Source organism: Pyrobaculum organotrophum, from assembly GCF_055384425.1.
Genome location: NZ_AP042430.1, coordinates 1,814,931 through 1,871,901, shown reverse-complemented (window position 1 = coordinate 1,871,901; position 56,971 = coordinate 1,814,931). Strand labels below are relative to the sequence as shown.

Below are 56,971 nucleotides of genomic sequence, written 5' to 3'. Positions count from 1 at the left end.
AACTAGTTATAGACCCAGAGACTCCTATAGAGGCGCCCCACGTAATTCAGGAAATAGACGGGGTTAAGATAGCTCTTGTGAGAGGAGATGCCAAAGGTTTAGAGATGCCACGCGAGTATTTAACAGATATAAAAACCGGGAGAGAGCTCGTCGAAAACGCTATAAGATCTACAGAGGTATCGCTACAAAAATTGAAGAAAGAGTTGGAGACTTTAGAAAAGCTATACAGCGAATATTCTTTATACGGGGATAAAAATTGGGAGGGGCATAGAAATACTGCATCAGTGATATTTTACACGTTGGAAAAAGATGTAAAGAAAATAGATGACATACTCACAGAATTTATAAGGAGGAACTTGGTTAAACTAGATGTAGTTAAAAAGATACGCTATAAATATTTTGATAAAGTGCCTGTAGAGAGAAGACCCACGTTGGAGAAATATCCAACGCCAATTAGACAATTTACAAAAATTGTATATATGTATGGAGTTCCTAAAGCTGATGAATTAAGTCCTGTTCCCTTGGTGGCGTTGATCTTTCCTGTATTTTTCGGCTGGATGTACGGCGACTTAGGCCACGGCTTCCTCCTATTTCTCCTGGGGGTACTCCTAATGACTAAGTTATATGGAGGAAGACATAGAGATTGGGGCGTGATATGGACTCTCACAGGCTTGGTGTCTATGTTTTTTGGCGCTTTTGTATATCAAGAGGCCTTTGGATTTGGCCTAAAAGAGCTCGGTATAAAAATGCCGACACTTCCGCTGTTGCACATATTCGGGGTACACACCCTGGTAGAGTCTGAGGGTGTGATAATTGCCCTAAGGGCTGCGTTTTTACTCGGCTTTCTGTTGTTACTTCTTGCCTTTATTTCAAAAATCATAAACACGGTACTCAAGGGAGAGCCCGATGTAGCAATAGCAGTAGTGCTACCACAAGCTCTACTCTTCTTTTCATTAGGTATGGTGTTTTTCAGCCTTATAAAAGACGCGTTTCATATGGAGTTTCTAACCCCGTTGATGCAACTCCCCTGGATATATGTATTTCTGCTTGCGTTTATCTGGAGCGCGACAGGGGCTCTAGTACTCAAAGCTAGATATAAACACCATGAGGAAGCCCCGCCTATAACTGAGGAGTTTATCATGGGATTTGTGGAGGGATCTCTAGCGGCACTTGCAAATATACCAAGCTTCTCTCGTCTGGTAATACTCATACTTATACATGGCGTGTTGACAAAGTTGGCAAACGGCGTCGCCATAGCCCTAGGCCCCGCTGGGCTACTCTTTGCAGTGTTTGCCCACGCCCTAATAGCCTCGGCGGAGGGCCTCTTCTCGACGGTACAATCGCTACGTCTGACGTTCTACGAGATATTTTCTAAGTTCTACGAGGGTAGAGGCCGCCTCTTTACACCCTTGGCGCTTCCATAATGGAGATAATTGCGGAGATTACGCCACTTAGAGATAGAGACAAAGTACTCAGAAAGTTGGAGTCCATAAAGCCCTATGTGGAGAAGGTAGATATCCCAGAGTCGCCGGGTGGTAAACCGACAGCGCACTCCCTGGCGGTGGGCGCTTTAGCAAAGCAGTTGGGGCTGGAGCCCATAGTCCACATAAGGCTTCTCGACGTAAACAAGACAGGGTTTAAATCTCTCCTAGGCGGCGCCTACATACTCGGCGTAAGATATGTTGTGGTTTTACAGGGCGATCCGCCGGCAGAGGGCAAGCCCGTTGGTGAAGTCACTACGGAGGAGGCGGTGGCAGAGGCAAAGAAGATGGGCTTTGTGACAGGCGCTCTTCTTAGTTTCAGAAGAGACTACATAGAGCGAATAAGACGGTTGGGAGCCGACTTTTATCTAGCGCTACATCTAACTGACATTAAACAGTTAGAGAGTCTGCCACCAGTAATATACCCCTATATTATGATTAAGACAGGGAACAATGTCGCGTTGCTCGAGAGACTAAGACAGACAGCTGTTGAACTGCCGCAAGCGCTAGGGTTAATAGAGAAGCTTAGAGGAGTAGTTCCAGGCATTGTCTTGTCTGTACCTGGAGATTTTGAGACGCTACTTCAGATTCTAAGAAAAATCAAAACATGCCGCAGTTAAAAAGTCTTCTGTCGCGGTAACCAACAAGATATATACCGTTTATCAAAACTCCTAAGTCATATACATAGAAGCGACAGGGGTACTTCGGTATTGTGACAACTCGACCGCCAGCGAGAATTAGAAAAGTGTTGTTCGTCTCTCCCACAACAACCCCCCTCACCTTATAGGAGCATTTGTACGTGGAGACCTCTCTTCCTAAAAGATCTATACATATGGGCATTTAGGAAGACTTCTGCTGGCCCGCTTTCCTAGATTCCTCTTTTTCAATAGTTAAAATCCTAGCAATTACCCTTTTGATCACTCTTATCCTACCCGGATTTTCTACAAAACCCCTAGACCTTTGAGTCTCAAGTTTTACAAGCTCTGCCCTAAGCTGGTTTAATAACTCTCTCCTCTCCTCTGGCTTCATTTCGCGTAGAACTCTGGCTTTAAGTCTCTTGTTATCTAGAGACATGAGAACTGCGAAAGCAGCGGCTTTTTAAAATTACTGTTGTGAAGTAGTCTCAAGTTTCACCGGCGGCTTTATTTTGTATTCGTCTGAATACTGCAAAGAGGCCGGCGCGATCCTTACCTCTATGCCATACATACCAGGCTTAAGAAGCACATGGACAACAGCTCTTCTAACCCTGTTCTTTGCGTCGTACCCGATCTTATAGAGCTTGCCATATGTAAGTTTCTCAAAACGGGCCCTCTCTGTCGAGAGCTTTCCGCTCACCACAATCTCAAACCCCTTGGCCCCAGCCTCCATAAGCTGTCTCACAGCTACAAACATAACGCGTCTAAACCTCACTCCTTTAGCCATGGCGTTGGCAATACGGTAGGCGATAACCTTGGGGAACATCTCAGGCGCCTCTATCTTAGAAACGTCAATAACATCGATTTGTGGGTTTTCTACGCCGAGTTTGTTTACCAGTATATTACTAATTTCCTTGACAATTACGCCCTTCTTGCCGATAATCCTAGAAGGCCTCTCTGCATATATCACAATACGTGTGCCAAGCGGGGTTTTCAAAATTTCAGAGTCTATATAGCCATATTTACTAAGTTTATACTCGAGAAACTCCTTAATCATCCACTTCTTCTTATTTTCCTCCAGTATTTTCTTATAGACGGGCAACCTCCTCTGTACAGCAGACATCACACCCACTATAGGCGCTATATTTAAAGTTTTCCCTAATCCAAGGCGCTCAACGCCTTGTATCAGCAAGGGGTGAATCGGTCACCGCTCTCCATAAAGGAATTTCCATCATCACTTCTTGTCCCGTCAATTCCTTTAATAGTTTCCTCACATATTCCTCCGCCGCTAGGTGCATCCTCATCGCTAGGTCTAAGACGTCTGGCCATTCCTCGACTAACTGCCAAGGGATCGCGATCTTCAACGTCCTGTATGTTTGGCTCATGGGCGCATGTGGTATGGGAGAGAGTTAGGTCGTTGGGAGAGATGCGGCTCTCTCGTGGCTCACGGAACATCTAGACACGTGGCGACCACATGTTTCACTGACACGTTGGTGCCCGCCGGTAGAGAGGTGCGACACACCTGGGTTTCATCGTGAAACTCAGGTGAGGCGTTTTGATTTGTACAGACCTGGGGGAAGTGGGTTAAAAACGGGTTTGTTCTACGGCAGTTCTCACGGTGTCGCCGCTAACGCCACGATGGGTATTGTCAATTGAACAAGACTTGGGGTGGCAACGGCGGCGTATGACGCCGGCGAGGTCGGCAAGTTGCTAGCGACGGCTCGGCTGCGAAGGTCATGGCCAGGCCTCCCAACGCCACCTTGCGGCGACACCGCTCAGCGCCACCGCTGCCGTGGCCAACACGGCGGGCGTCACGTATATAGCCATCTCTAGTTGCGCCGCCCGCGAGATCATAAAGCTGGCCTAAGATGGCGGAGGGGTCGCGTAATGCGTTGCCCCACCTGCGGCTTCTCTGATCATAGGGATATAATTCCGTTGCTCTGGGCAAAGAGGAGGTACTGGGAACTACTCCAGAAGACAAAACAACCCGCTCTTCCCACTCTGGCGACTATCTCACTTTTAATCGTAAGTCCGCTCACTCATGAACCCACCGGCCTTGGGGACCCGGCTGGCTGTTGCATCTGCCGAGCCCGTCCGCCCAAGCACGGCCGGATCTCTGCGCGCCTGGGTTGCCCCTGTGCGGCTCGGGCGCGCGCCCCGAGCCCCCCGGGGAAGGCCGGTTATACAAAGGGGAGCCGTATACAGACCTATTTTTATGCCTTTAACGACTAGCGCTTTACGAGATTTAGTTTGTAACGCTTCGGCACAACCTCTTTAGGCAATTCGGCGGCTATCACCTCGACGTTGACAGTCTGCTCATCAAATCTTGTAGCTCTGCCAAAAGCCCTAGGCATTATGTTGGGTATTCTATACCCCTTGTGAGCAGCGGCGTGGACAATCACAACTCTCTCGACATCCAACCCTCTGAACCTGGCGTTGTTCTCCAAATTCTCTAACAGATCTAGGAACCTCTTCGCCACCTTTACAGGCCACTTAGCCACAGGCCACCCACTCCAGGGAACTGCGTGGTGAGCTTGTTTCTTCTTAAAAGTCTTAATGGGGATAGGCCTCTTCATCTTAACCACGTCCTCTAGCCACGACTTGGCTTGCCTAAGGGTCATGCCCTTTATAAACCTGGCCACTTCGACGCTCTTTTTCCAAGACATCTTTTGCTCCGGGGCATACGCCCTGACGATTTGTTCAGACGTTATCTTAACGCCATACTTCCTAAATACCAACTGGATGACGTCCTCCTCGCTTAGTGAATAGTTCTGATGCTGAGGCACAGAGGCCGTGAAATAGACGTTTATAAAATTTCCCATCATAGTTTTAAAGAGGGGCGGTACACCCCATGTGTCACTTTGGCGTTTAATAAGAGGCGAACATGGAGTGTTGGCGGCGCTGGCCTCAGCATCCTCTTACGTAGTGGCAGGAGACGCCGATATAAACAAACTCATGCTCCTCGCCGTATCCACCTTCCTTGCAGAAGCTGGCCTCTTTGCTCACAATGATCTATCTAACATAGAGGAAGATAGAGTAAATAGGCCAAACGCGCCGTTAGTTACAGGGGCTGTAAGCATAAACACAGCACGGGTCGTAGCCTACGGCACTTTGGCGACGGGCGTCGTTCTTGCCGCCTTTTTAGGTCTCACGCCGCTGGCCGTATATGCCGTAGCCGTGGCCCTAGGCTTGTTATACAACGCCAAGTTAAAACGCGTGCCCGTGGTTGGTAACTTAATAGTGGCCTTTCTTACGTCAATGACATATATATACGGCATGACAACAGCGGGGAATATGTCGACTGTTTTACTTCTACTCTTTACTTCATCTCTCGTGGCAAACCTCGGACGGGAGTTTGTAAAAACGGCAATAGATTATGAGGGCGATATGAAATCTGGCATAAAGACGCTTGCAGTCATAACCGGCCCCTACACAACGGCTAAACTAGGTGCCGCCATTACTCTGGCCTCCACAGCCTTTGGTTGGGCTCTGGTCTATGTAGCGGCCTTTGAAAAATTCTATGTCCTAGCGGCCGGCGTTGCGGCAACAAGCCTCACGCTGGTCTATCTGTCACTAGAGGCGGCGAGAGGCCGGTGGAAAAAATATAGAGACGGCACGCTAGCCGCCTTCGGAATTACGCTACTGGCTTTAGTCATAGAGGCCCTATGGCGACTATACTCATAGACCTAGACGGCACATTAATACCTTTAAGTGCCTGGAGACCTATATTTATCGAGCTATGCGAAAAAATTGCAGAAGAGACAGGAGTTCGGCCTGAGGAGGTGTGGAGAAGAGCCAGACAGAAAAACCTAGAGTTGTTACGCGCCTTAAATTGGAAAGCCTTTGATTGGCAAGAGATTTTTACAGAGGTGGCAAGGGAGTTTGGCTTAAGCCAAGCGCCAGACGTTGTTGTATCTCTACAGAGACACCTCCACACCTTCGCCCTCAACGAGGGGGCGGCGGAGGCGCTGGTAAAGCTAAAGGAGATGGGACACCGGGTCGAGATCGCAACAAACGGCTACGCGCGGTACCAACTTCCCGTCATACGCCGCCTGGGTCTAGATCGGCTAGTAGACGGCGTGAGAACCTCAGACATGTACCAATGCCCAAAGACGTGCCCAGAATACTTTAAAAACGCAGATGTGATTATAGGTGACAACCCCGTTTTTGATGTGTATTTCCCAAAGAAGCACGGGCTAATTACAGTTTTCTATGGAGACTGGAAAAAAGAATCTATAGAACATTCACAAAGGATGTCTATAGACCTAACAACGACAGAGCCAGACGCAGTAGTAAATACATTAAGAGATATACCAGATGTAGTGGAGAGACTGTTGGAGAAAAAGACCGCCTTCCCCATGTGATTATGCAATGTTTAAAACAAAGACTTACTGACCAACTTCCCTAGGCCAACACCAAACCCCCCTCTCTTTCTGTATGAACCCCTTCTTTCGCAACATTACGCTGTTTAAGTTCTTGCCGTAGTACTTCCTAATCTCAGCAAAGGTGAGACATCCGTCAGGCCTTTTCATAGCCTCTCTAATAACCGCATCCCACCCGCCCCCCACTTCAACCGCGCCTATCTGAACATAGCGTAAGGCCTCTTTAACAGCCCTCTCTACAGAGTGGGCTATCTTCTTGTCAAGGTCTCCTAAGATGCGGCTTAGAGCCTCTTCTACAGCCCGCGCTACACGGGCGTCCCAATTTGTAGCAACAATAACCTCCTCCACTATCTCCTTCAACCTAAGCTTACAAGGTTGCTCCAAAAGCTTAACGATGACATCATCAAAGGGGGCGTCCGGCCTAGGCAATAACCGCCTCAGCCGCTCCACCAGGGAGGGATCCCTAATCTCAATATGCATAGCGGAGAGTATGTAAAACTATATAAAGATTGTGAAAAACTAGTCCTTTACCTCCTTCGCCATCCGTTTAGTCAACATGTACACCACAGGCGCCAGGAGGATACCCACCGCGATAGCAACCCCCCACGCCACGTTCTGCACCACCTGCGCGGTGGCGGGGAAGTTGGCAAATATAGCCCCAAGCCCAATCATCAGGAATATCAGATACAGGAGGAATTTGGCATAGGGTGCCGCGTTGGCAAACTCGGGGTGGTCTTCCACGATATTCCTCACAATAGTGTGGCCAATGAAGATGCCGGCCCCAATAATGACAGTGCCTAGAATAAGCGGATACACCAGAGGCCCGGTGAACAGCATCAAGTCAAGCGCTATAGATACAACAAGCGCGACCAAGCCTATCAGAAGCAGATTTCTCAACATCTCGCCGATTTCCACAAACTGTTTTGGAAACAGACTTACGAGCAACTTGCCTATGTAGTCTGTCAAAAGAGCGACGAGAATTAAGCCAGCCGTAAGCAGGATGATACCCCCTATGAGCCTCGGGAGATACTGCGCCACTTGAGCTACCAGAACTCCTGCCTCTCCACTAATCCTCAGATAGCCGAGGGCGATTACGATACCAATCACCACTACAAAAGCCGTAATCAACATGCCAATGAGGTTAGAAAGGTCGATCCCAGCCGCCCTAAAGGCCTTACCTACATCAGTCCGATCAAACGCCCTCTCCAACCCCGTCTTTTCAATTAATCTATTCACGGCTTTACCTACAAGAGAGCCCACTGCCCAAGCCACAACGACTATCAACACCGCAATCACGCCCTGTAGGCCATAGGTGACGAAATCCTGCCAAAGCTTGTCCCAGTTCAACACCAGGTATATAACTAATAAGTAGTTCTATATATTTAAACATGACGCGCAATTAACACTGTTAACGGCGGGGCTACGGCGGGTTGGGCTCGCAGTGTTAGCTGGGGCAAACTAACACGGCGCGGAGCGTGAGGCGCACAAAACCGGCTGGAGACACATGTCACAGGCTAGCAACGAAGATTTTCTAAATGATATTTCATGGATATGACTGATGTATGAAATGGACAGAATAACTATTTGTAAAGATATGGTTATTTTTCTTCTATTTTATCTAGCCTGAAAACTCTTCCAGTGCAGTGGTAGAATTTTGTCAGTGTCTCATAGTACACAAGACGTAGCGATTGTATGGTTGTTAGTTTGCCTTCGCTTAAGACGACGAGGAGCTGTAGTAGGATCGTGATCACTATGCCGCCGGATAGCGACGCGGCTCGTAGCGTGAGGTGTGTAAGAGTGCCGTGTGTGTCGTGGACGATCTCCAGCCGCATGAAGCTGAACAAGTCTGCCGTAGTCCCTAGAAGGTCTCTATAAAATAGCTCTCCGAGACTCCGGAGGGCTTTGCCCTATAGCGACGGATCGCGTATGCCAGAGACGCCGTCAGCCACGTGCTTGAGGATATGGCTACGTGCGGAGTCAATGTCAATGAGACCGGCTAGAAGCCACGTCTCCGGCCGTCCCGAGAGGGCGCCTATTGAGACGTAGAGCGCCAACAGGCCTATATATGGGCCGAGAGCCGTAAAAGTACTCTCCCGAGAGGGGCAGATTGAGGATATTAGGGAGGAAAGTCGCTAGAACTATCAATAGCCGAATACAGTTGCGGCGTCCTAGTGGCCGTACTTGACATAGAAAAACACGCACTCGAAGAGGGCCACGTGTCGCCTAACTCCATGCACGACGATCCAGGGAATCTCAGATATCTATGACGGCGTGGGCGAGGAGAAGCCCGTCCCCCAGGACAGCGGAGATGTCCCATTTTAAAAAGGGGCGATTTTTCAAAAGGCACACTTAATTATTATTTTGAATTAATATCTCTTGTGGACGTCCCAATAAATGCTGTGTGGACTTCCAGGAGGAGAACGCCCGACGGCTACTACGTCGTCGTCCTAGGCTTGTATGCCCAGGAGGTTTTGAGGGTAGTGGGGGCCGAGCGCGCCGGCAAGTTCTACATATACCGGACGAGGTCGTGGACTGAGGTGCAGAGGATTGTGAGGAGGGCGGAGGCTCTGGGCCTAGACGTGAGAGCTTAGCGCCTTTTCAGTATCTTCTCTATCAGCTTGGAGGCCTCTTTCTTTGAGAGACAGTCGGCCTCTATGCCGAACTTGTCTAGGAGCGCCTTCTGTCTATCAGTGGCGAGCCACGCCGCGTATCTCTCCCTCAGCTCTGGGTGCGTCTTTAGGAAGTCGCAGTAGGCCTTCTTGGAGTAGTAGTCAGCTCTGGCATTGCGCTCCCGCGGGACCCAGCCTATGGAGAACTTCGTGAAGCGTTGGGAGAGCTCCACGGCGTGTTTATACAACGGCTTGAGGTGTTCTGCCTTTATCTGATACACGCCGAGCATCTGCCTAACCACTAGCTGGCTGTCTCCATACACATTGAGACAGCTCTCGCCGGCGGCCAGAGCCCACTCAAGCCCCTTGATGAGGCCCATGTATTCCGCATAGTTATTTGTGCACCACCTCTCTCCGGCGCAGACTACGCCCCCCTCACCGTATACCTCCTCGCCGTTTTTAAAGGCGGCAAAGCCGTAGCTACCCACGCCTCCCGGATTCACGGGCTCACAAGCCCCGTCGAAGAAAAGGTCAAGACACATGATGGGCCCGCCGGGATTTGAACCCGGGACCACCCGCGCTCTCAGGCGAGAAGCCGCGTGAGGCGGGCATCATACCGCTAGACTACGGGCCCTCTTTTTTACTATAAAGAATACGTTTTTTAAACTTTCGTGACGTGTTACTGGAGGGGCGCTTGTACCTCCACTTCTACCTCGGGTGGGCTTTGTTTTGTATCAACCTTGATGTATATTTCTCTAGTTGGTGCGCCCAGCGTTTTCCCCTCCTTTAGAGCCCAGAAGAGGAGAGTGGCATATGCGTTGTCTACTTTCTCAGCGCTTCCGGTAAATTTAGTGGAGGCGGCTGTGATAGCTGGTAGAACTTTGTCGCCGTTGGGATCTGGGGTAAAAATTTCGACGAGCATTTCTTGTCCCTCTTTCCCATGGAATACGAGGATAGTATTTTGTTTAATTTCACTAAGTAACGCCCCTCTGTTAGGTACTTTTTTGAAGGTGCTGAAGCCTCTTAACTCTCCTACTTCTTTAACTTCTACCTTAGCCATGGTGCGGCAGAGTGGCCTATATATTAAACTTTTGTCTTTAAACCCGCTGTGAGTAATTATGCCATGTTTGTACAAAATCCGTCGATAGATGAAGCGGCGCGTATCATAAACTCTGGCAAAAAGAGAGGCGTTGTAGTTGTTGTTGGAATTTGCGAGGTAGTATACAGCGGTAGGGCGGCCGCAACGCTTAAGCCAGGACGCCGCCTGGTCATAGTTAAGAGAGACGGCACTCTCCTCGTCCACGAGGCCGAGAAGGCCCAACCGAAGATCTGGAACCCGCCAGGCTCTTCGACAGCCGCCTATGTCGAAGGCGGGAGGTTGGTGATAAAGAGCGTGAGGTCCCGGCCCTTTGAGAGCGTCAGGGTGTACTTCTCATCTCTGGATTTCGTAGCGGCATTTGACGTAGAGACGTCTGAGCTAGAGCTCGTGGGGAGCGAGAAAGACGTCGTCGAGGCCCTGGTGAAGGCGCCTTGGTTGATCGAGGAGGGCTTAGAGGTGGTGGGCGTCGAGGTGCCCACAGACGTAGGCCATATCGACATCTTGGCGAGAGATAGAGAGGGGAGACATGTAGTTGTGGAGGTCAAGAGGGACGTTGCTACACATGACGCCGTTTTCCAACTGGCCAGGTATGTAGAGTTGTATAGAAAAAGAGGCGAGAGGGCAAGAGGGATACTTGTGGCAAGCGATATCACGGCGGCGGCGCTTGAATATCTTAGAAGATATGGCCTAGAATTTGTAAAGGTAAACCCAAGGGAGTTGATAGCTTCAATAAATAAAAAGGTGGGATAATACGAAATCAACCTTGGCTAAAGGAGGTAGTCCACAGTATACACAGTATATAAATTGTTATATATAAAAATCTTTATGTTATATAACAAGTTTAATTTGTCCCAATATATAGTTATACTATTTTCTTGTATCATCTTTAAGGTAATATGTTGAAAATGCTGGGTGTCTTTTAAATATGTATACGTATACGTCTGTGTATAGAGTGCTTGTAAACAGGAAAGAGGGTAGGATATTGGTGACAGGAAAAGAAGAAGATTTAGAGCTGTTGGCAAAGGGGTGGGAGCTCCTTCTGGAGTCTCTAGACTGGGAGGAGGCTTTTGAGTACGCCCTAGAGATAGCAGGCGACGACATTGTGGAGTGGTACTACGATGATGCCGTGAAAAAGAGGTATTTGACAAGCTTAGTAGCTTCTTAAAACGTCGAGAATTATTTCGGCGGCTTTAAAAGCCATATCGCGTGGAATAACCAGCGGCGGGGCTATCCTGACTGTGGAGAGCCCTGCCCCGATCACCGCGACGCCGCGTTTAAACGCCTTTATTAGTACCTCCTCTAGGTACTTCGCCGGTTTTTTCTTCTCGTCTAGTAGCTCTATGCCTATCATCAAGCCTAGGCCTCTGACGTCGTGTCTATGGCCCACCTCGTCTCTAAACAGTTTTTTCAACTCCTCGCCGAGGGTCTCCGCGTGGTTTAACAAGCCCTCCTCCTCTATGACCTCCAGCGACGCGAGCGCCGCGGCAGCCGCCACGGGGTTTCCGCCGAAGGTGTTGGCGTGGGCGCCCCGGGGGAGAGACATGACCTCCGCCCTGCCGATTATTGCGCCGAGGGGGAGACCGGCCGCTATGGCCTTGGCTGTTGCTATGAGGTCTGGCTCAACGCCGAAGTGCTCAACGGCAAACCACCTGCCGGTTCTGCCGAAGCCCGTCTGGACTTCGTCGACGGCGAAGAGTATGCCGTGTTCCTGCGTCATCTTTCTAAGGCCCTGGACGAAGTTCTTGGGGGGAACCACGTAGCCCCCCTCGCCCTGGACTGGCTCTATCAGAACCAAGGCCACCTCGGAGGGGTCCACAAGCCGCCTGAAGATCCAGTCCTCTAGGAAGGCTAGGGCGTATTCGCCGCACTCCTCGGGGGTTTCTGCCTTGAAGGGGCAGTGGACGGGGTGTGGGAATGGCGCGTGTATGACATTGGGGACCATGGGCGAGAAGTGTCTCCTGTGCACCGGCTTGGAGGCGGTTAAGCTCATGGAGCCGTAGGTTCTGCCGTGGAAAGCGCCTAGGAAGGCGATGACGTACGGCCTCTGCCCTTTGAAATAGCCACGCGCGATCTTTAGAACCCCCTCTATCGACTCAGTCCCGCTGTTTGTGAAAAAGACCTTTTTTCTCCCGGAGATCGGCGCTATGGAGATCAGCCTCTCTGCCAGCTTAACCGCCACCTCGTAGTAGAAGTCGGTTAGAGAGTAGTGGAGGAAGAGCTCTGCCTGCCTCTTTATAGCCTCTACCACCTTCGGGTGGGCGTGGCCTACGTTGGCCACCGCGATGCCCGCGTTGTAGTCTATGTACAAATTGCCGTCTACGTCTTCAACGACTGGGCCGTAGCCCCTGGCAACCACCAGGGGGTACCATCGCGTAAAAGACTGCATTAAAACCTCCTCATCTCGCTTAATTATACTCAATGCCCGAGGGCCAGGAGGCTCAACTACTATCCTAGGCACTTTGTCTGGGTCTATTGGCCAATGCCACTGTGGCATAAGTATACTAAATTGATCTATATATAACGCTATCTGTCTTAGATTTTTAACCCTTGTATCATTATTAAACAAGGTGATGAGGGCTGGGTTGTTGATAGATGATAAGTTAGGAGCCAGCTGACTGTCTGTCTATAGGCGCCACTGCCTAGGGACAGGCAGACAAACAGATGACTACAGTGCGAGTTCTTTCTGTATCTCCTTGAAGTAGTTCTGGTAGCCTACTTCCTCTATCCTCTTTATCACCCCCTCGTCCCCCTCTAGTATTACTCTACCCTCCGCCATGACGTATACCCTGGTGGGCTTGATGAATCTGAGGACTCTTGCGTAGTGTGTCGAGAGGAGCACCCCGCTGCCCGAGGCGCTTAGCTCCATTATGGCTTTGCCCACGGCGGCGATGCCGTCGATGTCGAGGCCGCTGTCTGGCTCATCTAGAACGACGATCTTCGGCCGGAGGAGTAGCGCTTGGAGAACCTCGGCCCTCTTGAACTCGCCTCCGCTGAAGCCAACTCCAACGCCCCGGCTGAAGACGTCTGGCTTAAGGCCTAGCTCAGCCGCTATCTTCTGGGCCTGCGCCAGCGCCTGTGGGTTGGGGTCGGTCAGCTTCTTGCCAGCCCTTATGTTCAACATTGCTTGGAGCATAAAGGCGAACCTAACCTCTGGGACTGCGACTGGCGACTGGAAACCCACGAATACCCCCCTCGCGAAGCGGTCCTCCGGAGGCAGATCCCTTATCGACTCGCCGTCTAGCAGGATGTCGCCCTCAAGAACTTCATACTTAGGGTTGCCAGCTATCGCCTGGAAGAGGGTGGATTTGCCGCTACCGTTAGGGCCCATAAGTACGACAACTTCGCCGCTGGATACTGTTAGACTTACGCCTTTTAGAATTTCTTTCCCTCCTGCGGCAACTCTGAGATTTCTAACCTCAAGTTTTGCCATATTCCTAATATCGATTGGCAGTTTTAAAGACAGACTTAGAAAGTCTTTTAACTAGCATTCGCGGGTTTTCCTATGCAAGAGCTTGAGTCTCTACGTTCCACGATCAGCCACGTTGAGTTTGTAGAGGAGATGCTAGGCGTGGAGAGGAGATTTAACTACCAGGTGGAACTAAAGGGTCGCATCACCAGGGATATGATAGAGGAAATTAGTCGCCTAAAGGGCGAGCCAGACTGGATGAAGAGGCTCAGGCTGAGGATGCTTGAGCTTTTTGAGAAACTGCCGATGCCGAGGTGGGTGAGGGCGGTGGAGGAGATAGACTTAGAGGCCCTCGTCCACTATGCAAAACCTCAGGTAGAGACTGTGTCGAGCTGGGATCAAGTGCCCAAGGAGATTAGGGAGTACTACGAGAAGCTTGGTATCCCCGAGATCGAGGCTAAGGCGCTTCTCGGGCTAGGCGCACAGTTCGACAGCGAGATAATATACTTCAACTTGAAGAAGAAGTTGCAGGAGCTCGGCGTGGTGATGTTGCCCATGGAGGAGGCCGTCAAAAGGTATCCGGAGCTTGTCCAGAGGTACTTCATGAGGGTATTCCCCCCCGAGCATAAGTTCGCAGCTTTACACGGCGCCCTATGGTCGGGAGGGGTCTTCATATACGTGCCCCCAGGCGTGAGGATAGAGCAGCCTCTGGAGACCTTCTTCTTCATCGGGCAGTCCATGGAGAGCCAGATGGAGCACTCCATCGTGGTGGCAGACAAGGGGGCCTACGTCCACTGGATCGAGGGCTGCTCGGCCCCCCGCCTCCTGAAGTACTCCTTCCACAACGGCATGGTGGAGGGGTACGCCCACGAGGGGGCGACTCTTAAGATAACCACGGTGCAGAACTGGTCACGTAATGTGGTAAATTTCAACAACAAGAGGGCTGTGGCAGAGGCCGGCGCCAAGGTGCATTGGGTAGAGGGCTCGATAGGGAGCAAGACCACATACACCTTCCCCTCCACCGTGCTTAAGGGGGAGGGGGCCTCCACGGAGATCGTGGGGATAACCGCGGCGAAGGGGCCGTATTGGAAAGAAAACGGGGCTAAGGTGTGGCATCTGGCGCCTCGCACCAGTAGCAGAGTTGTAAACAAGAGCATCTCTGCTGAGGGGGGCGTCGCCGTGTATAGAGGCGTTGTACACGTCCAGAGGGGGGCGAAATACGCCAGATCCCACGTCCAGTGCGACTCCCTGGTGCTCGACAAGAAGTCGGCCACACTGACTGTGCCCCACGACCAAGTGTTCGAGGAGACGGCGGTGGTGACACACGAGGCGACAGCCTCCACGATCTCCGAGGAGAAGATCATGTACCTCCGAGCCAGAGGCTTCACAGAGGACGACGCCAAGGCCTCCATAGTTCTAGGCTTCGTAGGAGACATACTGAAGGACCTCCCCTTTGAATACGCAGTTGTGCTGAGCAGAGTGATAGAGCTGGAGTTCGGCCGCCTCTCCAAGGTTGGATAGCAGATACACTTTAAATACCCAACAGTAAGTTAAAGCATGCCCTCTTGTATTTCTGACAAATTTGCCGTCTGCAACCCAGAGGTCGATAAAAACAAAGTGTTGGCAGTAGCGCTTGAGTTGGCAAAATCTCTTTCTATATCGCCATATGACTTAATTGGCGTGGCTATAGCCTTCGGGGCGGACCCCGCCGAGGCCAAGAAAGTACTTGCGACAGAAATCTCCGGCCACAGAAGGAAGCCTATAGCTACCTTCCTTGCAACATACGGGAAGATATATGGCTACGAAAAGATAGAGGGAGAATTACTCAAGTTTTATCAGGGGCAGAGAGGCTCTTGTATCTGTCCTGTGGGTCCTATTACCCCACTGGAGGACGGCCGCTATATAGTTCAGAGACCCGGCGGAATATATATATGTGAAGGAGGAGGGTGTAAAGAAGTTGCGTCTGAGCCGCTTGTTGTATATGAACATCCAAGTGGCTGTATGTTTTACACACCGCCATTAGTTTTAACAGACCAGCCGATATCAGCTGTGACAAACGCTTTGAAACAACTGAAGGTATCAGAGCCTGAAGTCGTCGCCAGATATCTACTCCCAGGTCTCTGTAGAGATCTCTGGGGTGTTTACATACCGTAGGCTAACGCCACGTGATGGAAATAGGCATAATTAGGCCCTACGAAGTGGAGTTTAACCCCAGCGATGTTATAGACTTAGAAAATGCTATAAAAAAGAGAGGTCATACGCCTATTAGGATATATGTGGATATGCTAGAGGTGCGGATTAAAGGCGGCGGCTTAGAAGTTAAGCAGTCTATTGGGAAAAGCCCTTCTGCTGATATTACAACACCTGGCGCAGTTTTGCGACATCTGGGAATTTTTCGAGATTTTGAACAGTTTTTATATAGAGTGTGGGCAGTCAAGGCGCTAGAGGAAGTTGGGACGTATGTAATGAACCCAGTGGAACGATGGGTTGTGGCTGGAGATAAAATGGCGGCTCTTATAAAGCTGGCAAAGGCCGGTCTCCCCGTGCCCTCCACCGTGGTCACAGAGAATATGTTTGTGGGCTATAGGGCGGTGGGCGAGTTTAAGAGGGCTGTGGTTAAACAGATGAGGGGGGCCATGGGCTACGGCGTGTTTCTAGTGGAGGATCCAGACGTGGCCTTCCACATATTTTCAATGCTGGCAAACATAAACAAGCCTATATACGTCCAAGAGTTCCTTGAAAAGGGGCCCGGCGACTACAGGGTGGTAGTAGTGGGAGGCCGTGCGATAGGGGCTGAATACAGAAGGGCAGGGGGGTGGAAGACAAACGTGGCGCAGGGAGCGACCCCAGAGCCTGCGAAACTGACACCACAACTAGAGGAGCTGGCTATCAAGGCAGTAGAGACGCTAGGCCTAGACTACGGGGGCGTAGACATCGCAGAGACGAGAGAGGGCTACTATATATTGGAGGTAAACCCCACCATGAGTTGGCAGGGCTTTAAAATAGCCACGGGCATAAACCCCGCAGAACACATTGTAGACTACCTCATAGAGAAGATAAAGAAATAACTGCCCCTCTTTTCACATCGGCTATTATCTTGTGGCGAATCTCCGATCTAGTTTTACTGTGCTTGGGGGTTGCTATTAAAAGTCTCCGAACATCAATAGTTAAGCACTAGGCGGTCACTTCCCCTATCTTTTTCTCGACCCCTCCCCGGGGGACTTCTGCAACTTCACAACTCTGCCGTCGGCCACGAGACCGGCCTTTATGGAGTGATCCAATCGGTTGACATCGACGACAACAAGCGCCCTGGGCTCTATCGGCGTTATCTCCCTAGCGAAGACAAGTGCGACGTATAAACCGTCTTTTGTCATCGAGCTGAAGAAGGATAACCGATTGGATCAGAAAGCGGTTAGAGGAGGGCACCAAGCTAAAGTTGGCGTTTCTTGGCGTCGACGTGGGGGCAGAGAGCTAACTTACGGCGGTCAGTCCGTCGCGAGTCCATCACGAATCATTGCTTTGATACCCATCATCACAAAAAGTCCTGTAGATACAACTTAAAAAAATATTTTATATAGATCGTTGTGCCTTTCTGATTGACGCGGCAATAGCCTTTGCCCTCTTTGACGTCCCTGCAACTTTTACCGTGCGGCATCCGTTTAACAACGCAACGACGGCTCTCACGGTGCGGAGCACCTCTCTAGGTACACCGACGACTAATACGTCGTCGTATATAGCGACAAACTTAGGCCTATAAATTAATGAGATAAAACCCGTGAGTTGATACATTTCAAGTATTTGTATATAACATGCAGCTGGTTCTTCGCTTTTAATAATAAGATACCGATATTTAACCATCTTTTTCCAAAATCAGCTCTGTTAATACACCTAGAGAATTCACTATGGCATCTCTCCAACTCGAATCTCCACTTATTTCGATAAGCAATGCCGCGATATCAAGCGGCGCTTTTACATCATTCAAGCTTTCTACAGGCGTTGAAAAAATGGTTATTTCCGGCTCTAAAACCTCAAGCCACCTTGCTAGTAGAGATAAATCCTTGAGGAGAGGCCTAAGTGGGAGTTCTATATATTTTCCATATTTCACTGCGGTTTTCACTTGGTCATGTGTAAGAGGTGTGAAAGGATTTACGCGAATTATCTGAACTTCTTCTCTATATACATACACATTAAATTTTTCGCGGCCTTTAGCCTCTGTCCACCTCACGTCAACCCCCCGCACCACGGGGGCTAAGAGAGAGGTCTCTACCTCCTCTCGGAGAAGCGCCGCCCGCACACCCACCTCCCACAGCGCCTTCTCTATCTCCGGCGTAACCACAGCTAAATCCCACTCGACAAAACCCCGCTTAATTACAAAGGCCATTTTTTGTCCTAATCTTAAGTCTTATAACGTCGTCGTGTGTTACAGCCTTTACAATCCCCATGGCTAACGCCTGTTTATCTAGACGTAGGTAGTAAAGACCCTCCGCCTCGCCTTTTGAAGCTGGCACCTCTCCACCAAATGTCTCACAGAGTTTCTTCAATAGTGCGTCACAGTCATCTAAAAAAGACGTAATTAGATATATGGGATTGCCATGATGTCCCTCATATTTTTCAACCACTAGAGGTATATCGCCGAAAAACTTACGGAGTGTCTCAACTACTCTATCTAAACTTTCTGTAGCGTGGACTATAACGCTGATCTCTATATATCTACAGCGCACGTAGTTGTCGCTAGTTATCTTTTAAAACATGTAGGCGTGGGAAAAGCTTAAAAAGACGTCATAGAGAGGTGCCGTGGCTCGGTCGGCGTATAGTTATATGGCGATGTGGTATAGGAAAATCGGCAGAGAGGTCCACGAGAGGTTGATGAGAAAGATCCTCATAGAGTGGAGAAAGGCGCCCTCCATCGTGAGAGTCGAGAGGCCGTTTAGACTTGAGAGAGCGAGAAAGCTGGGCTACAAGGCCAAGCAGGGGGTAGTTGTAGTAAGAGTTAGACTGATAAGAGGTCCCTTCAACAGGAGGAGGCCGGACTCCGGTAGAAGACCAAAGAGGATGGGAGTCTATGGCATAACTGCGTGGAAGTCCTGGCGCCAAGTGGCAGAGGAGAGAGCTGCCAGGAAGTATCCCAATTTGGAGGTTTTAAACAGCTACTGGGTAGCAGACGACGGTATGTACCGCTACTTTGAGGTAATACTAATAGACTGTAATTTACCAACGATAAGAAACGACCCGCTTTACTCAAGTATTTGTGGTAGAGAGGTTCCTAGGAGGAGAATAATTAGGAGACTAAGGGAGAAACAGAGAAGGGTAATTGAATATCTAAAGAAGACATTGTTGCCAAAGCTAAAGGGAGAGCAACAAAGCTAAAGTTTTTAAGTCCGTAAACACAAAAATTCTAGATGGGCTACAGAGAGCCGCTTACGCGGCACTGTGATGTAGCCTGACGGTGTCTGGGGACATCCTCCTATAGCGTTTTTGCTTCAAATAACGGACCTCTTGGCGTGGTTCTCCGATGCAATATTTCTTTGCGTCTTGTACAACGAAGTTATACAGAAATGTTTTAAAAATCGTATAATTATGGGCGACTCTCAAGATGCCAAACGGCTGGTAAGAAGAGGAGGGAGCTTGAGACACCTATTTATCTCTTACTCCTCTAAACAAATGGCCAACATATGCTAGGTTCAAAGCGCCTCTACCCCCCAGCCCGAAGTCTAAGAGAAAGGCAAGTTCTGTAGCCCTAGCTAGATTATACATAGCTAAAGCCCAAGAGGAGTCTTCAACTCTCCCCTGGATAAATACATATTTGGGGCGCCCCCCTTCTCCATACATCCACACTTGGAGACTTTCTAGATTTATTTTTGACGCTTTTCCCTCCGGCCTACAGCCAATTGCCGCATAGAACCTATCTTTTCCAACGGCGTATTCAAGCTTAAGCCTCCTCCTGGGAGCCTCCATCCCCATGATGGCGGCGTAGATATCCACGGCGGCGTATATCCTCTCCAGGGCGCGCATAGGCGTATAGAGACAGCCGCCCCAGGCGTCTCTCGCGCTACAGAGACTGTAGTCGCCGCCTACGTAGGGCCTATATTTCACCGATATCTCCACAAACTGGCCCGTCTTCTCCACGGGGATATCCACCTCCACGTCTGGCACAGGGAGGGATCTATACAGGGAAAGGGAGGCCGACAGCCACCCGTCTCCCACCACATACACTACCTTGTCGCTAGCGAGGGCTCTCTTCACCTCCTCAAAGCCAAAGACATCGCAGGAGTCCACCACCACGTCGTACCTCCCCTCCGGCTCTTGCACAAGCCGGACCGCTAAGACATCCCTTATAAAATCCAGTGTAAACAGTGGCTCAAAAGGCGGGATATCCAAGAGGGGATCCGCCGGGTTGGCAGTCAAGAGGTCTACCTCAACCCCGCTCTCCCGGAGGAGATACGCCAGGTAGGCGGAACCCGCCTCAAGCCCCCTAATCAAAACCCTTTTAGCCATTTACCGCCAGAGCCAACCAAGGCTTCTCTGGGAGTGGGCCGTGTTTCTCCTCGGCGTCTCTTATGGCATATAGGCGGCAGTCCTCGCCCTTCGGCACCTTGGTGCAGAAGTCCCTATGGAGGCTGGGCAAGTCGTCCCAGACGAGACGGGACAGCGTGGGCCAGAGCCTCCAGGCGTGGGCGTACATCTGCCAACAGACGTGTCTAATCTCGGCCTGGGCGGCGTAGGCACACCTCAAGGGGACGAAGTTCAGCAAGAGCTCTCTGGCGTTCATCTGGACGGCGAAGAGGACGGCGGTGGCGTTGGGGAGGACCATCCTGGCGTACTCCGGCCTCCAGCCCTCCCTAAGTCTCACATAGTCCTCGTAGGCCCTCTTGAGGAGGTCGGCGGGGAAGCCCCTGGGCACTACGAACCTAACCTCCCTCCGCGCGTAGTCGACGTAGCGTTGCGACTCAGACCAGTAGGAGGCGAGCCTGTGTCTTATGAACTGGGTGTGACAGGCGCGGGAGCACTCCACGAGAAACTGAGCCCCCATGAACTCGAAGACAGACCAGTGGCCCTGCCTGTAGAAAGCCGAGATGCGCCTCGCCACGACGTCGCCGCCTTGCTTAAGCGCCTCCTCTAGGGAGACGCCCCGGTAGAGCACATCTGTAAGAGCTGAGACCAACGACTCTGACCCCCAGCTACCTACCAGAACAACTCTAGGTGTTGTAGAGATAATGACCACGTTATTCACTACCTGATAAGTTTTAAAGTATAACATATATAAGTTTTAAAATATAATTATATTATTCATATAAAGCCCTCTGCTTGTGTAACCATGTTGGTTAGCTCACTTTGGCAGATTGTCAAGCTTGCAATGATCACCGTTATGTATAGGACTGGCTAATAACAAGCCTTATGTACTCTTAACGCCCAGAAGACTTCTGCCTTCAAAAACTTTTGTACTAGTCTCATTTATTACGTGACCAACATTACTTTTCTGAATGTATCCATTGCCAAGAATTTCCTAAATGAGACACTCCAAGTGTTAAATAAAACTAGAGAGGGGCCGGTTACAGTTTCAAACGCCCCTGAGGTGCCCCTCTGGTTACAACATGCAATGTTAACTCTCTACCTCACCCTCTTAGCTCTTACAATCTTGTTAATAGCACACTATATTTATTACGCAAGACACGCCAGAGTTGTCGAGGGCACTTTGGGAGACCCTCCTGTCGACACCCCCCTCTCGATAATTATACCAGTTAAAAACGAGTCTATAGAGACTATTATAAACGCGGTAAGAAGACTGGCCGAGTTACAGTGCTCTAATGCGGAAGTGATTATCGTATCTGACGATCCTCCCGAAAAGGTGACTGAGATAGAGAAGGCACTGGCGGGACTGCCCGTCAGAGTGCTTAGGAGGCCAAACCCCACTGGCTACAAGGGGACTGCCTTAAACTGGGCGGCGGAGTACGCCAAGGGGGAGATCCTCCTCTTCTTAGATGTAGACAGCGTACCTCCGCCAGATTTGTGCTCTAGAGCCCGAGCTGTGGGCGAGAGGGAGATCGTATTTTTAGGCTGGGACGGCTATGCCGCTGTTAAAACCCCCATCGCCGCTCTTCAGTTGTTTCTCTACAAATACCTCTTGTACTATGTCGCAATCCTCGGTCGCCATAACACAAGACATCCAGTTTTTGCCCTGGGGTCAGGAATCGCCTTGAGAAAGAGTTTTCTAAAGGAGATAGGCGGTTTTTGCAACTGTACAGCAGACGACTACGACATATCTATGAAGGCATATCTCAACGGCGGACGCGTCGTTTACCTTCCCGGACCTCCCGTATATGTCGAAGTTCCAGCGGGCTATGGCGCGTTTAAGAGACAGTACGCCAGGTGGACCTACAACTCTGCCTACCTCTTGGCCCAATACGCAAGTAAGATACCTAAGTTAAAGATGCCGTTTATACACAAACTAAGCGTGTTCCTAAATATTATAACACACCCACTTATGATAATTACAACTTTTGCGCTGACTGTGGCGTCTTTAGCGATGAGCTATATGGGGATACTCCTACCCCCGTTCCATATTTTAATATTACAAATGGCGCTATCTCTATTGGCGCTAGTCCAAGTATTCTACGTGTATAAACTAGCTAAACAAGATGGCCACAGCTTCGCCGAGGTAGCCGGCATGCTCGCAAAGTCTGCAGCCCTCCTCCTAGCCCTCAGCCCATACCTAACGTTCTATGTGATATTAGGTCTCTTGAAGAGGAGGATAAGATGGTATGTAACGCCTAAAGGCCTGGCCGTTTTAAAAAGCGGAGCTCTAGGACTTTATGAAATATCTATTTTGGCTACACTTGCCATAATTCTAACGGCCGCTCTCTATGTGGCAAATTGGCTACTTGCAATAAATGCCGCGATGCTACTCGCAATAACGTCTTATGTCTTCTTCCGTATAGCTATGCCCTCTTCACAATTGGGTAGGGTATTACGTCTTTGATAGACTCGGCGTTTGTAATAACCATCGCCAGCCTATCAATGCCTATGCCCACCCCGCCTGTGGGAGGCATGCCAAACGACAGCTCTTCGACGAAATCCCAGTCGAGGGGGTGCGCCTCCTCCTTTGGAAACAGCTCCTCCTCTCTCACGAAGTATTCATACTGACGCACCGGGTCGTTCAACTCCGTATAGGCGTTAGCCACCTCGTGCCCCCCCACGAAGGCCTCGAACCTCTCCACGAGGCCCCTCTTCTCCCTATGGGGTTTACAAAGCGGCGTGGACTCCTCGGGGTAGTCCAGCACAAAGGTGGGCTCTACCAGCTTCTTCTCCACCAGCTTCTCGAAGAGCTTCACTAGGGCGATACCCCTGTTGTAGACCTTGACCGGGACCTGTAGCTCCCTGAGCTTCTCCTTTATCTGGTCGTCCGTAAGTCTATCCGGGTCGACGCCCCCGTACTCCCTAAGAGCGTCGTGGAGGGTGATCCTGCGCCAGGGCGGGGAGAAGTTTATGGTCTGGTCTCTATACTTCACAACGCCTGTGCCTAAGACGGCGGACACGGCCTCGTACACCACCTCCTCCGTCAGCTTCATCATGTCGTTGTAGTCAGCATAGGCTTGATACGCCTCGAGAGACCAGAACTCGGGGTTGTGAAGCGCGTCGATATCCTCGTTGCGGAACTGAGGCCCCACCTCGAACACCTTGGGAAAACCGGCGATGATGTAGCGCTTTAGGTACAGCTCGGGGGATATACGGAGGTACCACTCCTCATCTATAGCCCAGATCTTCGTCGTAAAGGGGCGCGCGGCGGCGCCGCCGTAGATCGGCTGGAGAACCGGCGTGGGGATCTCTATAAAGCCGCGTCTCCACATGGCCTCTCTCAGCGCCTGTATAAACTTAGCCCTCGCCGCGATCCTCCACCGGAGCTGGAGATCCAAGACCATAGCCACCGAGCGGTATCTCATGTAAAACGGCGAATCCCGGTCCACCTTCCCCCACTCCGGCAGAGGCTGAACCGCCTTAGCCAAGAGGACTAGGGAGGAGGCCCTCACTGCATAGTCACCCCGTTGCGTCTTAACTATTACCCCCTCTACGCCGATGTAATCTCCCCGCCATATGTAGTCTAGGAGTGAGTGTCTCGGATCTGCCATGACTTGAAACCTTGCCCCGTCTTCATAAAGGTCTATAAAAACAACGTTAGGATGTCTCCTTATGTCAGTTACCCTACCAGCAGTTCTTATCACAAGGCCAACCCAAGGCTCTAGAAGCGCCTGCCTCCTCAGCTCGTTAAGAGCCCTAACGCTGTGGGTTATGCGGAAGGAGTGGGGATAGGGCTCTACTCCAGCCTCTCTCAGAGAATTCACGATCTTCCGCCACTCCTCCACCTTTTCAAGACTCTGTCTTGCAGCCATTGCGACAACAAACCAACACCTATAAAAACTAGTCAACCAAGACAATACCCCAACTTCCAAAAGACACCTCTCTAACCACGGGAATTCCAAGGCGGACCTTAAGCTCAGCCGCCCTACGGAGAGCCCAGCGAGAGGGCACATCTACAAACCGCACAACGGCATTTCCAACTACATCCACGAGGCGCGACACTGCCACCGCCACGCCAGAGCCCACTGCGGCTCCCTGAAGGGCTATCCTCCAGCGGGAGGGCCCCACCTCCGCCAAGCGCTCCACTGCGACGCGACGGGGGTCGCCCCCCACGACTTCGACTCGCCTCAGCCTCGGCACCCGGCCAAGCGCCTCTACCACATAGGCCAGGGGGGCCACCTCCAAGCGGGAGGGGTCCCCCCCGTCTACATACACAAAGCGGTTTGAGGCGGCGTACTGCGCGGCGGCGTTGTCCACATAGGCCACCACATACCTCCCCACCTCGCCCCCCGACACCACCACCCCCAGCGCCCAGCGGGAGAAGGGCCCCCACCCCCTCCGCAGAGCCCACAGAGAGAAGTCATCTATGAGGAAGGCCTTGACCTTAATGCCCACGTGCCCCCTCGGCACCACGACAGCCGGCTCCTCCACCCTCTTCACCTCGCCCCCCTCCAGTACCAGTCTCCACATCACCGCCCCAGAAGCCTACGCACCACCTCCTCCACGCGCGCCGCTACGTCGGGGTCGGGGGCCACCTCCTCAGGCCACGGCCTCCCCCCGTACTCCTCTGGGAGCTTCCTCGTTGCGTCTATCCCAAGCTTAGAGCCGTAGCCGGGAACCGGCGAGCCCGTGTCTAAGACGTCGACGTGCGCCCCCGGCACCACCACCACATCTCGCTGGGGGTCAACCCGCTGCGCTATGGCGAACACAACCTCGTTAAGGTCGTGGACGTTAACGTCGTGATCCACCACGACCACAACCTTGGTCAAAGACAGCATGTGGCCGAGTCCCCAAAGCGCAAACATGACCTTCTTCCCCTGGCCGGGATACCGCTTACGGATAGAGACGATGGCGACGCCTTGGAAAAGGCCGTACATGGGCAAGTTCAAATCCACCACCTCCGGCATGAGGAACTGGAGCACCGGGAGGAAGACCCTCTCAACCGCCTTGCCCATGTATGCGTCCTCAAGAGGCGGCCGGCCCACCACCGTGCCGTAGTAGATGGGGTCCTCCCTCCTAAGCAGAGCCTTGGCCTTAAAGACGGGATAGAGGCCCCCCCGGTCGTACACGCCGTAGTGATCCCCGAAGGGCCCCTCCCTCCTCAGATCTCCAACGTCTACACAGCCCTCCACCACGGCCTCGGCCCGCGCCGGGATGTGGAGGTCCGTGGCGACGCCCTTCGTCACCTCCAGCCCACCGCCCCTGAGCACCCCCACGAATAGGTATTCGTCGAGGGGGTAGGGCGTCGGCATCATGCCGCTGAGGAGAAAGGCGGGATCCCCCCCGATGACAATCGCCGCATCTACACAGCCTTGGGAAGAGCCGAAAAGGTCGGCCGCCCTTTTGTGGATCTGGGCGTGGACAACAGCCTCCCTCTCCCCCAGGATCTGAATCCGGTACACCCCCAGGTTATATACACCTCGGACATCCCTCGTGACCAAGACGCCGTATGTTATATAGCGGCCGGCGTCTTTAGGCCAGCTCTTGAAAGCCGGGATAGAGAGTAGGTTAGGCTCCTCTACCACCTCCTTCACCGGCCCCCCACGCACGACCCTAGGCGCGTAGCGCCCCAGCTCGAAAAGACCAACAGCAGCCCTAAACTTGTCTAGGAGAGAAAGGGGAGGCGGAGTGGCGAAGGGCTCCACAAGTCGATTGCCTACATCCTCAAGCCGCTCAACGCCGAGCGCCAGCTTAATTCTATCAAGAGACCCAAAGAGGTTCCCCACCACCCGCCATCCCGGGAACCCCCTAACCGACTCAAATAAGACGGCGGGCCCCCCGCCGTACATAACCCTCCTCAACACCTCGGGGATCTCAAGCTCGGGGGAGAGGGGGTCGGAAACCCTCCTCAGCCACCCTCTCTCCTCCAGAGCAGACAGAAACTCCCGCAAGTCAGAAAACACAATTGGGCAGAGACCGGGCTAAATAACTCTAACGCCGAAGAGACGCCCCAGCCACTCGCCCAACATATAGGTCAGGGCGGCGGTCCCCAGCAAAAGACCCACCGTCTGCAGAAACTCGTACTTGAAATCTCTCCCCGTGTATACAGACCCCTGAAAGGTCAACATGAAGCTCAGCAGAACCCCCACGGCGATAGAGGCGGCGAAGGCGAGGTAGACGTCGTGGGTAAGGAAGTAGGGAAGCGACATGAGAGACACAGCCGCAATGTAGCCCACGCCAGTGACCAAGGCCGCCACCGCGGGGGATTTTCCAACCTCGTGGCGCGTCTGGAGGTAGGAGGCAGACGCCATGGAGATGGCGGCCCCGATCCCCACGATGAGGCCGATGACCCCCGCCACAACGGTGCTGTTGGTGGTGCCAAGAGTCCCCGCGTGGGCCCCAGTGATCTCGATCACCGCGTCCGCCAGACCCAACACCAGAGACCCCATATACTTCACGATAGTCTCGTCGATCTGCCCCACAAGCGCCATCTCGTGCTCCTCCTCATCCTTAATAATGCGGCGGAGGGCCTCCAGATCCTCCCCCCGGAGCACCCCCAGGAGGGACTTGTACCGCGCCACCGCCTCCACCTCCCCACGCTCCAGAAGCTTAGCCACGAAGGTAACCCCAAAGATAAACCGCAGGAGAACCATAAACAAGGCGTAGAGCCGCGTCCGCCACACAGGCGGCCTCACGCCGGCGATACGGCTCCAGAACCTGAAGTGGTCCAGCTCAGCCGCCGCCAAAGCCTCCAGAACCCCCCTCCGCCTTGCGTTTCTCTCCACCCGCGCCAAGGCGCTGTATACTACATATTCTTTATACTCATCCAGCGCCGCCTCCCGCGCGATTCTGTACAAACTAGAATCTACTTCCATCAAGAAACAAGTTGGAATGTAATTTATAAACCTTGGCTCTTCTTCCAGTGGTAGAGATTCCTCGCGATAGAGAGGAGAGAGAGGCCCACCTCTCTTCTATCCTCCTGTAGCGAAAGCACTGCCTCCATAAACGGCGTATTTCCATCGACCCCCCGAGACCTAAGATACGCCCAGAGATCTCTAAAGAAATCAGTCATCTTAAGTGAGTTGAGATAGGCGTCAAGAGTATCTCTCAAAACGGCAATCCGCTTCCTTCCCTGGACCACAGTGAAAATAACACCATCTCGCTCTAATACATAGAGATGCCACTGCGCGGCCCCATAGGAGATGCCCAAAGCCTTAGCGATCTGGTAGACAGACGCGCTGCCCCGCTCCTTTAGAAACTCCACGATACGTCTCCTAATCTCAGAAGGCTCCACAAGAGACATAAAAGCCACCTATAAAACCTTAAACTGAAGAGAGAGGGGAGAAAAACTTTTAAACATCCATGTTCAAGAGAAGACGCGCCCTTATGATATGAAGCCGGGCAAAAGCCCGGCAGACTAATCCTCATGTTCCCCGGACGTCCCCCCCTGGAAACCCCAGGCCGGGGCGCCGGGGAGAAAACCCCCACGCCGCCGCCAAGGAGAAGCCCGGACAAACCCACCCCCCGGGCGGCCTTGCGGCCGTCCGAAACCGGTTGATCCTGCCGGACCCGACCGCTATCGGGGTAGGGCTAAGCCATGCGAGTCGCGCGCCCGGGGGCGCCCGGGAGCGGCGCACGGCTCAGTAACACGTGCCTAACCTACCCTCGGGAGGGGGATACCCCCGGGAAACTGGGGTCAATCCCCCATAGGGGAGGGGTGCTGGAAGGCCCCCTCCCCCAAAGGGATGGCGGCCGATCCGCCGCCATCCGCCCGAGGATGGGGGCACGGCCCATCAGGTAGTTGGCGGGTTAAAGGCCCGCCAAGCCGAAGACGGGTAGGGGCGGTGAGAGCCGTGAGCCCCGAGATCGGCACTGAGACAAGGGCCGAGGCCCTACGGGGCGCAGCAGGCGCGAATACTCCGCAATGCGGGCAACCGCGACGGGGCTACCCCGAGTGCCGGGCGAAGAGCCCGGCTTTTGCCCGGTCTAAAACGCCGGGCGAATAAGCGGGGGGCAAGTCTGGTGTCAGCCGCCGCGGTAATACCAGCTCCGCGAGTGGTCGGGGTGTTTATTGGGCTTAAAGCGCCCGTAGCCGGCCCGGCAAGTCGCTCCTGAAATCCCCGGGCTCAACCCGGGGGCGGGGGGCGATACTGCCGGGCTAGGGGGCGGGAGAGGCCGCCGGTACTCCGGGGGTAGGGGCGAAATCCGTTAATCCCCGGAGGACCACCAGTGGCGAAAGCGGGCGGCCAGAACGCGCCCGACGGTGAGGGGCGAAAGCCGGGGGAGCAAAGGGGATTAGATACCCCTGTAGTCCCGGCCGTAAACGATGCGGGCTAGCTGTCGGCCGGGCTTAGGGCCCGGCCGGTGGCGAAGGGAAACCGTTAAGCCCGCCGCCTGGGGAGTACGGCCGCAAGGCTGAAACTTAAAGGAATTGGCGGGGGGGCACCACAAGGGGTGAAGCTTGCGGCTTAATTGGAGTCAACGCCGGAAACCTCACCCGGGGCGACAGCAGGATGAAGGCCAGGCTAACGACCTTGCCGGACGAGCTGAGAGGAGGTGCATGGCCGTCGTCAGCTCGTGCCGTGAGGTGTCCGGTTAAGTCCGGCAACGAGCGAGACCCCCACCCCTAGTTGCTACCCCGTCCTACGGGGCGGGGGGCACACTAGGGGGACTGCCGGCGTAAGCCGGAGGAAGGAGGGGGCCACGGCAGGTCAGTATGCCCCGAAACCCCGGGGCTGCACGCGAGCTGCAATGGCGGGGACAGCGGGATCCGACCCCGAAAGGGGGAGGCAATCCCGTAAACCCCGCCCCAGTAGGGATCGAGGGCTGCAACTCGCCCTCGTGAACGTGGAATCCCTAGTAACCGCGTGTCACCAACGCGCGGTGAATACGTCCCTGCCCCTTGCACACACCGCCCGTCGCACCACCCGAGGGAGCCCCCTGCGAGGCCCCTCGCCGACGAGGTGGGGGGACGAGCAGGGGGCTCCCAAGGGGGGTGAAGTCGTAACAAGGTAGCCGTAGGGGAACCTGCGGCTGGATCACCTCCACCCGGGGGTGGGTAGTCCAAAGGGCTTCTCCTTGGCCCCGCAATCCGCCGCTCCGCACGGCAAAGCCGCCCGGTGGATGGCTCGGCTCGGGCGCCGAAGAAGGGCGTGGCAAGCTGCGATAAGCCCGGGGGAGCCGCAGGCAGGCTTAGAACCCGGGATCCCCGAATGGGGCTTCCTGCCGGGGCCGAATAGGCCCCGGCGCCCCGTAAGGGGCGGGAACGCGGGGAACGGAAACATCTTAGTACCCGCAGGAAGAGAAGCCAAAAGGGATCCCCTGAGTAGGGGCGACCGAAAGGGGGAGAGCCCAAACCAAATCCCCACGGGAAAACCGTGGGGAGATGTGGGGCTTGGGCCTGGGCAACCGCCGGCGGGCGGTAGCCGAAGTGGGCTGGAAAGCCCCGCCGTAGAGGGTGATAGCCCCGTAGGCGAAACCGCCCGTGGCGGAGTCCCAGGATCCCGGAGTACCACGGCTTAGTTTTGCCGTGGGAATGCGCCGGCCACTGGCCGGCAAGGCTAAACACGTCCCGAGTCCGATAGCGCACTAGTACCGTGAGGGAAAGCTGAAAAGAACCCCGGAAGGGGGGTGAAAAGAGCCTGAAACCGGGCGGCTACAGTGGGGCGGGCCCGAAAGGATGCCCCTCCCCGAAGGAAACCCCGGTAACGGGGGAGTACGAGGGGAGGGGTCCAGGGTCCGCCCTTACGTCTAGAAACACGGGCCGGGGAGTTCACGGCCGTGGCGAGCCTAAGGGGTTCAACCCCGGAGGCGTAGGGAAACCGACAGCCCGCAGCGGGGGAAACCCCGCGAGGGGCGGGGTCTGAAAGGGCCCGTAGTCACGGCCGTGAGACCAGAAACCGGGCGATCTAGCCCTGGGCAGGGTGAAGCGGGGCGAAAGCCCCGTGGAGGCCCGAAGGGGTTCTGACGTGCAAATCGTTCCCATGACCTGGGGCTAGGGGCAAAAGACCAATCAAGCCCGGTGATAGCTGGTTCCCCCCGAAGCTGGTCGCAGCCAGGCCTCCCCGGAGGCGGCCGGCGGGGTAGAGCACTGATCGGGGGTGCGGGAGCCGAAAGGCTCCGGCCCCCGGTCAAACTCCGAACCTGCCGGCGCCGTAGAAGGGGGGAGGCGGGGGCGGTGGGGTAAGCCTCCGCTCCGAGACGGGAACAACCGAGACCGGGGTTAAGGCCCCCAAGTGCGGGCTTAGTGTCAATCTCAAAGGGCGTCCCCCGCCCAAGACAGCGGGGCCGTGGGCCTAACAGCAGCCATCGGCTAAGCAACGCGTAACAGCGGACCCGCCGAGGCGGGGGGCCCCGAAGATGTACAGGGACTAAGCCCGCCGCCGAGACCCCGGGCCTCCGGCCGTTGGCCGGAGTGCGGTAGGGGGGCGCGGCCGTGGGGCAGAAGCCGGGCCGTGAGGTCCGGTGGACCCGCGGCCGACGAAGATCCCGGCGGTAGTAGCAGCGAAGAGGGGTGAGAAGCCCCTCCGCCGGAAAGGACCAGGGTTTCCTGGCAACTTCAATAGGCCAGGAGTTAGCCGGTCCTAAGGCGGGGCCTAATAGGCACCCGCCGAAAGGGAAACGGGTTAATATTCCCGTGCCGCGGGGGTAGGTTCTGCGGTAACGCAGGCCCCGTCCCCGACGCCTCGGGATAGGGCGGGCGGGACTGCCGTCCCGCTTAACCGTCGAAGGCCGGGGAGTGCCGTAATGGCGAGAACCGGCCGAAGGCGGGAATAGCCGGGGGTTTCCCCGGTCCGCCCGACTCCTGGGGCCCGTGAAAAGGGGACGGGGAACGAGCCCCCGCGCCCGTACCGAGAACCGACGCAGGTGCTCCTGGGTGAGAAGCCCAAGGCGGCTCGGGTGACCCCGGGCCAGGGAACTCGGCAAATTGGCCCCGTAACTTCGGGAGAAGGGGTGCCTGCGGCCTTAGGGTACACCCCTGGGGCCGCAGGTCGCAGTGACAAGGGGGACCTGACTGTTTAACAAAAACATAGGTCCCCGCGAGCCCGTAAGGGCGGTAAGGGAGCCAAGCTTAAAAATACGGGGGTGGCAATTGTATAGTGGATATATTCCAGTATGTCAAAGCTCTCAGCGCTTTTGATGGCTATGTTGATTACAGAGTCGGCAAAAACTACGAAATCGTAATCGCCGATATGTCTAAGGAATTCCTCGAGGAAATATGCAACGAACTAAGAAAATACGGCGTGAGTTGCGGAGTCTACGCTTCGCGAAGAGACAGAGCCTTTAGGCTTAGAATATACGGCAAGGAGTCTGTCGATAGAATCTTGAACTCCAGCCTTGCCCCCGAGGTACTATTAGCGGCTGCAATAGATGCCGAGGGGAATGTGAAGAAATACAGAAATCAGCCTTTTAGAACCAGAATTGTCGTAAAGAGTGACATGGCTAGACGAATTGAAGATGCGCTCACTGCACTATCGATAAGATACGTTAAGATCACTAGGAAAGGAGGTAGATACACTGAAATCGTCGTATCTGGTAAGGAAGAGAACCAAAAGCTGTATCGGGTAGTTAAAATACGCCACCCCCAAAAATTACAGGTGGTGTGCCATTATCTTGACCTCTAGGCCGAACAAGTTGGCTCCCTTCCGCCCCGGGAGAGGGTGTGTACGGGGGCTGAATCCTGGCCACTGGCGGTACGTGAACCCCGGGTACAACCGGGCGAAGCGCCGCTGAAGGCCGGGGGTAACTCTGACCCTCTTAAGGTAGCCAAATGCCTTGCCGGGTAAGTTCCGGCGTGCATGAATGGATCAACGAGGTCCCCACTGTCCCGGCCCGGGGCCCGGCGAACCCACCTCCAGGTGCACAGTCCTGGGACCCCCGACGGGGCGAGAAGTCCCTGTGGAGCTTCACAGCAGCCTGTCGTTGCGGGGGGGCGGAGGGTGCAGAGCGTAGGTGGGAGCGATGAAACGGGGTCTCCGGGCTCCGTGGATGCGGTCCTGGAACACCACCCACTCTCCGCCCCTCCGCTTACCCGCCGGAAGGCGGGGACAGCGGCAGGCGGGCTGTTCGGCTGGGGCGGCACACCCCTGAAAAGATATCGGGGGTGCCCAAAGCTCGGCTCAGGCGGGTCAGAAATCCGCCGTAGAGTGCAAGGGCAAAAGCCGGGCTGACTGGGCCCTTGAACACAAGGGGCCCAGGCGGGAAACCGTGGCCTAGAGAACGCTCGTGCCCCCACCAGTGGGGGCCGGGCATGACAGAAAAGTTACCCCAGGAATAACCGGCTCGTCGCGGGTGAGAGTCCCCATCGACCCCGCGGTTTGGTACCCAGACGTCGTCTCTTCCCATCCTGGCGGTGCAGCAGCCGCCAAGGGTGGGGCTAGGCGGGTGCAGGAGGGGGTTTTTTATACCCGTTTATTTTTCTCCATGGGCTGTGATTTGGAGTATCTAGCTGGCGTGGTTAAGGGTGATGGGACGCTGTACCACAACAAGAAGGCTAGGGAGTATGTGGTTGAGATCTATGATAGGGATGTGGAGTACGTGGCGATTCTGGTTGATATGTTGAAGAGTTGCGGTTTAAATCCCCATGTGAGGTCGTATGGGAACTATTACAGGGTTAGGGTGAACAGTAGGGAGTTTTACGAATCTGTCAGAGGCGCCATTGAGCGGCTTCTAGTATCTCCGACGGTGCCGTTTGTGCGTGGGTTGTTTGATAGCGACGGCACTCTCTACTTTGACAGGAGGAAGAGGCGTCTCTATCCCGTGGTGGAGTTGGGGAATTCGGATTGGAGAGTTGTAAACGCCGCTGCTGTGGTGCTTTCGTCGTTTGGCGTTAAGTTTAGCGTTAAGAGCTATGGGGGGAGGTTCTTCAAGTTGGTGGTTAGGGGGACGCCGTGTTGTTTGCCAGAGTTGTCAAGCCTCTCCACCCGGTGAAGTTCTCCCCTCTTTCTTCTCTAGCCCCCTCCAGCCCGCCCCCCAAGCCCGCCCATTAAAGGGGAACGTGAGATGGGTTCAGACCGTCGCGAGACAGGTCGGTCTCTACCTGTCGGGGGCGTTGGCCGCCTGAGGGGAAGGTGCCCTCAGTACGAGAGGAACGGGGCGCCGCGGCCTCTAGTGTACCGGTTGTCCGGCAGGGCACTGCCGGGCAGCCACGCCGTGGGGGATAACCGCTGAAAGCATCTAAGCGGGAAGCCCTCCCCGAGACGAGGCGGCCGTCGCCCTGGGGGGCAACCCCTGGGGCGCGAGGGCTCCCGTAGAAGACGGGGTTGATGGGGGGGCGGTGTAACCCCCGAGGGTTCTCCCGAGGGGGGAGCCGGCCCCTCCCAATCGCCCGAGCGTGCGGGGCGGCGGGCGAAAGGGCCTGGCGGCGGCGTGGGGGTTGCCTCTTCTGGCCTTCTTCTTGTCTGCTCCTTCTCGGGTACTGCGCCTTAACTCTAGAGCTTACCTCTTCTGACTTGTTGGGTTTTTGGCTTGTTGTTTGTCAGGTAATGTTTATTGCCGTTTTTTCTGTCTGGTATGCGGGTTTTATTGTTGGTGTTGGCTTTGTTGGGTGTGGTTGTGTTGGGTAATGTGGAGACTAATGGTCTTGTTCTTGTATCTAATGATACTGGTGACTACCGTGGTGTGTATTTCTTGAAGGTTTTTGATCTTCAGCGTTGGTGGGATTTGGGGTATTCGGAGGTTTTGGTGAGGGCTTCTGTGGGGGCTGAGTGGAGGTTTCAGCGGGTTAACGGGTCTGTTCTCGACTTTGCCTTGTTTTGGGAGGACTGTTCTTGGTGTGACTCTGGGGAGCCTCCTCCTGTGAAGAACGTGGGTACGCTGTATGAGGATGAGATTTTGAGGGTTACCTACGTGGGGGGTAGGTGGGTTGTGGAGGTTTTGTGGCACCAGGGGGGCTTTGGCCACAAGGTTTATGTAAATGGGTCTCTCTTCTTTACCCACTACGGGGGGTCGTCTGGGGGTGGGCCGGTGGGGGAGTTTCCGGGCGCCGTGTTGCGGCTTGACTTGAGATCTCTTGGCGACTCGAGGGCTGACTCCTATGCGGTTTTCTTTTCGCCGTATGCGCGTCTGTGTTCTGGCGTATTGGCGCGTCTGGGCTGGGCGGCGGCTGTGGGGCTTGAGGTGGGGGAGGTGAACGCGCTTTTGGAGGGGGTCTCGGTTAGGAGGATCGACCGGGGGGACGGCTTTGTCCGCTTCGTCTTGTCTAACGGGTCTGTGGTGTCTGTGCCGGTGTTTTTCGAGGTGCAGTCTAGCGGGACGGGGCTTTTTGTGGTGGGGAACCCCTCTTGTGTCAACGTGACGTATGTGGCTGTGTTGAGGTTTTCTAAAGGCGGCGTCAGGGGGGAGCTCCGCTTTAACCTCACGGTGCCTCCTCTAGACGCGGTTGTTTTTGCGCCGGCTGTGTTTCGTGGTGGGGAGGAGGTGTCTGAGGTCTCTCTCTTCCTCTACGCCCCGGCTGGCACATATACGCTGGGGAACTTTTCTGTTTCTTTTGACAGGCCGCGTTTCGTGGCTGGGAACCAGTCTGTTTTGTTGCGGCCGCTCCACGCGGTTTTCCTCCCGCCGGAGGTGAGGAGGCTGGTGGACGCGGTGTCTTGGTGCAACTCGGCTTTTTGGAGGGCCTTCGACGAGGTGGCCGACCCCTACGACTACTCTCTGCTGGGGGACGCGGCTCTCGCGGCCATGCCTGTGGGGAAAATCGCTGGCTTTTTTGGCAGGTGGATTGTGAGGGGTGGCAAGTGGCTTGACGACGTCGGCGGCTTGGCCTCCGCCGTTAAGTCCGTGGTATACGCCCTGTCTTCCAGCAAGTGGGCTAGGGCTGCGGGGGCTGTCTCTGGCTACGTCCTTCCTGACCTCTTCATTGCCGAGGACCTCCGGCGGCTTTTGGACCCGGCGGCGGCTGGAGAGGTGTTCTCGGCCTTTGGCGTCGACCTCTCCGAGGCCCCCGACGGCCTGGCCTTGGCGCAGTGGGGCGGGTGGAAGATAATATTCGCGGAGGTGGAGAACACGGCAGCCGCCGCCGTGGGCACGTATCGGGAGAAGTTGACTAATCTGGAGAGGGCCGGCATCCTCGCCGGTGGGTCTTTTACTCCGTATGGCGTGGCTCTTGCCGCGTTTAGAGTGGACGCCTTGCGCGGCGCTACTGCGGGCGGCAACGCCCTTGGCAGCGGGCCTGTGGATAACGAAGTCCTGGCCTACCCACAGGCGAAGAGCGGGCTTGTGGAGTGGGCCCGCCTTCTAGACAAGCGCCACGAGGTAGCCCCTCTGCTGGCTGTGTACGAGGGGGAGGGGCCTGAGTACAGAGTCAAAGCTGTGCTGTTTGAACGCCTTGTAGATTTAAATGACAGAGAGGTGAGCTCGGTATGGGAGAGATGTCTGGGAGGGAGGTGAACTTCTACGTGAGGCATATTGAAATTAGGTATGACGGGTATTTTGAAACTACGGCGGCTACCTGTGGAGGTCATATGTATTTTCCGCTTGCGTGCGGCATAGTGGGGGCTCTGGACGATAGGCGTTTTGTGGCTACCTGCTCGTGGCCTGTTGACCTCTACTTCACCGCCGTCCTCGTGGATAAAGAGACCTTTAGGGGGGTGGAGGTGTGGGACGGGGTGGGGAGGCCCCGCCCCCTGCCTGTGCCTGTGGAGAAGGGGTGGGATGGGCTGAGGAGGAAGACCTATTTCCGCGACTTTACAGAGGTTTTCCGTAGCTACAGACGGGGGGTGGGCCGCCTCTCTCTTGAGGTGGTTAGGGAGGCTGGGGGCTATTTGAAGGTGGGCGGGAGGCCTGCCTGGCATTATGTGCTGGGCGTGCTACCGGATGGGAGGTGGGTTTATCTCGACGAGGAGCTTAGGACCTACGTCGGCGAGTTTAAACCCGCGGTGGAGGACCCCCTCTCCACATACGGCGTTGTGGGGAGGGTGGAGCTGACGCCGGGGTGGTGGGAGATTGAGGATGTGCGGGCGCCTCTGGGGGCGTCGTATCTCATCGCCTGTAGCCGGGATCTCGAGGAGGCCTCCCGGAGGACTTATGAAAAATACGGCGTGGGGTACAACATATCCGACTGCGCCCCCGGGGTTATCTGGCCGATAAGGGTGAGGGATGAGGCCCTCTGGCGGGCGCTTCTGGACTGGCCGCTGGCCGACCCCACGCCGCATGTAATACGTCTTTGGAAGCGGGAGCTGGCGGAGAGCGACTACGCCAGCCTGTGGCCTATCTGCGCCGGCGATGTGGGCGGCACCTTCTATACGGAGACGTTTCGTAAAGTGAGACTGGGCCGTAGCTGAGGCGAATGCGCCGTCGGACTTCGACGCGGTGGGGGCTATGGCCTCTGGAGAGGTGCCTGGGGGCGCCCCGGCTTAGGAGTAGGCGGAGCTGTAAGGTGGGAGGCCGCGGCGAGGTCTGTACGGGCGGGAGCGGCGGCGCCTGTTAGATAGGGCGTCCGAGGCGGCGGAGGGCTACGGCGGCGCTGGCGGCCGCCGATGTGCAGGGGGCCTGTTGGGGTGGGATATGTACGTGAGGGTGGCGTCTGGCGAGGTTCCCGTGGAGGAGCTGGGGAGCTGGTGGGGGGCGCCGTGAGTAGCAGGGCTAGGCTTGTCCCCGGCGGCGTCTGGCCAGCTCCACCTGGGGGATGTTCCTGAGATGGAGGGGCTGGTGTCTGAGCTGAACTCAACCGCGTGGGGTTACGGCCCCTACGCCGGCTGTCTCATCGACGGAGCGCTTCGACACGTACTCCAAGGAGGTCTTCGCCAGCAGGCTGGTGGGGCTGGCCTCAGCCTTCGTCGACGTAAACGAGGTCCTGGGCAACCGGTGGTTCAAGGGCTGGCTTCAGCTCGCCGCCCACAGCGCCTTTGACTACAGGGTTCCCGCGCCTATCTTCAAAGCCGACCAGTATCCCCAGCTGAAGAGAGAGTTGGGAGGCGTCGAGCTTGTTGCCGTTGACACGAGACGTGCAGGTCTAAATGAAAGGGGCGAGTTCGTGTTGGCGCAGCTCAAGTCTCATGAGAAAAACAGGATAAAGTTCTCTGGCGTCTCTGAGGGTAGCGATGTAAAGTCTGTGGCCGTGGGCGGCTACGTGGTGAAGTTCGTAGAATTTTTGGGTAAGGACTATAGCTTGATAGGGGGGATGTGTCCATCTTTGGGGCCTATTCCGCGTTTGGGAGAGCCGTGGCCTATACCGCGCTGGTGAGAGACGCGATGGTCAATATGCGTGAGGGTGGCATGGGCGGTAGGCCTGCGAGGTTTTATAGGGTGTATCTAGAATTTTCTCAACTACTTTGACTACCCCCTCTGTTGCGAGGTTTTTTGCACCTCCGAAGGGCTTGCCTGACGATGTGTAGCAGTAGCTACACCGTAGGTTACACTGTGGCGTTGTGAGAAGCCACAGAGCTTTCGGTTTTGTATAATCTATGATCTCTCGTGGCTCTAATGGCTCAATTATGTTTTCCAATTCTGAAAGAGTTTTGTTTACTACGCCGACGTCTTCTCCTACAACTCTTGAGATTTCCTCAGGCGTAAATCCCATTTCGGCCAACTTTATAATTCTCGCCTCCTCTAGCCTTGTCTCAATCAGCGACTGAGAGTATGGATGGTATACAAATGAAATACCCTCCCTAAGTATGTCTGGCATTACCAACCTCTGTATGTAGAAAGAAGGCACGTGAACCGTATATCTGAAGGAGGAAAAAAGTTTGGAGTTCATCTTAGAACATACATACCTTATGTTCTACCACCCCCACAAAGAAGTCCGCAACAGACCATCAGTTTTATTACATCGACTCTATACGTAGTGTTTACTACCCGCATGTAGTGAAAAAAAGAGTTTATAAGCTTTTCCCTTGTTTCTTCTCGGTTTCGTATTGTGTCACTAGTTTAGCTTAGGGGCTTGTCTCTTCTTATGAGCCCTGCCCTGAGTAGGTGGTCGGCGAGTGCTACCGCCGTGATGGCCTCTAGCGCTACGAGGGCTTTGGGGACTATGGACACGTCGTATCTCCCCTTGAACTCTATCGTCGTCGGCTCCATCTTGGCTAGATCTACCGTCTGCTGCGGCTTTCTGACGGAGGGGGTGGGCTTGAACCAGACTCTGAAGTATATGGGGGTTCCCACAGTTATTCCGCCGAGGACGCCGCCGATTTTGTTTGTGGCGAGGGTTGGTCTGCCGTTGGCGACTGTTATCGGGTCGTTGGCCTCGCTTCCCCACATCTTTGCCAGTGCTCTGCCCATACCCCAGTCGAGCGCTATGGCGCCTGGTATGGAGAAGGCGGCGGCGGCTATGTCGGCTTTTATCTTGCCGAAGTGGGGCTCCCCCAGGCCGGGCGGCACCCCCACGGCCCAGACCTCCACCCCGCCACCTATGCTGTCTCCTCTTGCCGCCGCCTCTTGGATTTTTTCCAACATCTTGTCTAGGGCTTGTTGGTCTACCACGGGGAGGGGCCTTTCCCAGCTTTTTTTGACGTCTTCGTAGGTGTAGCTGGCGTTTATCTCGACGCCGCCTAGCTCGACTATGTGGCCGGCTACCTCGGCGCCGGCTAGGGCGAGTATCTTCTTGGCCACTGCCCCCGCCGCCACCACCGCCGCAGTTGTTCTACCGGAGGCTCTGCCTCCTCCCCTGTGGTCGTAGTGTCTGCCGTATTTGAGGTAGTAGGCGAAGTCGGCGTGGCCTGGCCTAGGCTTCATCCAGAGCTCCTCGTAGTAGCTGGAGATGACGCGTCTGTTCCATATCACGACGGCTATGGGGGTGCCCTGGGTGTAGCCCTCCTTCACGCCGGATAGTATCTCCACCTCCTCCGGTTCGCACCTCGGGTTGAGGACTGGTATGTGACAGAACATCCTCCTCTCTAGCTCCCTCTTGATGTCTTCCTCCGTCAGCTCCAGCCCAGCCGGCACGCCGTCTATCACCACGCCTATGGCCTTGCCGTGGGATTCGCCGAAGGTGGTTATCCGGAACTCTCTTCCAAAGGTGTTCATATTCCTAGGAACTCGAGGACGGCCCTCTTCATAACTGTTCTGTCCGGCTCTACTCCGAGCCAGATCTTCTCGGCTTGAGCCCCCTGCTCCACCAACAGATCTACCCCGTCTATCACCTTTATCCCGAGCCTCTGGGCCTCCTCCACCATCTTTGTCCTGGGGGTTGGTATGTAGGCGAAGTCCACGTAGAGAGAAGCGCCGCTGAGGTCTGCCACCACGGCGTCGTAGACGGGAGTCGCGTTTATGACCACGTCCGCCTTGACGGGGCTCCTCACGGCTTTTACCTCCCTCTTGAACTTCTCGGCGAACTCCCTGGCGAGGGCTTCGGCCCTCTCGTAAGTCCTGTTGGTGATGTAGACGGCCCTAGCCTCGGCCTTTATCGCGGCGAAGAGGGCGGCTCTCGCGGCGCCTCCAGCGCCCACTATCAACACGTCTGCTCCCTTCATGTGAGAGCCTGCCAGCTGGTAGAGGGCCGAGGCGTCTGTATTGTAGCCGACTAGGAGGTCCCTCTCTACCAACACCGTGTTCACAGCGCCTATGGCTCTGGCGTCTGCCGCAACGCTGTCGAGATACTTCACCACCTCCTCCTTGTGGGGGATAGTGACGTTGAAACCTCTTAGGTTTAGCCTGGCGAGTTGCAGAAAGCAGGGTAGCTCCTCTCTAGGCACGTCGAGGGCTATATACACTGCGTTGATCCCTAGGGTTTTGAAAGAGGCGTTGTGCATGGCGGGGCTCGCCGACTTCCCCCTCACGTGTGTGCCTATTACTGCAAAGTACATACTAGGGGAGGAAAAAGGGGTTATTTAGTCTGTGTCTGCTTTTCGCCGTCCTACTGATATTTGCCGAGGACGGCGGGCGGAGTGCAAAGTCACGCCGCCGAGCCCGTCGGCGAAGAGATACAACACACCTGACTTTCAGCGGTGTCGAAAGGCAGGTGAAGTGAGAGACGGAGAGAAAAGAAATGGGGTCGTTCCACAACGTCGGGGCTGATGACACGAGGACGTGGTTTGCCTGGCTGAAACTCTCGGCCTGCCCCCGTGTGTCTTTTATAGCCATCAGAGATTTCAGCCACTCCACATACAAGGCCATGTACGCATACAAAAACGCTAAAGATAGAAATCCCCTGGCAGTTGGTAGAAGAGAGACCGGACGTCCTAAACCTCGCCGTGAGGATGCACTTGGCGGCGGAGGAGTATATCAAAAGACTGTTGAAAGAGGTCACGGGGCAAGAGGAGCCCAGACTTGCGCCGGAGGAGTTGGACAGACTCTTCACGCCAGACAAGCGGGAGTTAGCGCACCGGATAATCGAAGAGGTGTTTTCCAAGTACAATCTCAAGAAGTACTTTGTAAAACAAGCAAAGGTGTTTTGGCGTGATGTAGTATTTCACAAGGCGGTTCCTCTTGATGCCCAACTGAGAGTTAAGAATGAGAGAGACAAAGGCAAAGCCATCTTCATCGACCTAAGGAGCGGCGTCCTCAAAGTGCGGAGATTGCAAAATACGTTCACCGTCTGCCTAAAGAGGCAGACTGTCGAGTGGATAAGAAAGAGAATTAAAGAAGGGGCCAAACTCAAGTTAGCATTTCTCAGCATAGAGAAGCGGAGGGGAAAGGAGCCGACCTACGGTAGACTTTACATTGCTCTTGTCTTTGCCCGCGAGGTGGCGCCGGTAAAGCCCAAGGCCATTGTCGCCGTTGACGTGAATCGTCTCGACCACGGCATCATGGTGGGGCTCATCGTGGACGGAAAACTGAGACAGACGCTGAGACTACCCGACGAGGGTGTGATAAGGGAGTTGGAGAGGCTCCACGAGGAGATAAGCCGCCTTGACGAACGAGCCGCGAGGGAGGCGGACCCCGCCAGAAGGAGACGGCTTGAGGAGAGGGCGCGCCACCTTCATCGAAGCAGTTTAGGAAGATAAGAGGCGTCGTTAAGGACGTTGTAAGCATAATTAAGTTGGCCAGAGAGAACAACGCCGCTGTCGTGGTAGACACAATAGAAGACGAAAGCTATCGGGAGTTGAAAGAGGGGATCAGTAGCGGCGTGAAAAAGCATTATCTCGACGGGTTGGGCCAACTGAGGAGACGTTTGCAAGCGCTCGCGCAATGGTATGGTTTGTCGTATCTAGAGGAGAGGTTATACAGCACGATTTGTCCCAGATGTGGTGCGAAGATGAAAGAGCTGAATAACAGACGGATACAATGCCCCATTTGCGGCTTCAACGACAACCGAGACAACGTACCGCTGATATGGGCCAAAAAGAGGTACTGGGAGATCCTCCAGAAACAACCCGCTTTTTCGCCCATCACACTTTTAAGTTCGTAACTATTTCGTACTCATGAGCCACATCCCCAGTCTGGGGCCCGGCGACCAGGGGGCACAGCCAGCCCCCAATGACCCGGGCCCCCTCGCCCGCGGCCACCCAAAAGGCGTCGCGGGCCCCAGCCCCCGGAGAGGGCCGGGCGCCGCGAAGGGGGCTACATACTACGTCAATTAAGTATTTAAATAAATGTTATCTTCTCTCTATGCGTCCCCCATTTAACAGTCGGGGTTATTGGCGCTGGTAAATTAGGTAGTCAAATTGCACTCCGCCTACGTGGCAATGGGGTTAGAGTCCTCGCGTCTGTAAAAACAGAGAGGTCTAGGCAGAGACTTCAAGCGCTTGGTCTAGAGGTGTATACAGATAATAAGTCTGTGGTAGAGAGTAGCGATTTACTTATTCTTGCCGTAAAGCCTGCCAATCTGCCAGAGTTAGATTTCTACGCCGATAAGCCTCTTGTCTCTTTTGTAGCAGGCGCTACGGTAGACGTTTTAAGAAAGCTCTCGTCTAGGCCCTACAGAGCTATGACTAACGTTGGTCTTACGGCTATCGCTGTGGCAGGCCCCTACGACGAGGAGGTAAATGCCGTGTTGTCACATATAGCGCCCACCTTCTGGGTCGAGGAGCGTCTCATAGACCCCCTCACTGTGTTGTTGGGCTCGGGGCCGGCTATCGTGGCCGAGCTCGCGCTTGCCCTCGTGAGAGCAGGCGTAAACATCGGCATCCCCTGGGATCTCTCCAGGGAGGTCGTCTTATCTCTCATGGCCTCTCTTCCCCACCTCGACGAGAGGTTTACCTTGGAGAAGCTGGCGCAGTATGTGGCCACTCCCGGCGGCACGACGATAAAGGCGCTGGTCGAGCTCTACCCCGCTGAGGCCCAGCTGGGCAGAGCTGTGGAGGAGGCCTATAGGAGGATCCTAGAGATGAGACGGTAGGCTCTCGATAACCTCTCTCGTAGTTTTTGTGAGATCCATCTCCAGTGCCTTTTCTATGGGCACGAAGGCGGCGTCTTCTGCGTCGTCTGAGGCCTTCGGTTGCGCGTTGCCAGCTACCTCCACTAGATATACTAAGATGACGAAGTGATATTTAACACGTCCCCCCTCCCATTCGATATATTCCACAGGCCTTAGGAAACTCCTCACTGTGCCGTCTAGACCTGTCTCCTCCTTTAGCTCTCGGAGGACGGCGTCTTCAAGTCTCTCGCCCAGCTCCACGTGCCCCCCTGGCAGACTCCACTTGCCGGCGCTGGGTGGATACCTCCTCTTTATTAACAACACTTTTCTATCTCTTACGACAAGTGCCGCTACTGCGATAGTTGGCTTCTCCATGGTGTATTGTTTTAGATGTGTTTAAAAATGCGTGGAAGGTTTATAAGGGTTTTTCTACTTCTAGGCTATGTTTGACAAGCTTAAGCCTATGACTGTCGGCCAGGAGAGGGCTGTCAACGTGTTAAAAGACCCAGAGAATGAGCTTGTTGGTTTGTTTGGGCCTACTGGGACTGGAAAATCTCTGCTTAGTATTGCCTATGGTATTTGGGCTGTGGAAAACGGCAAGGCGAAGAGGTTTATAATTGCGAGGCCTATTGTAGATGTCGCCACAGGCGAGGTGTTGACGCCAGAGAGGTTGGGAGAGATGTACTATAAGATAGCCGCGGTGTATCTAGGGGATATCTTAGGCCCCTACGCCGATAGGGAGTATATAGAAAAACTTTTGAAAGAGGAGAAGATTATAGTGACAGACGTCTCCTATTTAAGAGGCAGGACGTTTGACGACAGTGTAATATTTTTAGACGATGCGCAAAACGTCCGGCCCGAGAGCGCCGCGGAAATACTCATAAGACTTGGGAGGGGGGGTAGGCTAATTGTGGCGGGAGACCCAATATTTCAAAAACCAGTTGATGTGGAAAAAGACGGCGCCACTCTTTTAAGAGAGGCGCTTCTTGGGGAGGAGAAGGCGGAGGTTGTTGACCTAGGTATTAAAGATATCGTAAGGCCGGGGGCTAGAAGGGGTATTAGATTGGCTCTTGAGCTTAGGATGAGAAAGAGACAGCTTTCTGAGACTGAGAAATATATCTACGAGACGGCTAGGATTTTTGCCCCAGACGCAGATATTATTACAGCAGTTGAGTTTAGGACAGACAAAGACTCTCTGGGTATAAAGAGCGAGAATGTTCCAGACGCCTTAATAATAGTTAAAGAGGGGCAGTTGGGGAGAGTCGTGGGGAGGGGCGGCGAAAGGATTAAAACTATTGAGGGAGAGACGGGGGTTCGTCTCAGGGTGTTAGAGATGTCGCTCGACTTTAAACAGTGGGTAAGAGCTGTCCACCCCGTCGGTTGGATTTCGAAACATATAGTAGATGCCGACTTCGCAGGGCCTGAGCTCATGGTGCAAGTTAGAAAAAGCGAATTTGGGGCCTTTATAGGACAGAGGGGGGCCTACGTCAGACTCATAGATAGAGTTTTTAGACGGTTGTTAGGCATCGGCGTGAGAGCGGTAGAGGCAGAGGAATAAATATAAAGATCTAAAAAATATATCTTAATGAAGGCGTATATTCTCAATAGATTTAAGGAGCCTCTAGTTCTTTCTGATATAGAGAAACCCAGGGCGGCGCCTGGCAGAGTAGTTGTTAAAGTGGCGGCAGCTGGCGTGTGTTTTAGAGATTACCTAGCTTGGCAAGGCTTTCAACGAGTTAAACTGCCGACGGTGCCGGGGCATGAGTTCGCCGGCGTTGTTGAAGAAGTGGGGGAGGGGGTTGTAGAGTTTAAACCAGGCGACGCAGTGGCAGGTATGATGTTTGAATACTGTGGTGAATGTGAATACTGCAGGTCGGGTAGAGAGTATTTATGTAAAAATAGGAAGATATATGGCGAAGATCTGCCAGGGGCCTTCGCCGAGTATATATCAGTCGATCGTAAATCTCTTGTGAAAATTCCGCCAGGAGTCTCCTTTGAGGCTGCCTCTTTTGCCGCATGTGTTCTTTCGACTATTGTGAGGGGAGTTAAGAAAATTGGCGTGGCGCCCGGCATGCGCATATTAGTGACTGGAGCGGGCGGCGGCGTGGGGATACATGCAGTTCAAATAGCCAAGGCCTACGGGGCGAAGGTCATAGCTGTGACGAGCCACGGCAAGGCAGAAGCGGTGGGCAAATACGCCGATTATGTAATCACAGAGAAGGCCTTCTCAGAGGAGGTCAAGAAACTTGGCGGCGCAGATGGCGCCATAGAGGCTGTCGGAGGGCCCACCCTGGAGCAGACTGTGAGGTCCCTCAACTGGGGTGCCCGCATAGCTTTGATAGGAAACGTCGACCCGCAACCGACGCCTCTCCTACTGGGCCTTCTAATACTAAAGGAGGTGGAGATACTGCCAGTAATTCAGGGGAGTAGAAAAGACTTAGAAGAGGCGTTAAAACTTCTTGCCTCCGGCTCTGTAAAGCCAATATATAGCGTACATAGCTTTTCGGATCTGCCCAAGCTTCTGGCAGAGACGCCAAATGCATCACATATAGGCAGGAGAGTTGTTAAGATCGGCATTTAGCGTTTTTACGTCTCAGCCATGTATAGATAATAACACCGGCAAGCAGAACTATAGTTACAGCGGTGTCTAACCCCATACATGAAACTAAGTTTATTTATTTATCTTTGGTTGTGGCGTGGTTTAAGACGTCTGGACGTTCTTCGACCAACTACCAGGGAATTTCCACCTTCAGCGTTCTATAGACTTGGCCCATGGGCGCATACGGCGCGGGAGAGAAAAATTAGCTAAGAGACGCTTCTTTCTACTCTCACACACCTGCCTCACGGCGGCGCCGTAAGACAGGTGTGGCGTTGGTCAGCGTAGGGAGCGGGGGAAGTGGGGATCGCAGACGTCGGGGCGGGGTCTACCAGGTGGGGATGTGGGTTAAAAACGGGTTTGTTCTACGGCGGTTCTCACGGTGTCGCCGCTAACGCCACGATGGGTATTGTCAATTGAACAAGACTTGGGGTGGCAACGGCGGCGTATGACGCCGGCGAGGTCGGCAAGTTGCTAGCGACGGCTCGACTGCGAAGGTCATGGCCAGGCCTCCCAACGCCACCTTGCGGCGACACCGCTCAGCGCCACCGCTGCCGTGGCCAACACGGCGGGCGTCACGTATATAGCCATCTCTAGTTGCGCCGCCCGCGAGATCATAAAGCTGGCCAGAGAACGTCAAGCCGCCGTCGTAATTGACACGATGGGGACGACACGTACCGAGAGTTGTAGGAGGGGAACGCTACAGCACAGTGTGTCCCCGTTGTGGAGCAAAGATGAGAGAAGCGGGGGTGGGCGGGTGCAGTGCCTCGCCTGCGGCTTCTCAGACAACAGAGACAACATACCCATACACCGGGCCGAGAGGAGGTACTGGGGGCTACTCCAGAAACAACCCGTTTTTTCGGCAATCACACTTCTAACTCGAGTTTCTTCACTTATGAACCAACCGGCCCCGGCAACCGGCCGTTACGCCGAGCCCGTACACACGGGCACGGCCGGTCCCCCACGCCCCCGCAGCCCCAAAGGCGTCAGCGGAGGCGGGCCCGTAGCCCCCGGAGAGGGTCGGTATCGCGAAGGGGGGCGCATTAAAAAGCTAAGCCAACTCTTTCAATAGCTCCTTTACCGCTTTTCTAACGCTCTCTGCGCTGGAGAGTCTCGGTCTCCACCCGGCGAGTTTTGATATTTTCTCTATAGAGAGAAACGAGTTCATACAGTCAGAAGGCTCTCTACCCACTTTTATAACTGGCGCCACGCCCATTGTCTCAGTAACTATCTTAGCAACATCCAACATAGTTAAAGAGTCTACATTCCCCACGTTTAGCGCTAGGTACGGCTCTCCCGTCTCTTCGAATTTTCTCCATGCTCTTAGCGTTGCCTCCACAGCCTCTTCGACGTGTAGGTAGCTTTTCCTCTGTGTGCCGTCTCCCAGAACCTCCAGCTCCTCTGGCCTCTTCCTCAGTTTCATGACGAAGTCGTAAAGCGCCCCGTGTCTCATCCTCGGCCCCACCACGTTGGCGTACCTCAGCGCCAGGCACCTAACGCCGTAAAGCCTGGCATACGTGGCACACATCACCTCGCCAGCCGCCTTAGCCGCGCCGTAGACCGAAACCGGCTCCAGCGGGTAATCCTCCGGAGTCGGCAGAACCCTAGCATCGCCGTAGACAGTCGAAGACGAGGCAAACACGACCGTCCTAACGCCAGAGAGACGAGCCCACTCCAACACGTTAAAAGTCGCCACTACATTCTCCTCAAAATGGACACGAGGCTCCGCCCTAACCTCTGGATTACCCGCAAAGTGGAAAACGATGTCTGCAGAAACGCCAACGGCCCAATCTGGGTCTTTGAGGTCTGCTATGTGGAGTCGCGCCTGTGGATTTACATTCTCTCTCCTGCCGGAGGAGAGGTTGTCCACTACGACGACCTCATAGCCCTCTTCCACCAGCCGATCCACCAGGTGGCTACCGATAAAGCCAGCTCCGCCTGTGACTAATACTTTCACATCTGTAGGCGATATGTAGTTTTTATCCTTTGAAGTAGAGGATTGATGAGGGCCAGGACTTGGCTACGGGCGTGAGGTCGTCTACGCATCCGCCCACTATCTTCGCCGCGGCTAGGGCCATGAGGCCTATTCTGTGGTCTCCGTGTGTCTGGAAGGCGACTTCCCGCTTGGTGGGAGGCCCCCTTATGTATATAGCGCCTTTGTCGTAGCGCACTTCTACGCCGAGGCGTCTCAGTACGTCGAGGACTGTGGCAACTCTGTCGCTTTCTTTATACCGGAGGTGGTCCACCCCCCTGATGGCGCTCTCCTCTTCAACCATGGCGGCTGCCAGAGCCACCGGCATGACGAGGTCTGGGTTTCTTCCGAGGTCTACGTCTACGCCTCTTGTGAAGACGCCGCCGACTCTCACGATGCCGTTGTCTATGGTTATATCAGCGCCCATTTGCCTAAACACGTCGATTGCCCACTTGTCTACTTCGGCGAGCGTCCCCAGAAGCTCGATGTGACCTCCCGTGGCGATGCCGGCCACCACGAGAAAAGCTGCTAGGCTGAAGTCGCTGGGGACGTCGACAGCCCTGGGGCTCCTCAGCGGGCCCTCCACCTCTATTGTCTCCCCCAGCTCCACGCGGGCGCCGAACTTCTTCAAGACCTCGGCGGTGGCTTCCACGAAGCTCCAAGACTTCCTCTCGCCTACAGGCCGCACGATGCCTCTCCCCACGTGAGCGGCGAGGTACATAAGTCCCGAGATGTACTGCGAGGATATGTCTGCGCGGATTTCGATGTCAAACTCCTCCAAGCGCCTCCCCTCTACGACGATGGCGCCTGCCGTTTTCTCCACCGCGGTCAACCGCCTTAGAGCTTCCACGAGCTCGTCTATCGGCCGCCCCTTTAAGGTGCCTCCGTAGTATACAGCGGTTATCCCGGGCACGCCTGCGTATACTGCCACCGCCGTACGTAGCGTGAAGCCGCTCTCCATGACGTTAAAAGACCTGTAGAAGTCCGGCTCTCTCCTGGAGGCCTTGACCACGCCGCCTTCGCAGTATAGCCTAGCCAAGGGTTGGACGGCTCTAAACATGGCGGTGAAGTCGTCGCTCCACTCCACCCCCCTGATGACCGTTTCGCCATCGGCCAGGGCAGAGGCGAGGAGGAGTCTCTGGGAGTAGGGCTTGGAGGGCGGAGCGGCGAATTTCCCCTCCAGCCTACCCGCCTTGACGCAGAACATATCTAACAGCCTTCTCCACCTCTTCCACCGCTATCTTCTCCAGAATCCACCTCCCCGGCCTAACGACCAGGGGGATGTAGATGTGGCCGCCGCGCCTCTTCTTGTCGAATTTGACGAGGGCTGCCGCCTCTGCCAGCTGTTGCTCAGTCGCCTTCACGCTTGTGGGCAAGCCGAGGGAGCTGAGGACCTCGGCCGCCTCGGCCACGTGGCTCTCCCGGAGGTAGCCCAGCTCGCTGGAGAGGCGGAGCTCTGCAACTATCCCAACGGCCACTGCCTCCCCATGTAGAAGCCCTAGCACTCTCTCTATGGCGTGGCCCACCGTGTGGCCCACGTTTAATACCTGCCTAATGCCCCTCTCCTCGAATTCGTCAACCTCCACAACTCCGGCTTTGAGCTGGAGGGAGCGGTACACCGCGTACTCCAGAGCCCCCCAGTCTCTGGCCAAGAGGGCCTTGGCGTTCTCTCTCACCCAGCTGTAGAAATCCCCGTCTAGTGCCAAGCCGTACTTCACTACCTCTGCAAATGCCGACCGGTAGACCCTCTCAGGCAGAGACTCAAGCCAGGAGAGGTCGCAGAGTATAGCCGCTGGCTGGTAGAACACGCCGACTAGGTTCTTGACGGGGCCCCAGTCGACGGCGCCTTTGCCCCCCAGCGCCGCGTCTACCATAGCCAGGAGGGTGGTCGGTATGTGGACGAGGCGGATACCCCTCATGTAGGTCCCCGCGGCGAAGGTTGCCAGATCCAGTAGAGCCCCCCCGCCGACGGCCACAAGCGTGGTGGATCTATCTGCCCCCACCTCCTTTAAAAAGCTGTAGACCTTGGTCAAAACCTCAAGGCTTTTGACCTCCTCGCCACCCCTCAGCACGAGGGTGGGAGCGCCGGGTATGGGGAGCCTAAGCCCTTCCTCCGCCAGAACTACAGGCCGCTCTATGTATTCGCCGTATGGCAGACCTCTCCCCACTACCACCTCAGTGACCCCCCTGCTGTGTCTGTAGAAAAACCTCCTCATCTCAGCCGCACGAGCTCCTCGGCTCTTGCTGCGATGTTTTCGGGAGTGAGGCCGTAGTATTGATACAGCTCCTGGGGGCTCTTCGCAGTTCTTCCATACGACTTAAGGCCCATAATTGCCATCTTCGTGGGCCTGGTTTGGGAGAGGTGTTCAGCGACGGCTGAGCCGAAGCCGCCGTGTACCATGTGCTCCTCTACCGTCAACACAGCGCCGGTGGCCGCCGCGTATTTCTCAACGGCGGCGTAGTCGAGGGGCTTCACGGTGGGGAAGTGTACCACTGCCGCAGAGATGCCTCTGTCTCTCAACAGCTGAGCTGCCTCTATTGCAAAGGGCAGAGTAACGCCAGTAGTAAATATGGCGACGTCTTTACCCTCTACAGCCACGTAGGCTCTTCCCACCTCGAACTTGTCGTACATATCACAAGTGGTGGGTATGTGGAAGTCTCTCCCAACTCTGATGTATACGGGGCCCTTTACGGTGGCTGAGGCGGTGACCGCCCTATAGACTTCGCAAGAGTCCGCTGGGACCAACACTGTGAAGTTGGGTAAGACTCTGAAGATTGCGATGTCTTCCAGCGCTTGGTGAGAGGGGCCGTCGTAGGCGTCAGCAAATCCGGCGTGGGTGCCCACGAGTCTCACAGGCAAGGCTAACCTATCTACAGAGTTGCGGGCTTGCTCCCAAGCTCTTGTCATAAAGGCGGCGAAGGTGAGGGCATATGGCATAAAACCCGCCAGAGCAAGGCCTGCTGCAATCCCAACTAGAGACTGCTCGGCTATGCCCACGTTGAAAAACCGCTCTGGGTGTCTCTCTGCAAAGAACCTAGCCCGCGTGGTCTCTCCTGTATCTGCCACAAGAACTACTACGTCTTTTCTCAGATCTCCAAGATCTGCCAACGCGCGGCCCAGCGCCTCTCTCGGCGTCAGCCCCTCGAGGTCTAGCATATATTCCCCGCGTATTTGAGGGCGTCGTCTCTTGAAAGTCTCTGTTTTGCGGTGTCCTCTATCGGAGGCACCCCCCTCCCTCTTATAGTCTTTGCAATTATAACAGGCGGCCTAGTGCTTTTTTCAGCTTTTTCAAGCGCCTCCACTATTTGACCTATGTCATGTCCATTTATTTCAAAAACTTCAAAGCCGAGAGACCTAAACCTAGCTGCTAGATCTCCCTTGCGTAACACCTCTTCACAGTGTCCATCAAGCTGGACGCCGTTTAAATCAACGATTGTCACCAGGTTGTTTAAGCCGTAGTGTGCCGCCACGGCGAAAGACTCCCAGCTCTGCCCCTCGTCTAATTCTCCATCTCCTGTGACTAGATATACCCGCCCGGGCTCTCCCCTCAGCCTAAGGCCTAGGGCAAGGCCCACCGCCATGCTTATGCCTTGGCCAAGAGAGCCTGAGTTTGGAACATCTACGAAGGGGGTGTCTACCTCTGGGTGGTTTTGGAGACGGCTGCCGAGGCTACCGGTCTCTCTAAGTTCGTCAATGCTGAGATATCCCATTGCGGCAGCAAGGGCGTATATTGCATGTACGGCATGACCTTTTGACAACACAAAGTAATTTCTATTGTGTGCGCCGTTGGCGACGTTGAATTTTACTCTTCCAGTGCCGTAGAGAGCTGTAGCTATTTCGATGACTGAAAGCGAAGAGCCTAGATGCATGCCTGGGTCGTAGCCCGCCATAAGTACGAGATATTTCCTGGCTTTACACGCTAACTGAGCTAGTTCTGAAACCCCTCTTTCCACCCCGATAGTAAATACCCCTGTGACATAACACAGAGAAAAAATGCCCTATTTAAACCTTTACAACCAAAAGTCTTGCCCTTAGGGATGGTCGGCAACCTATAATCTTCCATAGCAGAACTGTGAAGAAAGATAATAGAAATGTATTTCATATGGTTGAGCGGGTCAGTTCAAAGACAGCTCTGGCGGGGATACCCTGTCGTCCATCAACCCTGGCAAGGGCTATGGCGTGGGGACTCTGTTCTGTGGAACGCTGGAGGGAGCTGTGTGTCGTTGTCCTCTATAACCCCACGATGGGGACTGGCTGTCGATAAAGGCACGGGCGGGGAGAAAGCCCCTAGACGTAATCGTCAAATACCAGCAACGGTCGCCTAGAGACAAACGGCAGAGACGGCGGATTATTTTATATAATATAGCTTTTGCAGTTGCTATATGGAACGTCTGTTGAGAAATGTAGAAGAGGTTGTGACAAAAGAGGAGTTTCTCAGCCTAAGAGGCGGTTTGGCATATCTCGGGTTTGAGCCTCTGTGGCCTATACACGTGGGGTGGCTCGTCTGGGCTTACAAACTCGCGGAACTGAGAGAGGCTGGGTTTGACGTCGTAGTGCTAGTTGCTACATGGCATGCCTGGATAAACGACAAGGGGGCGCTGGAGGAGCTCCGTAGCCATGGCGAAAAAGTGAAGGCGGTGTTAGACAAGATCGGCAAGTTCAAGTATGTATACGGAGACGAGATTGCGAGGGACCCCCGTTACTGGGAGCTGGTGGTGAAGACCGCCAAAGAGACCTCGCTGGCTCGGGTGAGGAGGGCCGCCCCGGTCATGGGGAGACGTATGGAGGAGGTGGAGCTTGACTTCTCGAAGCTCCTCTACCCAATAATGCAAGTGGCCGACATATTCTACTTGGGCGTAGACGTGGCCGTGGGGGGTATGGACCAGAGGCGGGCCCACATGCTAGCGCGCGACGTCGCCGAGAAACTCGGCTTTAAAAAGCCCGTTGCTATACACACGCCGATTATAACCTCGCTCTCCGGCACCGGCAGGATGGAGGGCACCCACAGAGAGCTAGACGAGGTGTACGCCATGTACAAGATGAGCAAGTCGAAGCCTCAGAGTGCCATATTTATTACAGACTCCGAAGAAGAGGTGCGGAGGAAGATCTGGGCAGCCTACTGCCCTCCCAGAGAGACTAAGTTCAACCCCGTGTTTGAAATAGCCACATATCTTCTCATACCTTACGGCGGTCCGCTGGAGGTGGGCGGACGGCGTTATGAAGACGCTGGCGCGTTAGAAAGAGACTATAAAGAGGGAGTTGTAACTCCACAAGCATTAAAAGAGGCAGTGGCAACTGCTCTAGCGGCTATGCTCACAAAATTGAGATAAGCTTATATCTTGGATCTATAGACTTGCCATGTTGTATATAGTCGAGGGGCCTCAACAAGGGAAATCTCTAAAGGAAGAGATAGAGGCTAGGGGAGTTCCTGCATGGTATGTAGAGCTTTGGGGGAACTATATAGTAGTTACGCCGCCAAATGTCCGACTTCAAGGGTTGAACACGCCAGTTAAAGCCGCCATAGAATTAAAGACAGACAGTCAGCTGGTCTCCAGGGAGTGGAAGAGGGATCCCACGCCTGTCTACATCGGCGGTAGAGAGGTTAGAGAGGGGAAGATCTTCATAATAGCCGGCCCCTGCTCGGTGGAGACCGAGGACCAGATCATGAAGACTGCGAGGTTTGTAAAAGAGGCTGGGGCAGACGCGTTGAGGGGAGGGGCCTTCAAGCCGAGGACAAGCCCCTACACATTCCAAGGCCTAGGGGAGGAGGGGCTGAAGCTACTGGCCAAGGCCAGGGAGGAGACGGGCCTCCCCGCCGTCACGGAGCTTATGGACCCGGAGGACATGCCGCTAGTGGTTAAATACGCAGATGCGATACAGGTGGGGGCTAGAAACATGCAGAATTTCACCCTTCTTAAGAAGCTCGGCCGGGCGGGCAAGCCGGTGCTCCTCAAGAGAGGCTTTGGAAACACCATAGAGGAGTGGCTACTGGCGGCTGAGTACGTGGCTCTCCACGGCAACGGCGGCATTATCCTAGTGGAGAGGGGCATCAGAACCTTCGACAAAACCCTTAGGTTTACGCTCGACGTAGGCGCGATAGCCTACGCCAAACAACACACCCACTTGCCTGTGATAGGCGACCCCAGCCACCCGGCTGGAGACAGGAGATACGTCATACCGCTGGCCCTCGCCATATTAGCGGCTGGGGCAGACGGCCTAATCGTGGAGGTGCACCCCGACCCCGATAGGGCGTGGAGCGACGCAAAACAACAGCTCACCTTCGACCAGTTCAGAGAGCTTGTACAAAAGGCTAGAGAAGTGGCGAGGGCTCTAGGCAAGAGCTAAGGCTCTCCAGCTCCCCTGGGCTGTCCACGTCAATCAATACCCCTGGGTCGTCCACGGGGATATATTTCGTCGGGACGGCGTTTATTAAAGCGCGGAGGCCCACGTCGCCGGTAAGACCCATTGCGAGTGGGTAGACGTCTCTACACGACGCCACAGGATTTCCCCTGCGGCCGCCATACGTAGGCACGGCCAAGCCAACGTCACACTCTCTGGCAATTTTGAGGTGTGTTTCCGGCCTCACGCAGGGCATATCGCCGAGCGCCCACAAGATGCAAGGCTTGTCGTAAAGCGCCGCCAGAGCCGACTTCACGCTCGTAGATAGGCCAAACCGCCACCAGGGGTTATATACAACGCCGTCGACGCCGCCGGCTGCCTTCGCGACCTCCCTCCTGTTTACCACGATGTATATCTCAAGGCCTGCTCTTCTGAGCGACTCGGCGGCCCACCACACCAGAGGCCGCCCACGCCATGTATAAAGAAGCTTGTCGTCTCCGAAGCGCGTGGAGCTGCCCGCTGCAAGCAACACTGCTACGCACCTCACCTCAACATCCTCCAGACGTCCTCGGGCGACACGGGGGTCTTAGATATCCTAACCCCAGGCTTGATCTTGCGCATAGCGTCTTCTACAGCCGCCACCACAGCCGGCGTGGAGGCGATTGTTGCGGCTTCTCCTATGCCTTTTGTCCCCGTGGGGTGTTTAGAGGGGTGGGGCTCCTCGGCGAAGTATACCTCGAAACGGGGCGCCTCGACGGCTGTGGGCACGTGGTAGAACGCCAAATTCGACGTGACGAGGTTTCCATCGCTGTCGTAGATAACCTCCTCGTATAGGGCCTGGGCGATGCCCTGGAGAGCTCCGCCCATTACTTGCCCCGCGGCTAGGAGCGGGTTGACGACAACGCCGACGTCGTCGTACGACCTGTAGAGGAGGGGTTTTACAAACCCCGTCTCGGGGTCTAGCTCCACTACGGCGACGTGGACGCCGAAGGGGAAGGTGGGCTCCGCGTGGTAAATGGCCTCCACGGTCAGTTGAGCCTCGGCCTCTCCTCTGTAGACGGCCTTAACCACATCGCCAATAGAGATCTCTTTGTCGCCACAGCGGAACTTGCCCCCGCTATATTCAGGCTTGCAGCCCAGTAGCTTCTCCGCTGCCTTGGCCAGCTCGGCCTTCAGCTTCCTAGCCGCTAAAATTGCAGCAGAGCCGCCCGCTGTAATCGAGCGGCTGCCCATTGTTCCGATCCCATCGCCTATGTACGCGGTGTCTCCCCAGTACACCTTCACAACTTCCGGAGACACCTCAAGCTCGTCGGCTACCACCTGGGCAAGGGCGGTGGCGAGACCTTGGCCGTGCGGCGTCAACGCGGTATAGAGCGTAAAACTACCGTCTTCCTCAGCCCTCAAGATTGCCGTCTCGTAGCCGAAGGTGGTAATTTCGACATATACCGACAGCCCAACTCCCAGGATTCTTCCCCTCCGCGCCTCCTCCTCAGCCCACCTCCTAAGCTGGTGGTAGCCCAGCCTCTCCAGCCCCCTCTCGAAGGTGGCCGGGTAATCCCCTGTGTCGTACGTAATCCCGAAGACATTTGTGTAGGGGAGCTGCCGGACTAGGTTCCTCCTCCTGATCTCCACCCTGTCTATCCCCAGCTCATCCGCTATGTGGTCAATTATACGCTCAATAAAGAGGGTGGCCTCCGGTCTCCCTGCCCCTCTATATGCGCTAAGCGGCGTTTTATTCGTCAAGACAGCTATTACCTTTACCCTGCCGTGCCGTATGTCGTAGGGACCTGGGAGCATTCTAGCGGCAGTGTCTGCGAGGCCCTCCCCCCAGTAGTAGGCCCCGGCATCTTCATATATCGTCCCCTCCACTGCCAATATCTTCCCGTCTCTCTTTGCGCATGCTCTATACTCAAGGGTGAGCCCTCTGCCGTGTGTAGTAGCCCTAAAGTCCTCGGTCCTTGTGGCCACCCATTTCACAGGCGCTCTGAGGACGTAGGCCGCCCTGGCCACCCACAGCTCCTCTGGATACACAAGGAGCTTAGACCCAAAGGCCCCCCCGACGTGGGGCTGTATCACTCTGACCTTCGCCAGAGGCAAGCCGAGGGCTTTGGCCACCTCTTTCCTGATATCAAAAGGCACTTGAGTGGAGCTCCACACCGTGAGGGTCTCCCCGTCGTATGAAGCAACGACCCCCCGCGTCTCCATGGCAGATGGCACGAGGCGCTGTATTGAGAACCTCCCCTCCACAACCACGTCGGCCTCGCGGAAGGCCTTTTCAACATCGCCGCCGATGTATACATTTTCATACACCACGTTAGATCCAAGGCTCTCGTCTACAAGCGGCGCGCCTGGCTTTAACGCCTCATATACATCAACTACAGCCGGCAGAGGCTCGTAGTCCACTGCCGCCTTCTCCAACGCGTCGTAGAGAACATAGCGGTCTCGTGCCACCACCATCGCCACTGCCTCCCCCTGGTACCTCACCTTCCCCCCAGGGGCGAAGTTGAAGCCATCGCCGGGGCCAAAAACAGCCACAACGCCGGGGTGTCCAGCGGCGTCCGACAAATCCACTTTCAACACCTTGGCATGCGCATACGGCGATCTGACAAAACCTGCGTACAACATGCCAGGAAGATCGATGTCGTCTACATACCGCGCCTTCCCCCTGAGAATCACATCGTCTTCAAACCTGGGAAGCGGCTTGCCAACAAACCCCACACACCCACCGAACGCCCCCGTTATAAATATTAAAACGCAGATAGATAAACCAATGTGGACATTTTTGTCGGTCGCGCTCGCGAGCTTGGGTGGTTTAGGGAGGTTATGGGGGTGCAACATACCTACCCCTTTCTCCTCTACGGCCCTCTCGGCTGTGGTAAGACGACGCTGGCGCAGAAGGTCGCGGAGAGGGCGGAGGAGCTCTTTGGCGACGTGGTGGTTCTCTACATAAACGCGAGGGCGAAGAGGGCTGAAAACGCCCTCTTCACAAACGCGGTGCAGTGGCTGAAGGAGGCGCTTTCAAAATTCGCAAAGGCGGCGGCCGGCGAAGTAGGCGAGTTCTTGGCCAGAACCGCGGTAGACATCGCCCTATACTTCGTAGAAAAGACCTCCAAGGACATACTCCTCATCGTGGACGAATTCCACCGAGCCTACAGAGACGACCCAGTCGGCTGGGTCAAATACTACATGGATCTAATGGAACACCCCTCTCTGAGAGACGAAGAACTTAGAAACATAACACTCAACGTCGTCCTCATTACGTCGGAATACACGGCGGTGAGAGAAATCGCTCCGAAGCGCTACGCCGAGGTCTACATGGTTTGGAATCTGGCGCGGGAGGAGTTTAGAGAGCTCTACGAGGCGCTAAGCCCGCCAATAGATTTCGAGACGCTCTGGCGGACATGCGGAGGAAACCCAAGGTGTGTAGGCGACTTGAAGAGGGCGGGCTGGGACGTGGAGAGGTACGTAGATAGGTTGGCCGGCGACGTCTACCCCCTGGTCTACGAGGCGGCGAGGTATAAAGTACGCGACCTCCTTGCCGAGGTGGTTAAAGACCCCGACTTCCTCCACCACGCCGTCGACAGAGCAGACGGCGGGAAGCTACTACGCCTAGAGAAGCTACTGTATAGACACAACGCCCTGTTGGAGACAAGAGAGACCATCGCAGGTGGGAAGCCGCCGAGAGACCCCGCGCTCGGCGTCGGCGA

General features: G+C 54.9%; 53 protein-coding genes, 1 tRNA gene, 2 rRNA genes and 3 pseudogenes (2 of these 59 only partly in view). 24 read left to right on the top strand and 35 right to left on the bottom strand.

What is annotated here, in order from left to right:
• Both ACZ49R_RS11385 and ACZ49R_RS11380 read left to right on the top strand, forming a co-directional pair.
• Nucleotides 1-1,424, top strand: the 3' portion of a protein-coding gene (locus ACZ49R_RS11385) for a V-type ATPase 116kDa subunit family protein (protein WP_464733186.1). 880 nt of this gene lie to the left of the window's left edge; 1,424 of the gene's 2,304 nt are visible here — the last part of the coding sequence; the start codon falls outside the window, past its left edge; it ends in the stop codon at nt 1,422-1,424.
• Nucleotides 1,424-2,101 (top strand): methylenetetrahydrofolate reductase, encoded by a 678-nt coding sequence (locus ACZ49R_RS11380; protein WP_464733185.1) that lies wholly within the window; start codon nt 1,424-1,426, stop codon nt 2,099-2,101. Before ACZ49R_RS11385 ends, ACZ49R_RS11380 begins: the two co-directional genes overlap by 1 nt.
• Here ACZ49R_RS11380 and ACZ49R_RS11375 read toward each other — a convergent pair.
• The 5 genes and pseudogenes from ACZ49R_RS11375 to ACZ49R_RS11355 form a co-directional block, all read right to left on the bottom strand.
• Nucleotides 2,082-2,321, bottom strand: coding sequence for a hypothetical protein (locus tag ACZ49R_RS11375; RefSeq protein WP_464733184.1), 240 nt, complete (start codon nt 2,319-2,321; stop codon nt 2,082-2,084). The two genes, ACZ49R_RS11380 and ACZ49R_RS11375, sit on opposite strands and share 20 nt — an antisense overlap.
• Entirely contained in the window at nt 2,322-2,555 is a 234-nt protein-coding gene (gene rpmC, locus ACZ49R_RS11370) for a 50S ribosomal protein L29 (protein ID WP_464733183.1), read from the bottom strand.
• A 30-nt stretch (nt 2,556-2,585) separates the two neighbouring features.
• On the bottom strand, nt 2,586-3,239 hold the full coding sequence (locus tag ACZ49R_RS11365) for a 30S ribosomal protein S3 (protein ID WP_464733182.1): 654 nt from the start codon (nt 3,237-3,239) through the stop codon (nt 2,586-2,588).
• Nucleotides 3,240-3,354: 115 nt separating this feature from the next.
• A pseudogene (locus ACZ49R_RS11360) lies at nt 3,355-3,501 on the bottom strand (zinc ribbon domain-containing protein); the annotation flags it as partial.
• An 843-nt stretch (nt 3,502-4,344) separates the two neighbouring features.
• Nucleotides 4,345-4,902 (bottom strand): 50S ribosomal protein L22, encoded by a 558-nt coding sequence (locus tag ACZ49R_RS11355; protein ID WP_464733181.1) that lies wholly within the window; start codon nt 4,900-4,902, stop codon nt 4,345-4,347.
• Nucleotides 4,903-4,969: 67 nt separating this feature from the next.
• On the opposite strand from ACZ49R_RS11355, the gene ACZ49R_RS11350 reads away from it, so the two are divergent.
• Complete coding sequence (locus ACZ49R_RS11350; RefSeq protein ID WP_464733180.1) at nt 4,970-5,800, top strand: geranylgeranylglycerol-phosphate geranylgeranyltransferase; 831 nt, start codon at nt 4,970-4,972, stop codon at nt 5,798-5,800.
• A complete protein-coding gene (locus ACZ49R_RS11345) occupies nt 5,782-6,480 on the top strand; it encodes an HAD family hydrolase (protein WP_464733179.1) in 699 nt (232 codons plus the stop codon). The genes ACZ49R_RS11350 and ACZ49R_RS11345 overlap by 19 nt, the downstream gene beginning before the upstream one ends.
• Before the next feature lie 24 nt (nt 6,481-6,504).
• Here the strand turns inward: ACZ49R_RS11345 and ACZ49R_RS11340 are convergent, their stop codons facing one another.
• From ACZ49R_RS11340 to ACZ49R_RS11330, 3 genes are all read right to left on the bottom strand, one after another.
• The gene (locus ACZ49R_RS11340; protein WP_464733178.1) at nt 6,505-6,978 is read right to left on the bottom strand and encodes a hypothetical protein; all 474 of its coding nucleotides are present in this window, start codon (nt 6,976-6,978) and stop codon (nt 6,505-6,507) included.
• Nucleotides 6,979-7,017: 39 nt separating this feature from the next.
• Entirely contained in the window at nt 7,018-7,857 is an 840-nt protein-coding gene (locus ACZ49R_RS11335) for a mechanosensitive ion channel family protein (protein ID WP_464734137.1), read from the bottom strand.
• Nucleotides 7,858-8,096: 239 nt separating this feature from the next.
• Nucleotides 8,097-8,330 carry a hypothetical protein gene (locus ACZ49R_RS11330; protein WP_053240477.1) on the bottom strand — a complete coding sequence of 78 codons (234 nt, stop codon included), beginning with the start codon at nt 8,328-8,330 and terminating at the stop codon, nt 8,097-8,099.
• A 546-nt stretch (nt 8,331-8,876) separates the two neighbouring features.
• Here ACZ49R_RS11330 and ACZ49R_RS11325 point away from each other — a divergent pair.
• On the top strand, nt 8,877-9,089 hold the full coding sequence (locus tag ACZ49R_RS11325) for a hypothetical protein (protein WP_011763464.1): 213 nt from the start codon (nt 8,877-8,879) through the stop codon (nt 9,087-9,089).
• Here the strand turns inward: ACZ49R_RS11325 and ACZ49R_RS11320 are convergent.
• The 3 genes from ACZ49R_RS11320 to ACZ49R_RS11310 all read right to left on the bottom strand — a co-directional run bounded on the left by ACZ49R_RS11320 (nt 9,086) and on the right by ACZ49R_RS11310 (nt 10,167).
• Nucleotides 9,086-9,610 carry a reverse transcriptase-like protein gene (locus ACZ49R_RS11320; protein WP_464733177.1) on the bottom strand — a complete coding sequence of 175 codons (525 nt, stop codon included), beginning with the start codon at nt 9,608-9,610 and terminating at the stop codon, nt 9,086-9,088. The two genes, ACZ49R_RS11325 and ACZ49R_RS11320, sit on opposite strands and share 4 nt — an antisense overlap.
• A gap of 41 nt (nt 9,611-9,651) precedes the next feature.
• Nucleotides 9,652-9,741: transfer RNA gene (locus tag ACZ49R_RS11315), tRNA-Val, on the bottom strand.
• A gap of 45 nt (nt 9,742-9,786) precedes the next feature.
• Entirely contained in the window at nt 9,787-10,167 is a 381-nt protein-coding gene (locus ACZ49R_RS11310; RefSeq protein ID WP_464733176.1) for a GyrI-like domain-containing protein, read from the bottom strand.
• A 63-nt stretch (nt 10,168-10,230) separates the two neighbouring features.
• Between ACZ49R_RS11310 and nucS the strand changes: the two genes are divergently transcribed.
• Nucleotides 10,231-10,956, top strand: a complete 726-nt coding sequence (gene nucS, locus ACZ49R_RS11305) for an endonuclease NucS (RefSeq protein WP_464734136.1) — start codon at nt 10,231-10,233, stop codon at nt 10,954-10,956.
• 193 nt (nt 10,957-11,149) lie between these two features.
• A complete protein-coding gene (locus tag ACZ49R_RS11300; protein ID WP_464733175.1) occupies nt 11,150-11,371 on the top strand; it encodes a hypothetical protein in 222 nt (73 codons plus the stop codon).
• Here the strand turns inward: ACZ49R_RS11300 and ACZ49R_RS11295 are convergent.
• Nucleotides 11,357-12,700, bottom strand: a complete 1,344-nt coding sequence (locus ACZ49R_RS11295; protein WP_464733174.1) for an acetyl ornithine aminotransferase family protein — start codon at nt 12,698-12,700, stop codon at nt 11,357-11,359. The genes ACZ49R_RS11300 and ACZ49R_RS11295 overlap by 15 nt on opposite strands.
• A 171-nt stretch (nt 12,701-12,871) precedes the next feature.
• The gene (sufC, locus tag ACZ49R_RS11290; RefSeq protein ID WP_464733173.1) at nt 12,872-13,636 is read right to left on the bottom strand and encodes a Fe-S cluster assembly ATPase SufC; all 765 of its coding nucleotides are present in this window, start codon (nt 13,634-13,636) and stop codon (nt 12,872-12,874) included.
• 72 nt (nt 13,637-13,708) lie between these two features.
• On the opposite strand from sufC, the gene sufB reads away from it, so the two are divergent.
• The 3 genes from sufB to ACZ49R_RS11275 are packed head-to-tail and all read left to right on the top strand — an operon-like array spanning nt 13,709 to nt 16,680.
• Entirely contained in the window at nt 13,709-15,133 is a 1,425-nt protein-coding gene (gene sufB, locus ACZ49R_RS11285; protein WP_464733172.1) for a Fe-S cluster assembly protein SufB, read from the top strand.
• Nucleotides 15,134-15,169: 36 nt separating this feature from the next.
• Entirely contained in the window at nt 15,170-15,766 is a 597-nt protein-coding gene (locus tag ACZ49R_RS11280; protein WP_464733171.1) for a hypothetical protein, read from the top strand.
• 14 nt (nt 15,767-15,780) lie between these two features.
• Entirely contained in the window at nt 15,781-16,680 is a 900-nt protein-coding gene (locus ACZ49R_RS11275; protein WP_464733170.1) for an ATP-grasp domain-containing protein, read from the top strand.
• 147 nt (nt 16,681-16,827) lie between these two features.
• Here the strand turns inward: ACZ49R_RS11275 and ACZ49R_RS11270 are convergent.
• The 4 genes and pseudogenes from ACZ49R_RS11270 to ACZ49R_RS11255 form a co-directional block, all read right to left on the bottom strand.
• Nucleotides 16,828-16,983, bottom strand: a pseudogene (locus tag ACZ49R_RS11270) (zinc ribbon domain-containing protein); the annotation flags it as partial.
• A gap of 199 nt (nt 16,984-17,182) precedes the next feature.
• Nucleotides 17,183-17,470 (bottom strand): hypothetical protein, encoded by a 288-nt coding sequence (locus ACZ49R_RS11265; RefSeq protein WP_464733169.1) that lies wholly within the window; start codon nt 17,468-17,470, stop codon nt 17,183-17,185.
• Nucleotides 17,463-17,993, bottom strand: coding sequence for a hypothetical protein (locus tag ACZ49R_RS11260; protein WP_464733168.1), 531 nt, complete (start codon nt 17,991-17,993; stop codon nt 17,463-17,465). Before ACZ49R_RS11260 ends, ACZ49R_RS11265 begins: the two co-directional genes overlap by 8 nt.
• Complete coding sequence (locus ACZ49R_RS11255; RefSeq protein ID WP_464733167.1) at nt 17,977-18,333, bottom strand: RNA-binding domain-containing protein; 357 nt, start codon at nt 18,331-18,333, stop codon at nt 17,977-17,979. Before ACZ49R_RS11255 ends, ACZ49R_RS11260 begins: the two co-directional genes overlap by 17 nt.
• 73 nt (nt 18,334-18,406) lie before the next feature.
• Between ACZ49R_RS11255 and ACZ49R_RS11250 the strand changes: the two genes are divergently transcribed.
• Nucleotides 18,407-18,979: a 50S ribosomal protein L15e gene (locus tag ACZ49R_RS11250; protein WP_011763477.1), complete on the top strand. Its 573-nt coding sequence runs from the start codon at nt 18,407-18,409 to the stop codon at nt 18,977-18,979.
• 267 nt (nt 18,980-19,246) lie between these two features.
• Here the strand turns inward: ACZ49R_RS11250 and ACZ49R_RS11245 are convergent, their stop codons facing one another.
• Nucleotides 19,247-20,107 carry a hypothetical protein gene (locus ACZ49R_RS11245; protein WP_464733166.1) on the bottom strand — a complete coding sequence of 287 codons (861 nt, stop codon included), beginning with the start codon at nt 20,105-20,107 and terminating at the stop codon, nt 19,247-19,249.
• Nucleotides 20,100-20,870: an FAD-dependent thymidylate synthase gene (gene thyX / locus ACZ49R_RS11240; RefSeq protein ID WP_464733165.1), complete on the bottom strand. Its 771-nt coding sequence runs from the start codon at nt 20,868-20,870 to the stop codon at nt 20,100-20,102. Before thyX ends, ACZ49R_RS11245 begins: the two co-directional genes overlap by 8 nt.
• Before the next feature lie 201 nt (nt 20,871-21,071).
• Here thyX and ACZ49R_RS11235 point away from each other — a divergent pair, with 201 nt between their 5' ends.
• Nucleotides 21,072-22,589, top strand: a complete 1,518-nt coding sequence (locus tag ACZ49R_RS11235; protein ID WP_464733164.1) for a glycosyltransferase family 2 protein — start codon at nt 21,072-21,074, stop codon at nt 22,587-22,589.
• Here the strand turns inward: ACZ49R_RS11235 and lysS are convergent.
• From lysS to ACZ49R_RS11210, 5 genes are read right to left on the bottom strand one after another with little or no spacing between them, the layout of a single operon-like run.
• Complete coding sequence (gene lysS / locus ACZ49R_RS11230; RefSeq protein WP_464733163.1) at nt 22,549-23,997, bottom strand: lysine--tRNA ligase; 1,449 nt, start codon at nt 23,995-23,997, stop codon at nt 22,549-22,551. The genes ACZ49R_RS11235 and lysS overlap by 41 nt on opposite strands.
• 28 nt (nt 23,998-24,025) lie before the next feature.
• A complete protein-coding gene (locus ACZ49R_RS11225; protein WP_464733162.1) occupies nt 24,026-24,655 on the bottom strand; it encodes a hypothetical protein in 630 nt (209 codons plus the stop codon).
• Entirely contained in the window at nt 24,655-26,088 is a 1,434-nt protein-coding gene (locus tag ACZ49R_RS11220) for a UbiD family decarboxylase (RefSeq protein WP_464733161.1), read from the bottom strand. Before ACZ49R_RS11220 ends, ACZ49R_RS11225 begins: the two co-directional genes overlap by 1 nt.
• Before the next feature lie 18 nt (nt 26,089-26,106).
• Entirely contained in the window at nt 26,107-27,000 is an 894-nt protein-coding gene (locus ACZ49R_RS11215; RefSeq protein ID WP_464734135.1) for a VIT1/CCC1 transporter family protein, read from the bottom strand.
• 23 nt (nt 27,001-27,023) lie between these two features.
• Nucleotides 27,024-27,428 (bottom strand): winged helix-turn-helix domain-containing protein, encoded by a 405-nt coding sequence (locus ACZ49R_RS11210; RefSeq protein ID WP_011763485.1) that lies wholly within the window; start codon nt 27,426-27,428, stop codon nt 27,024-27,026.
• A gap of 244 nt (nt 27,429-27,672) precedes the next feature.
• Between ACZ49R_RS11210 and ACZ49R_RS11205 the strand changes: the two genes are divergently transcribed.
• The 5 genes from ACZ49R_RS11205 (at nt 27,673) to ACZ49R_RS11185 (ending at nt 37,307) form a co-directional block, all read left to right on the top strand.
• Nucleotides 27,673-29,172, top strand: a 16S ribosomal RNA gene (locus ACZ49R_RS11205).
• 48 nt (nt 29,173-29,220) lie between these two features.
• Nucleotides 29,221-33,468: ribosomal RNA gene (locus ACZ49R_RS11200) — 23S ribosomal RNA — on the top strand.
• Together the 16S and 23S rRNA genes form the textbook arrangement of a ribosomal RNA operon.
• Nucleotides 33,469-33,637: 169 nt before the next feature.
• Entirely contained in the window at nt 33,638-35,512 is a 1,875-nt protein-coding gene (locus ACZ49R_RS11195; RefSeq protein ID WP_464733160.1) for a hypothetical protein, read from the top strand.
• Nucleotides 35,485-36,405, top strand: coding sequence for a hypothetical protein (locus tag ACZ49R_RS11190; RefSeq protein ID WP_464733159.1), 921 nt, complete (start codon nt 35,485-35,487; stop codon nt 36,403-36,405). Before ACZ49R_RS11195 ends, ACZ49R_RS11190 begins: the two co-directional genes overlap by 28 nt.
• A 473-nt stretch (nt 36,406-36,878) precedes the next feature.
• The gene (locus ACZ49R_RS11185; RefSeq protein ID WP_464733158.1) at nt 36,879-37,307 is read left to right on the top strand and encodes a hypothetical protein; all 429 of its coding nucleotides are present in this window, start codon (nt 36,879-36,881) and stop codon (nt 37,305-37,307) included.
• 12 nt (nt 37,308-37,319) lie between these two features.
• On the opposite strand, the gene ACZ49R_RS11180 is transcribed toward ACZ49R_RS11185, so the two are convergent.
• The 3 genes from ACZ49R_RS11180 to aroE form a co-directional block, all read right to left on the bottom strand.
• A complete protein-coding gene (locus tag ACZ49R_RS11180; protein WP_464733157.1) occupies nt 37,320-37,778 on the bottom strand; it encodes a hypothetical protein in 459 nt (152 codons plus the stop codon).
• Between the two features lie 212 nt (nt 37,779-37,990).
• Entirely contained in the window at nt 37,991-39,085 is a 1,095-nt protein-coding gene (aroC, locus tag ACZ49R_RS11175; RefSeq protein WP_464733156.1) for a chorismate synthase, read from the bottom strand.
• Entirely contained in the window at nt 39,082-39,864 is a 783-nt protein-coding gene (gene aroE, locus ACZ49R_RS11170; RefSeq protein ID WP_464733155.1) for a shikimate dehydrogenase, read from the bottom strand. Before aroE ends, aroC begins: the two co-directional genes overlap by 4 nt.
• 308 nt (nt 39,865-40,172) lie before the next feature.
• Here aroE and ACZ49R_RS11165 point away from each other — a divergent pair.
• Nucleotides 40,173-41,408, top strand: a pseudogene (locus ACZ49R_RS11165) (zinc ribbon domain-containing protein).
• A gap of 228 nt (nt 41,409-41,636) precedes the next feature.
• The gene (locus tag ACZ49R_RS11160) at nt 41,637-42,338 is read left to right on the top strand and encodes a pyrroline-5-carboxylate reductase family protein (RefSeq protein WP_464734134.1); all 702 of its coding nucleotides are present in this window, start codon (nt 41,637-41,639) and stop codon (nt 42,336-42,338) included.
• Here the strand turns inward: ACZ49R_RS11160 and ACZ49R_RS11155 are convergent.
• Nucleotides 42,321-42,731 carry an NUDIX hydrolase gene (locus tag ACZ49R_RS11155; RefSeq protein WP_011763493.1) on the bottom strand — a complete coding sequence of 137 codons (411 nt, stop codon included), beginning with the start codon at nt 42,729-42,731 and terminating at the stop codon, nt 42,321-42,323. The genes ACZ49R_RS11160 and ACZ49R_RS11155 overlap by 18 nt on opposite strands.
• A 67-nt stretch (nt 42,732-42,798) precedes the next feature.
• Here ACZ49R_RS11155 and ACZ49R_RS11150 point away from each other — a divergent pair, with 67 nt between their 5' ends.
• Nucleotides 42,799-43,914, top strand: coding sequence for a PhoH family protein (locus tag ACZ49R_RS11150; RefSeq protein WP_011763494.1), 1,116 nt, complete (start codon nt 42,799-42,801; stop codon nt 43,912-43,914).
• Nucleotides 43,915-43,941: 27 nt separating this feature from the next.
• Nucleotides 43,942-44,937 (top strand): alcohol dehydrogenase catalytic domain-containing protein, encoded by a 996-nt coding sequence (locus tag ACZ49R_RS11145; RefSeq protein ID WP_464733154.1) that lies wholly within the window; start codon nt 43,942-43,944, stop codon nt 44,935-44,937.
• Nucleotides 44,938-46,003: 1,066 nt separating this feature from the next.
• Here the strand turns inward: ACZ49R_RS11145 and ACZ49R_RS11140 are convergent.
• From ACZ49R_RS11140 to ACZ49R_RS11120, 5 genes are read right to left on the bottom strand one after another with little or no spacing between them, the layout of a single operon-like run.
• Entirely contained in the window at nt 46,004-46,909 is a 906-nt protein-coding gene (locus ACZ49R_RS11140; protein WP_464733153.1) for an NAD-dependent epimerase/dehydratase family protein, read from the bottom strand.
• Between the two features lie 22 nt (nt 46,910-46,931).
• Nucleotides 46,932-48,131 (bottom strand): 3-phosphoshikimate 1-carboxyvinyltransferase, encoded by a 1,200-nt coding sequence (locus ACZ49R_RS11135; protein ID WP_464733152.1) that lies wholly within the window; start codon nt 48,129-48,131, stop codon nt 46,932-46,934.
• Nucleotides 48,109-49,140, bottom strand: a complete 1,032-nt coding sequence (locus ACZ49R_RS11130; RefSeq protein WP_464733151.1) for a 3-dehydroquinate synthase — start codon at nt 49,138-49,140, stop codon at nt 48,109-48,111. Before ACZ49R_RS11130 ends, ACZ49R_RS11135 begins: the two co-directional genes overlap by 23 nt.
• Nucleotides 49,137-50,081 carry a transketolase family protein gene (locus ACZ49R_RS11125; protein ID WP_011763499.1) on the bottom strand — a complete coding sequence of 315 codons (945 nt, stop codon included), beginning with the start codon at nt 50,079-50,081 and terminating at the stop codon, nt 49,137-49,139. The genes ACZ49R_RS11130 and ACZ49R_RS11125 overlap by 4 nt, the downstream gene beginning before the upstream one ends.
• Entirely contained in the window at nt 50,075-50,878 is an 804-nt protein-coding gene (locus tag ACZ49R_RS11120) for a transketolase (protein ID WP_464733150.1), read from the bottom strand. The genes ACZ49R_RS11125 and ACZ49R_RS11120 overlap by 7 nt, the downstream gene beginning before the upstream one ends.
• Before the next feature lie 429 nt (nt 50,879-51,307).
• On the opposite strand from ACZ49R_RS11120, the gene ACZ49R_RS11115 reads away from it, so the two are divergent.
• Together ACZ49R_RS11115 and aroF are read left to right on the top strand one after the other, a co-directional pair.
• Nucleotides 51,308-52,255 (top strand): tyrosine--tRNA ligase, encoded by a 948-nt coding sequence (locus ACZ49R_RS11115; RefSeq protein WP_464733149.1) that lies wholly within the window; start codon nt 51,308-51,310, stop codon nt 52,253-52,255.
• Nucleotides 52,256-52,283: 28 nt separating this feature from the next.
• Nucleotides 52,284-53,270, top strand: coding sequence for a 3-deoxy-7-phosphoheptulonate synthase (gene aroF, locus ACZ49R_RS11110; protein WP_464733148.1), 987 nt, complete (start codon nt 52,284-52,286; stop codon nt 53,268-53,270).
• On the opposite strand, the gene ACZ49R_RS11105 is transcribed toward aroF, so the two are convergent.
• Both ACZ49R_RS11105 and cutA read right to left on the bottom strand, forming a co-directional pair.
• Entirely contained in the window at nt 53,236-53,811 is a 576-nt protein-coding gene (locus ACZ49R_RS11105; RefSeq protein ID WP_464733147.1) for a nucleotidyltransferase family protein, read from the bottom strand. The two genes, aroF and ACZ49R_RS11105, sit on opposite strands and share 35 nt — an antisense overlap.
• Nucleotides 53,808-55,982 (bottom strand): glyceraldehyde dehydrogenase subunit alpha, encoded by a 2,175-nt coding sequence (gene cutA, locus ACZ49R_RS11100; RefSeq protein WP_464733146.1) that lies wholly within the window; start codon nt 55,980-55,982, stop codon nt 53,808-53,810. Before cutA ends, ACZ49R_RS11105 begins: the two co-directional genes overlap by 4 nt.
• 54 nt (nt 55,983-56,036) lie before the next feature.
• Between cutA and ACZ49R_RS11095 the strand changes: the two genes are divergently transcribed.
• Nucleotides 56,037-56,971, top strand: partial view of an ATP-binding protein gene (locus tag ACZ49R_RS11095; protein ID WP_464733145.1) — the 5' portion only. The gene runs 55 nt beyond the window's last position; 935 of the gene's 990 nt are visible here — the first part of the coding sequence; the start codon lies at nt 56,037-56,039; its stop codon lies beyond the right edge, outside the window.

Coding starts and splice junctions, on each gene's coding strand:
- ACZ49R_RS11380 (WP_464733185.1), top strand. CDS start 1,424: ATGGAGATAATTGCGGAGATTACGCCACTTAGAGATAGAGACAAAGTA.
- ACZ49R_RS11375 (WP_464733184.1), bottom strand. CDS start 2,321: ATGCCCATATGTATAGATCTTTTAGGAAGAGAGGTCTCCACGTACAAA.
- rpmC (WP_464733183.1), bottom strand. CDS start 2,555: ATGTCTCTAGATAACAAGAGACTTAAAGCCAGAGTTCTACGCGAAATG.
- ACZ49R_RS11365 (WP_464733182.1), bottom strand. CDS start 3,239: ATGTCTGCTGTACAGAGGAGGTTGCCCGTCTATAAGAAAATACTGGAG.
- ACZ49R_RS11345 (WP_464733179.1), top strand. CDS start 5,782: ATGGCGACTATACTCATAGACCTAGACGGCACATTAATACCTTTAAGT.
- ACZ49R_RS11340 (WP_464733178.1), bottom strand. CDS start 6,978: ATGCATATTGAGATTAGGGATCCCTCCCTGGTGGAGCGGCTGAGGCGG.
- ACZ49R_RS11330 (WP_053240477.1), bottom strand. CDS start 8,330: ATGCGGCTGGAGATCGTCCACGACACACACGGCACTCTTACACACCTC.
- ACZ49R_RS11310 (WP_464733176.1), bottom strand. CDS start 10,167: ATGGCTAAGGTAGAAGTTAAAGAAGTAGGAGAGTTAAGAGGCTTCAGC.
- nucS (WP_464734136.1), top strand. CDS start 10,231: ATGTTTGTACAAAATCCGTCGATAGATGAAGCGGCGCGTATCATAAAC.
- ACZ49R_RS11295 (WP_464733174.1), bottom strand. CDS start 12,700: ATGCCACAGTGGCATTGGCCAATAGACCCAGACAAAGTGCCTAGGATA.
- sufC (WP_464733173.1), bottom strand. CDS start 13,636: ATGGCAAAACTTGAGGTTAGAAATCTCAGAGTTGCCGCAGGAGGGAAA.
- sufB (WP_464733172.1), top strand. CDS start 13,709: ATGCAAGAGCTTGAGTCTCTACGTTCCACGATCAGCCACGTTGAGTTT.
- ACZ49R_RS11280 (WP_464733171.1), top strand. CDS start 15,170: ATGCCCTCTTGTATTTCTGACAAATTTGCCGTCTGCAACCCAGAGGTC.
- ACZ49R_RS11275 (WP_464733170.1), top strand. CDS start 15,781: ATGGAAATAGGCATAATTAGGCCCTACGAAGTGGAGTTTAACCCCAGC.
- ACZ49R_RS11265 (WP_464733169.1), bottom strand. CDS start 17,470: ATGGTTAAATATCGGTATCTTATTATTAAAAGCGAAGAACCAGCTGCA.
- ACZ49R_RS11260 (WP_464733168.1), bottom strand. CDS start 17,993: ATGGCCTTTGTAATTAAGCGGGGTTTTGTCGAGTGGGATTTAGCTGTG.
- ACZ49R_RS11245 (WP_464733166.1), bottom strand. CDS start 20,107: ATGGCTAAAAGGGTTTTGATTAGGGGGCTTGAGGCGGGTTCCGCCTAC.
- thyX (WP_464733165.1), bottom strand. CDS start 20,870: ATGTTATACTTTAAAACTTATCAGGTAGTGAATAACGTGGTCATTATC.
- lysS (WP_464733163.1), bottom strand. CDS start 23,997: ATGGCTGCAAGACAGAGTCTTGAAAAGGTGGAGGAGTGGCGGAAGATC.
- ACZ49R_RS11225 (WP_464733162.1), bottom strand. CDS start 24,655: ATGTGGAGACTGGTACTGGAGGGGGGCGAGGTGAAGAGGGTGGAGGAG.
- ACZ49R_RS11215 (WP_464734135.1), bottom strand. CDS start 27,000: ATGGAAGTAGATTCTAGTTTGTACAGAATCGCGCGGGAGGCGGCGCTG.
- ACZ49R_RS11210 (WP_011763485.1), bottom strand. CDS start 27,428: ATGTCTCTTGTGGAGCCTTCTGAGATTAGGAGACGTATCGTGGAGTTT.
- ACZ49R_RS11195 (WP_464733160.1), top strand. CDS start 33,638: ATGCGGGTTTTATTGTTGGTGTTGGCTTTGTTGGGTGTGGTTGTGTTG.
- ACZ49R_RS11190 (WP_464733159.1), top strand. CDS start 35,485: ATGGGAGAGATGTCTGGGAGGGAGGTGAACTTCTACGTGAGGCATATT.
- aroC (WP_464733156.1), bottom strand. CDS start 39,085: ATGAACACCTTTGGAAGAGAGTTCCGGATAACCACCTTCGGCGAATCC.
- aroE (WP_464733155.1), bottom strand. CDS start 39,864: ATGTACTTTGCAGTAATAGGCACACACGTGAGGGGGAAGTCGGCGAGC.
- ACZ49R_RS11155 (WP_011763493.1), bottom strand. CDS start 42,731: ATGGAGAAGCCAACTATCGCAGTAGCGGCACTTGTCGTAAGAGATAGA.
- ACZ49R_RS11150 (WP_011763494.1), top strand. CDS start 42,799: ATGTTTGACAAGCTTAAGCCTATGACTGTCGGCCAGGAGAGGGCTGTC.
- ACZ49R_RS11145 (WP_464733154.1), top strand. CDS start 43,942: ATGAAGGCGTATATTCTCAATAGATTTAAGGAGCCTCTAGTTCTTTCT.
- ACZ49R_RS11135 (WP_464733152.1), bottom strand. CDS start 48,131: ATGTTCTGCGTCAAGGCGGGTAGGCTGGAGGGGAAATTCGCCGCTCCG.
- ACZ49R_RS11130 (WP_464733151.1), bottom strand. CDS start 49,140: ATGAGGAGGTTTTTCTACAGACACAGCAGGGGGGTCACTGAGGTGGTA.
- ACZ49R_RS11125 (WP_011763499.1), bottom strand. CDS start 50,081: ATGCTAGACCTCGAGGGGCTGACGCCGAGAGAGGCGCTGGGCCGCGCG.
- ACZ49R_RS11115 (WP_464733149.1), top strand. CDS start 51,308: ATGGAACGTCTGTTGAGAAATGTAGAAGAGGTTGTGACAAAAGAGGAG.
- aroF (WP_464733148.1), top strand. CDS start 52,284: ATGTTGTATATAGTCGAGGGGCCTCAACAAGGGAAATCTCTAAAGGAA.